Here is a 45,143-nt window from a genome sequence, read left to right on the forward strand (position 1 = left end):
CGCTATGGCTTCTCTATACTATATATACGTAAGGCTGGATGGTAGAATGTATTTAATATTGTACTATATTATATATAGGAGCATGATACTACCTACCTACTTTTGTAAAAAAGAAAAGCTCTAAGTCAGAAGACCTAGAGCTTATACTTATTATATAGCTATCTATTATAATATCAATAAAGGAGCAACAAATCCTATTGTCAATCTTCCTGTATTATAATTTTCTAATCCTAAATTATTCTTAGCATAAGAAGAATAGTTATAATATCTTCCCACATAAGAAACATAGAATCTCACATTAATATCCTTAAATGGTATATACTGTACCGTTGGTATAAAACCATAACTTGTTCTCAAACGATCTGTACCACTTGTAGCGCTCTCTATATTTTTACCATAAGCGTTACTAGTCATTAATGTTAATGATAAATTTAATTTAGGAGTAACAAGATAATCTGCCTTAATCCAGTTATCCATATAAGATACATTTTCACTTACATAGCCTTTCACTCCTTCTTCTAATTTATTATTTACCATATAACTCACCATCCCTTTACGATCTAGATCTTCCTTGCTATATTGGAAGTCATACATAATCGTTAATTTACTATCTTGATATTTATGCCCAAGAGACACATAGTTCATCGCTTTACTTTTTGCTTCTTGAAAGTAGCTATAACTATAGTTTGTTTGGAACTTCCCATCAAAGAAATTACCTCTCCAGTTTGCAACAAAAGCCAAAGGCATTTTTGCTTTCTCTAAATTAGTTATATCAAAATCATGATATTGATCTTCAAAATCTTGTGTTCTAGAATTTAGAATCTGTGCCCCAAAAGAATGCCCATTATCTAAAGTATGTGTAACACCTACTCCAGTCAAGAAATTATCTGCATGTTGTAATATATCATTATATTGTAAAATCTCAATTGGATTTAAATCAAACTCATACCCTCCCCAGTCAGCACTCATCTTACCAATGTCTAGTCTAGTTTTAGAATCTAGATAGATTCCTACAAATGCCATATCAATACCTCTTTCAATATGGTCTTTCGTACCTATTTCAGATTTCTGAGTATATCGATTTCTAAATCTAAAATACACTCTATCATGTATTTTTCCTTTTATCTCAATACGAGCCTGATTATTATCAAACTCAGAGTTGGTAAAAGTTCCGTTATCAAAGTAACTCTCAAATCCCACTCTAGTATGAAATAGAACGTCTATATTTTTTAACAATCCTACTTTCTCGACGGGGATAATAGGTTTTACAATCGTGTCTGTAGAAGACTGCGGTTCCTGAGCCATTGCTCCCGCACTCACAAACATCGTCATTAATAATAATGCCTTTTTCATTTTCATTTTTTTATTTAATACTTCATTTTTTATAATAAAACAGCTCCTAACAAAAAGCCTGCAGCTACGGCTACGCCAATCGCTACTAATCCTGGAATCATAAAACTATGATTCACAACAAACTTCCCGATCTTAGTACTTCCTGTTCTGTCAAAATTAATTGCTGCTAACAGTGTCGGATAACCTGGTAAAACAAAATCTGCATTCACGGCAGGGAATATTGCTATCAGCGCAGGGTTAGATAATCCCAAAGACAATCCTAGAGGCATCATCGTTTTTGTTGTAGCTGCCTGACTAAACATCAAGGCTCCTAAAATAAATACAGCAATAGCAAAAGTCCAAGGATATGCAGAAACCACATCTGTCATAAATGCTTTTATCACCACTTCATTATGCGCCATAAAAGTAGAACTCATCCACACTACACCAAACACAGAAACGACAGCAGTAGCCATAGAACTAAAAAGACTAACCTTTGTCACTGCTATTGCACTTGTTTTGGTTGTAATCATCATCAGAGCAGAAGCAGTCAATGTAATCATACTTATCACTGCCACCATCTGCAACTCCCCACTAGCCTTAAGCACTAAGCTTGCAGCTCCAGGTTCAAAAACAGGAAGTAACTGAGGAAAAGCACCTGCTAAAACAATTAGTAACACCGCTATAGAGAATATCACAACAGAAGTCTTCGCTCCTTTTCTTAATTCTTTTTTCTCCCCTACCACATCCGCATCAAGACTTTTAGCAAACTCCGGATCTTTCATCTTCTCAATAAATATAGGGTCGTCCTCCAACTCCTTACCTTTCTTAAGAACAGACAAACAACCTATTAAAATACCAATGAGACAGGCAGGTATACACACTTTCATAATATCTATCAAAGCCCCAGGATAAGCTAAAATACTAGCCCCTGCAAAAGCCGCTGTAGCAGCACTCATAGGACTCCCTGTTATCGCTAAGTGAGAGGCGATCACCGATATACTTAAAGGACGCTCAGGTCTAATTCTCTTTTTAGCTGCTACCTCAGAAATAATAGGTAATAAAGAATATAGTAAGTGCGCCGTCCCTGCAAAAAGACAAAAGAAATAAACCGTAAATGGTGCAATAAACACAATATTAGAAGGATTACTTCGAATTACTTTCTCAGCTAATTGCACTAAATAGTCTAGTCCACCACATGCTTGAAGAGTAGCTGCTGTAGAAACAATAGCCATAATCACAAGCATTACATCTATAGGAGGATCACCAGGACGCATACCGAATACAAATACGAATATACTTAACCCAACCATTCCCATGACTCCAAGACCAATTCCTTTCATTTGTGATCCGATAAGAATCATTCCTATCAGGATACAGAACTGTAATAGTAACATCGCCACAAATTTTTAATTATACCTTTAGTCTACATTCTATATAAGAGGAGCGCAACACTGTATATAGATTCAGTAAGCGCTCCTCCTATATTAATGGTTATAATTTACTTCTCTTAATATTTGAAGAACATATCTTGAATCGCAGCTCTATCCTTAGTCTCAGTAAGTGCTAACATCAATAAGATTCTAGCTTTCTGAGGACTTAAATCATCTGCTACAACAAAACCAAGTGCATTATCATCCACCTCATTGAATAAAGTCACTCTACCTGCACCCGCTCTTGCCGAACGACAAACTATAATACCTGATTTTGCAGCTGATATTAAAGCTTCTCCTACAGGAGCATTAAAGTTACCATTCCCCATACCAGCGTATACTATACCTGCTACACCTTCTTCTTTTGCAGCAGTTACAGCTCTAGGGCTAGCATCAGCATAACCGTACACGATTTCTACTTGAGGAAGTTTAGTTAATCCTTTTACATTAAATTTCTTTTCTGGAGATCTTAATGTTTTATAATAGTAACTCACTTTTCCATCAAAGATTAATCCTATTGGTCCGAAATTTCTAGACTGAAAAGTAGCCATGTTAGTTGTCACTGTTTTCGTAACATCTCTAGCTGCAAATACTGCTTCATTCATAGCGATTACCACTCCAGCTTCTTTGCTTTCTGGAGATGCAGCTACCATCACAGCATCTAGCAAGTTTCTATTACCATCTTGGCTCATCGCAGTTGCAGGTCTCATCGCTCCCACTAATACCACAGGTTTATTAGAATTAATAGTCAATTCTAAGAAATAAGCCGTTTCTTCTTGTGTATCCGTTCCATGTGTAATCACTACCCCATCAGCCTCATCTTTTTCGAATATCTCATTAATACGATTACTTAATTTTAACCATGTTTCGATATTCATATCTTGACTACCAATCTGAGCGATTTGCTCACCCTTGATCTTTCCAAACTTATGCATCTCTGGTACAGCATTCAGAAGATTCTCAATCGGAATTTTACCAGCAGTATAAGCTGCTTTGGTTGCTGATTCTCCAGATCCTGCAATTGTTCCTCCTGTTGCAAGAATGATTACTCTTGGCTCATCCTTAGATGTATTTGTAGCTCCTTTAGTTTGAGCTTGCATCTGAAATGCTAATAATACACCGAACATTAAACTAAATACCTTTTTCATGGTTACTATAATTATAATTAATCAACTTCTACTTTTTTTAAACCAATCTTTTATATCAGAGATAGGTTACTCATATCATTCTATACTACACACTACAACTTTCATTCCCTTTTTTAATTTTCTTAAAAAAAGAATAAAAAAACTAAATACTTAAATCTTAGAACTTCTACGAATACTTTCTCTTAAAAAATTATAAATGTACTGTATCATTATATTTTTCAAGCTTGTAACTAGAAGCACAAACCTTCCTTATCCTTTAATTTCCAACTATTTTAAAACAAAAAAATATAATCAGAAAAATGACAAATAAAGTCACTTTAACACAATACACATCTAAATAATATATAAAACTACAACAATAATTAACAATATCAAATAAGTAAAAGTAAAAAAGAATAAATAAATATTCAGCAATAATATCTCAAAATACTCTTTATTTTTAGAAATATCTCAATATAAGCAAAAATAAAGTCATCTTAACATCTTTATTTTTTGTTGCATTTATTTGATAAATATTAAAAAATTAAACAAAAAATATTACAATCATTTTTTTAGCTTATTTTTGTTAAAAAAAATATAATGAAAAAGTTTTTAATCAGTGTACTTTTAATAGCCACATCTATTAATTACGCACAACGACAAGCTGATGTTGTTACTAAATTTGACAACAATATCGAATCTATTAGTTTAGTTCCTGCTACGGGAGATATAATTGTTAAGGATAAAGATATCATCTCTAGTTATAATCCTACTACTAATCAAACTACATGGAAGATTGTAAAAAAAGATTATCAAAGTGATTTTAAATCTACTGCTTTAGGAAGTGTCTTGATGTACTTCGAAGAAGTAGCTACAGAAATAGAAGTACTTCCAAAATCTCCTTATGCAAAAATCAAACTAGATGACAATGATTTGATAATTAATATCTTCAATGGAGATGTTATATTCAACACAAAAGAAAGTAAATCAAGAATAATCAAAACAAACTATATAATAGAAGATAATGCTATTCTATTATTAACAGCTAACGAAAGTGCATTCAACTTTGAGTACCTATCGCCAACAGACAAAAAAACATTATGGAGTACTCAAGTAGGTACTCAAGAGAAAATGTCTGTTTTTAAAACAATCACTTCTTCTTTAAACGTTAAAGAACAACTTTCTAAACTCAAACAGGCAGAAGATATTATTCTAAAAGTAGATAACAAACTCTATATCACAGTCAAAGGCTATCTATTTAATCTAGACTTGAACTCTGGAGAAATTAAATGGAAAACAGATTATCAAATCAATGACTTTTATTTATCTCAAAACTTAGAAAACATCATCATTATCAATAGTGAAAAATCTTTATTAAGTACAAAAAGTTATCTAAATATCTTAAATGCTAATACAGGAGATAAGCTATGGAAGAATGATATTACTACTAAGTTTTTATCTTATATAGAAGATTGGAATGACAGAATATTAATTGCACACAATACTGGATTTAACTTTTACTCTTATAGCGATGGAAAAAAGATATGGAAAAAAGATGCCAAAGGTAAATCTATTAAACGAGTGATCCCTATTGAAAATAACTACCTGTATATAGCAGATACAGAAATGAATTTAATCAACCAAGAAGGACAACCAAAATGGAAGAAATTTATTGAAATAGCTGATAAATCAGATGATGAAATCTACTTCTTAGATAAAGTAGACAACAACAGAGTACTATACCTTACAGATACTTATGGTAATATGGTAGACTATACTAGTGGTAAAAAAATCTGGAAACGAAATGTAAAATTTAATAAAAACAGACCATTAGCCGTAGGACAAGATGAGAACACAAAAGCATTCTTAGCTTATAACAATAAGAAAATATACAAGTTTGACCCTAACTCTGCAGATGCACCAGAGCCTATCGGAGACAAAATAGATGTACAAAATGACAAGCTAATTACTAGCTTAGAGGTAATCGATGGTGTAATCTGTATCATTGGACAAAACGATGTTATCGGTGTTGGTCAAGATGGAAATGTTATATACCACAACACCTATAAAGAACCAGGAGAAGTAGGAAGACGCTTGCTAAAATCAGCATCTATAGCTGGTAATGCTTATATGGGGGCTATGAATGCTAAAAACCAAGCCATAACAAGTGCAACCTATTCTGTATCTTATCGCAATGCTAATGGTCAAGTAGTAGAAAGCAAAGACTATGTATTCAGTGAGAAAGATCGTGCTAAAGCACAAAAAACACTAAATACTCAACAGTCCCTTATGAATGACCTGAATAGTACTATCACCCCATTGGTACAAAGCAGATTTAATGCGCTTAAACAAACTGCTGAATACGCTTATGTATTCGCTAAAGGTACTGAAGGAGAAACTACACAATTAGTGAAAGTGAGAAAGAAAGACGGTAAAGAAGTAGATAAAATAGCTATCGACAACAATAGACCTCTATACGAGATAGACCCTATCACTAATAGTATATATTATGTCTATAAAAATGAACTACGCACTTTTAAAGAAAAATAAGAATCTAATCTTCTTATAAATATAAAAGCCCCTTAGTTAAACTAAGGGGCTTTCTATTTTACCATATATTTCTGACTATAAAGAATACAATAATAAGCGCTAGAAAAGAATAGGCAAACCAATTCGGAATAGCATATTTCTGCAAAAACTTATCATTCTTTACAATATACACTTCCACTAATGCTATATATAAAAAAGCAAGTAAAGGAAAGTATACTAATATCATTATATTATACTCTAGAGCCTCTCTAAAATGTCCATGTAGTAATGCATGCAAGGCACGCTGTCCTCCGCATCCAGGGCATAGCCACCCTGTCTCACGATAGAACATACACGATAGACCACCATTATCATCACTCCCAAAAAACTGATAGTAATAATATAATCCAAAAAGAGGAATTATTAGAAATATGATTCTAAGTATCCAATTCTTCATTATAACCTATTACATATTTTGAGCTGCTCTCACTTGCTCCATAATTGTTTCGAAGTATGCATTTATACCTCCTGCACTCACAATATCAAAAACAGCTTTACCAATAGCGATTACAAATAATAAAATAGCTACTAAAGCTAATTTCTTCGCTGTACTAGCTGCTTTAACAGAAGCCTCATACTCACCGTTTTTATACTTACTAGTAGACTGACTAGACATTACGATAGCAATAATACCTAATATTAACCCAATACACCAGAAAGAACACATACCTAATACTGTAGAAGTAATAGACAGCCCCATATAGTTATTAGGCTTCTCACGTTGTTCCGTAACTTGATTTTCAAACTGATTAAATTCCATATTTTTTTTATTTTGTTGAGCAAGATAGTTATTTTTATTAACATATATATAACAAAAAAGAGAGGAATTTCCTCTCTTCATTATATCTTATTTGATTGCCACAATATTTATGCAAACTTAGCTATAAACTGCTCTAAGTCATCAGCAAATTGATCTTGCGCATTAGCAATAACTTCATCAATAGCTTCTATTGTAAGTATTGGTTTTAATTTCGCATCAGTACGAACCCAATCCAAGAATTCTTTATTAAACTCTGTAGCATCGAATTCTCCCTCTTCTATCAACTCCTCTTTATCAGGGAAATAGAATTCTTCCATAAACACAACTGCCTCCACATCATAAGCTGATATCTGTAGTAGCTCTTTGATATTTTTAGCAACGATAAACACTCCTCCTTCATCACCAAAAACAACGATAGGACAGTTATCCAAACTTTTTACCGCTTTATCCTGTACCCAAAAAGCATAAATACTACCAGTACTATTAGCTTCTGCAAAAGGAACAAACGAATTTACAAATTCTTCTTCTTCTGAAATAGACTCTATGATTCCTGGATCTTCGTCTATTAAATAGATAGCGTTAGAATAATAAGATGGAATATTCTCAGAGGTCTGAAATTCCAATAAACTTTTAATTTCATTAGGTACTTTATACCCTTTAAATAATGCAGTAAATTCTTCTTTTACCATTGTGATGTTCATTTTCGCCTCTTATCAGGCTTACGGATTTTAAAAATTAAAACTAATGTAATACACTAAATCTTACTCTATACAAGGTATCACTTTAATAGAATAAAGATAAAATATTTTTTAATTGAAAAACATATTTTCACAATAAACTTATATTTTTTTTATCATTCAAGTCAATTGATGTATGTAATTCTTTTATTTGGGTGGTAAAAGTACTAAACTTTACTAAATACAACGCTAATTATTTAAATATTAACCAACTAATTTTTGCACCCACCTATTTAAACTGATTTATAAAAACATTCCTTGTTCTAAAAAACTCAAAAACACCTATTGGCTAAACAGTTATTTTTAATAATGCTATCTTTGTCACTTAAAATTGTCCAATATGACAACTCCTACTATTCTATATTTAGCATCAGCATTAATAACAGATCAAGATAACCGATTACTGACAGTTCGCAAAAAAACATCTACCTATTATATGATGGCAGGTGGTAAAATCGAAAAAGGAGAAACTCCTGAACAAGCATTAGTAAGAGAGTTAAAAGAAGAGCTACACTTAACAATAAACACAAATGAACTAACTCTGTTAGGTACACATAGTACAGAAGCTGTAAATGAAAAAAACACTATAGTCAAAGCTCATATCTATCATATTACAATCAATCATCAAACGCTAGAAGTAGCTTCAGAAATAGCGGAAGCAAAGTGGCTCACAAGAGAAACTTATAAAGAAACTAAACTTGCACATCTATTAGAAGAATTTAGTATTCCTATTTGGTTAAGTTTATTCTAGCTCTCTGATACTACTAAAACACACTCACAGCATAATTACAAAGACCTCCTCAGGCTTCTAGCTTCATCCAGTACTGTACCTGTTTTGTTTGTAATATCAACATTATCTTAATATAGCACCTAAGTAGTGATTCCGTTATTTATCAAGGATTATCGGAGTCATTACAGACTCATAACGGACACAATACGGACTCAACGCTACCAAAAGTCAATAAAAAAGCCTCTAAGTCTAGAACAAAGAGGCTGTTATATCTGTATAAGCTAATTATGCTTGTTTCTTTACGAATTTGGTTAAGATAACGATTTGTTGACCGTCTATCTTTCCTTCGATTTGCTCTGTATTATCGTGTACTAAACGGATATTTCGAACAGCAGTACCGATCTTAGCATTAATCGTAGATCCTTTTACATCAAGGTCTTTAATTAATGTCACAGTATCTCCACCTACCAAGACATTACCATTACAGTCTTTATGCAGGTCTACACTACCATCTCCTGTATGATCTCCAGTAAGTTTAGCAAACTCTAAAAGTTCATCATCTAAATACATCATCTCTAAACTATCTGCTGCCCAACTTTCGTTACGGAAACGGTTCAGCATACGCCAAGCTACTACTTGTACAGCTGGAAATTCACTCCACATCGACGTAGTCAGACATTGCCAGTGATTAGCATCTAACTCAGCTTTCTTCTCTACTTGTTCTAAACAAGTATCACAAATATAGATTTCTCTATCTGCTTCATTTGCTGCTGCAGGTGGTACTTCATATACATTTAAATGTCCAGTTGCCTCACATAGTTCGCATTTATTACCACTTCTTTCTATTAATTGTGCTTCAGTCTTCATTTATAAAACAATATATTATTAAAGTTGTAAAGATATATGTTATTATTTAGATATAAAAAATAATAAAACACTTCAGTAATTAAACCATTTACACTACACAGATATGAATTTAACAAAATACTTAATTTTTTAGAAGCATTCTAAAAATTGATTCCTAGAATTATGGTTTCGACTTATATGTCATGGTTTTCATTACACAATTCGCCATAATATCTATCCCTTATTTAATTAAGCACAATAGCGATAATTGCCCTTACAAAAAACCTTATCTTTACTCTTCAATAACACAAACTATCATTATAAATGAAAACAGATATCGAAATTGCTCGCGAATGCGAATTAAAGAGAATACAAGATGTAGCGCACGCTATCGGTGTAAATGAAGAAGAGCTTATCCCTTATGGAAAGTATATGGCTAAGGTTCCTTTAGACGCTATGAATACAGAGAACATCAACAAATCAAATTTAATATTAGTTACTTCAATCACTCCTACTAAAGCAGGTATCGGTAAAACGACTGTATCTATAGGCCTAGCATTGGGGTTAAATAAAATAGGTAAGAAAGCTGTAGTAGCCCTACGCGAGCCTTCATTAGGTCCATGTTTTGGGATGAAAGGTGGAGCTGCAGGAGGTGGATATGCTCAGGTATTGCCTATGGAGAATATCAACCTACATTTCACAGGAGATTTTCACGCTATCACATCAGCTCATAATACGATAAGTGCTTTATTTGATAATTATATTTATCAGAATAGAGCTAACGAAAACGGAATTAAAGAAATATTGTGGAAAAGAGTATTAGATGTGAATGACCGTAGCTTGCGCTATATCAACACTGGGCTAAGAGGTAGCGCTAATGGAGTGCCACAAGAATCAGGATTTGACATTACTCCTGCCTCTGAGATTATGGCTATTATGTGTCTGGCGACAGATATAGAAGACCTTAGACGCAGAATAGAAAATATCTTATTAGGATATCGATATGACGGAAGTATGTTTACCGTAAAAGATCTAGGTGTAGCTGGAGCTATTACGGTACTATTAAAAGATGCACTTAATCCTAACTTAGTACAAACTACCGAAAACACTGCTGCCTTTATTCACGGTGGACCATTCGCTAATATTGCACATGGTTGTAACTCTGTTATCGCTACTAAAATGGCTATGAGCTATGGAGACTATGTCATCACTGAAGCAGGGTTTGGTGCAGACTTAGGTGCCGAAAAATTCTTTGATATCAAGTGTCGAAAATCTGGTTTACAACCCAAACTGACAGTGGTAGTCGCTACTGCACAAGGATTAAAGATGCACGGTGGTATAGCTATCGAAGATATTAAAGCTAAAAATACAGATGGTATCCGCAAGGGGTTAGAGAACTTAGCTAAGCATGTAGAGAATATTAAATCTTACGGACAAAGCATTGTAGTAGCTTTCAATAAGTATGCAACTGATGATGCAGAGGAATTACAAATCGTGGAGCAATACTGTAAGGATAACCACATTGGATTTGCGATTAACAATGCATTCGTAGAAGGTGGTGAAGGCGCTAAAGCACTAGCTGAAGTAGTTGTAAACACAATAGCACACAATCCAAGTAAACCTCTTCAGTTCCCTTATCAAGACAGTGAAACAATAGCTGTAAAAATAGAGAATATCGCTAAGAAGATATATGGAGCTAATAAGGTAGAGTTCTCCTCTGCTGCTAAAAAGAAGTTAGCCCAACTAAAAAATACAGATATGGATCAATACCCTGTATGTATTGCCAAAACACAATATTCATTCTCTGCAGATGCAACAGCATACGGTGTAGCTAAAGATTTTGACATTGTAATCAATGACTTAGTGATCAATAGAGGTTCTGAGTTTATCGTGGCTATAGCAGGAGATATTATGCGTATGCCTGGACTGCCTAAATCACCTCAAGCACTAAGAATTGACTTAGTAGATGGATTAATAGAAGGATTGAGCTAATTGCTAATATCATATACTATAATGGTAGGGTCACCTTTATAAGGTGACCCTATTCATTTTATAATAACTGTGAAATAATCAAAATTAAACATCTACTATTCAAAACTTTAACTACATATTCCTCTTAATTTACGATCTGTTTTTTTAAATAAAGTGATGCTTTTGTATAAATTTGTTTAGAACAATTCTAAATAAATAGACTATGAAATTACTATCCTCCCGAAAAGAGAAACTGTACATCACACTATTCTCTTCATTATCAATGTTCTCACAGGCACAGCATTTAAATCTTCAAGTAAAAAATCCTTCTGGTCATGCCGTTCCTAATGTAGTCGTAGAGATAAATAATCAAAATGTAGGTATCACCGATGATACAGGCATATTCTCTCTAGTAGATACTCATTCTTCTACTCTTGACTTAAGGTTAAAAGCCTTTGATTATGCTGATTATCATACGATTCTAGAGTTACAAAAAGATACGATTAATAACTTTACAATTACACTTACTACTAATCCTGAGACTATAAATGAAATTATCATTACTGCTGGCCGAAAACCAGAACATACTTCTACAGTCCCCTCTTCTATCACAATACTTACCAAACAAGAAATAGAAACACAAAGTGATATTAATAGTAATATTGGCTATATCTTAGGAAATACAGTACCTGGACTCGCTACAGCCACTAATAAAGTAGCCAATACAGGACAGACACTGAGAGGAAGACCTTTATTAGTCTTAATAGATGGTATTCCTCAATCTCTCCCTTTAATGAATGGAGCCCGGAGTATACGCTCTCTAGATCCTTATGTAATCGAAAGGATAGAAGTAATAAAAGGAGCAACATCTATCTATGGCAATGGGTCTGCAGGTGGTATTATTAATTATATTACTAGAAAAGACGTCGGGAACAAACCATTAAGTGGACAGACTAAAATAGGTACTACTTTTAACCCTTATAACAGTAGCGGAACTATAGGTTATCAAATAGGACAATACTTCTCAGGTAGAATAAATAACATCAGCTATGCTATAGGTGGTCATCTTAAATACAATGGCTTACAAAGAGATGGTGAAGGCTTGCCATTAGGGCAACTAGGTGGACTATCGAATTCTTATGAACGAAACATCTTCACAAAACTATCTTATCAGCTCAATGATTCCTCATCACTACAACTACTCTACAATTATTACACTACCGTACAAGATGAGAAATATAAAACTAAACCAGGACGTTATGGACAGGAGCCTGCTATCGGAATAAGAGGTAGCGAAGGTGGAAAGCCTGTAGGCACACCATACAATCATAATGCTATGCTGACCTATAGTAATAATGCTCTTTATGCTAATACCCGATTAGACATTAGTGCTTACATCACCTCCTTTCAATCTATGAATCGCTATGTACCAAAAGGAACAGTCTGGTATGGACCAGGTCAGACTAGGATAATCTCAAAAAAGAAAGGGTTGAGAACCAACTTTAATACCCCTTTCACCCTTTATAATACTCCTATTGAAATTACTTACGGTTTTGATCTACTCAGTGATATGACTATGCAAGACCTCACAGATGGTAGGATATTAACCCCTCAAATGAAAATGCTAAGCGTAGCTCCTTATGCACAGTTAAAGATACATTTGTTAGATGACTTTATCTTTAAAGGAGGGATTCGATATGAAAATTCGAATGTAAAAATCAATGATTATACCACTATAGCAACAGGCCCTAACAACGAAGGCTCCATAGCTGTCAATGGAGGCAAACTAACTTATAGAGCAACAGTATTTAACGCAGGTATTCGATACGCTAAATATGATTACTTCAATCCATTTATCAGTTACTCACAAGGTTTTTCTCTCAATGAAGTAGGTAAAATATTGAGAAGAGCAGATGCTAATACACTGAATAATTTAGAAACTTCTCCTGTCATTACTAATAATTATGAAATAGGTTTCTCTAGTAAATACAGCATCTTCTCACTACAAACTTCATATTATATAAGCACTTCTAAATACGGTATTAATTTAGTAGATGTAGGAGGATATCTGATGCCTAGTAGAGAACCCGAAAAGATTAAAGGTTTTGAAATAGCTTTAGAGGTGAGAATAATAGAGAACTTAAAAATGGGCGGTACCTTCACCTCTATAGAAGGAAAAACAGAGAATAAAAAAGGTGTCTTAGAATACCTGGGAGGTGATAGAATACCTCCAAATAAAGCGACTGCATTTATTACATACAATCCAATCAATAAAGCGACTCTATCCTTATTTTGGATAAATACAGGAAGCAGAAAACACTTCAGCCCAAATAACAATGGAAAATATAAAAACGGACAAGGCCCGATAAGTGAAATCAATCTATTTAATCTTAGTGCAAATTATACACCTAACAATCATTGGTCACTCTCACTAGGTATTGACAATTTATTCAATAAAACATATTATCCTCCAGTAAGTCAATACAGAGGTATTCACGCAGATTACACAAGAGGAGTTGGAACTACAATGTCAATCCATGCAACTTATTCCTTTTAATAAACCAAATAAACAACCTTTTTTAAGCTATGACTTTTTATATTCAATAATCTATAATTTATGCTATCTAAACCTCATTTCCTAAAAGAGGTATCCTAAAAGGATAAATTATTTACTCATGTTATAATATTGACAAAACATAACAGAATACTTTCTTAAAATTAAGTTATATTTGGTAAATTTTAAACACATATTAATATAATACGCTATTTATAAATGACAGAAATAATTCATCATTTATTCAATCCTCTTCCTAACGCTATTATGAGCGTATTAATGGGAATAACCTTTATCTATTGGATATTTTCTGCTGTATTAGGAGGGTTTGATGGTTTTGATATTGATATGGATGTCAATCCTGAAATAGATGTTGATATAGACATAGATGCAGATGTAGATACAGATTTTGATTTACAACAGAGTCATCTAGACATTGCTCATGACAAAGAAGTGGATGTAGCAGATCATGTAGATGTACGTCAGCCAAGTATCTTTATGCAGATACTTGAGTTTATGAATGTAGGAAAGATTCCTTTCATGATTGTATTGACGATCTTTAAGTTCTTTACTTGGGCCGGTACGTTATTAACTACCACTATTCCTAAGGTAGTGAATCTAGGCTTTTGGTCTGTTGTGATATTAATTCCACTTTCTTTTATAGCGATTATCTTAACGCATTACGCTACACTTCCGTTAGTTAAGTTTTTAAAGAATACTGGTTATCACGGCGAGAAGGCTATAGATTTTATCGGAAAAGAAGGTGTTATGCTATCAAGTATTATAGCAGATAAACAAGGAAATATGGAGGTAATCATCGATCAAGATCCAATCAAGATATTGGTACAGAGTACAGATGGTAACCAAATAAAATATGGAGAGAAAGTCATTATCACTAAAAAATGTGATAAAGAAAATATATTCCAAGTAAGAAGAATACATTAATTATTAACTATAAACACTAAAATCTATGGGTGAGTTTGGCTTAGGGACATTAATAGCTATTATTATAGGCGCACTTTTTCTATTAGTATTATTATTTTTTGCAATACTTGCATCCTTCTATAAAAAAATACCACAAGGTAAATCTATAGTAAGAACAGGGGTTGGAGGAACTAAAGTAGCTTTTAACAAAGGTATTTATGTAATCCCAGTATTCCATAAGATGGAGATAATGGATATCTCTGTAAAAAAACTACAAATCGATAGGATGCAAAACGAAGGTCTTATCTGTAAAGACAATATTCGTGCAGATATTAAAGTAGCTTTCTTTATCAGAGTTAACAAGTCTATAGAAGACGTAATTAATGTGGCACAAACATTAGGTTGTGAGCGAGCAAGTGATGTAGAAACGCTAAGAAACATATTCGAAGCGAAGTTTTCTGAAGCTTTAAAAACAGTAGGTAAGAAATTTGAGTTCATCGAATTATACGAAGCTCGTAGAGAGTTTAGAGAAGAGATTATTAATATCATAGGTAGAGACTTAAACGGGTATATCTTAGATGACTGTGCTATTGACTACTTAGAACAGACTAATATCTCTTACTTAGATCCTCAGAACATCCTTGACTCTGAAGGGATTAAAAAGATTACTGAACTTACTGCATTACAAAACATCAATGCTAACCTTATCCGTAGAGATGAGCAAAAGGTAATCAAGAAGCAAGACGTTGAAGCTCGTGAAGCTATCTTAGAACTTGAAAGACAATTGTCAGAAAAAGAAGAGAAACAACGCAGAGAAGTGGATAATATCCGCGCTCGTGAAGAAGCTGAGATTCAAAAGGTACGTGAAGAAGAACGTCTTAAGTCTGAGAGTGTACGCATCTCTACAGAAGAAAGTTTGGCTGTATTAGAAGAGAATAAACTACGTCAAGTAATCATCGCTGCTAAAAATAAAGAGCGCACTGATGCTGTAGAAACAGAAAGAGTAGAAAAAGACAGAGCGTTAGAACAAACAGAAAGAGAGCGTATCGTAACATTGGCTCAAATCAATAAAGAGCGTGCTGTAGAAGAAGAGAAAAAGACGATACAAGATGTTATTCGCGAAAGAGTACAGCTTGAAAAAGGAGTTGTGGAAGAACAACAAAATATTAAAGACGTAGAAGCACTTCGCGCTGTAGAAAGAGAGAAACAAGTAGGTATCACTCAAGCAAGCAGACAAGCAGAAGAGAACTTAATCAGAACAGTAAAAGAAGCAGAAGCTAAAAAGTCTGCTCAAGAGCAAATCTCTCAACAAATGCTAATCGAAGCAGAAGCAGAGAAAGAAGCTTCTATTAAACAAGCTGAGGCACGTAAGATACTTGCAGATGCAAAAGCTCGTGAAGATGCTACTATCGGATTAGCAGAGGCAGAAGTAATCAAAGCAAAAGCAGAGGCTGTAGAACAACAAAGTATCGTAGATGCTGCAAAAATACAACGTATAGCAACTGCTGAAGCTGCTGGTATCGAAGCGAAAGCAGAAGCGAAGAGAAAAGAAGGATTAGCTGAAGCGGAAGTGATGAAAGAAAAAGCAATAGCTGATGCTGAAGGATTAAAAGAGAAAGCAAATGCTATGAAGCAAATGGATGGTGTAGGAAAAGAACACGAAGAGTTCAAACTACAACTTCAGAAAGAAAAAGAAGTGGAATTGGCTGCTATCACAATCCAAAAAGACATTGCTCAATCACAAGCTAACGTATTATCTTCTGCACTTCAGACTGCTAAGATTGATATCGTAGGTGGAGAAACAATGTTCTTCGAAAACATTATCAATCAAGTAAGTCGTGCAAAAGGATTTGACCAATTAATCGACAAGAGTCAGAATGCTCAAGATATTAAACTTGCTCTATTAGGTGATGGTTCTACTATCAGTCAAGGTGAGTTATTTAACAATATTAAGCACTATGCAAGTCAGTTTAATATCACAACTGAAGATTTAAAGAATCTTAGTATAGCATCATTAGTACTTAAGATGCAACAAAACGCAACTGAGGACAATATGGGCCTATTAAGTAATATAGCTGATGCTGTTCAGAGTTTCGGTATAGGGAATAAGAAGTTATCTTAATATATACTAATCACTCTTCTCTATAGAGAAGAGTGATTTTCTACTATTACCCCTACTCTATTTTTAATTTACCTACGTATTAGTCTTATCGTTCTAATACAAAGTATCCTTTATATATGGCTGAATTAGAAAACCAAAATATAGAATCATTAGATTCTAACACTTATGAGATTATACAGAAGAGACTGCAAAGTCAAAAAGGAGATTTAATCCAACGATTAAATGCACTGAATGACGATCGTAAAGAAGTCTTTACCTCTGTTGATCTAAAACTTATCGCCAATCAACGTATTACGACAGAGAACAACTGTACTGCCAGAGGTATTATTGCCTTTGACACGACTTGTATTTTTGCCTATAACGTACACTTTGGACTTAAGACTGATATTCAGTTAAGCGATGTATTTAGTATATACCGCTTTGAGAACAATCAGTTCTTACCTCAACCATTAGACTTTATCTATGATGAGAACTTCATCAGCGATTATAAAAACTTATACAAATACTATAGAGACTCTATCTTCAGCAGATTTAAGAAGACTGAGAATTACCTCTATATGGTATTCCAAACAAGTAAGAATGCAGATAACTTAAAAGCTTTTAAGTGGTTAATCAAAGATAATCAATTGATTTATCAAGATGATCGTAGCATTCACGAAGTAGTAAAGAGCCCTCAGTTTGAGTTCAACTGGGTTAAAACTAACCTTGAGAACAGACGCTTAGGGGTACACCCTCATATCTCTATACAAGACAAAGTGTTTATAGAAGCTGTAGGTGGAGATATTACTTTTAAAATAGAAGACAACACAGATAATGGACAAGGGATATACTCTGAGCCTGTAAAGAATATAGATCAACAATTAGATGATGCCGACTATTTCTACGCTGACTTAGGTAACTTTATCGCTATACGCATTAAACCTTACCAAGAGGATTTCCGTGCTTTTATCTTTAACAATAGAACAAAACAAGTTATCAATGTACCTGCTTTAAATGAGACAGGTATTCTACTTCCTGATGGACAGGGTATCTTATTCTCTAATGGGTATTACCTACAGAATGGGGACTATAAGATATTTGATAACAGTGTTCAAAACTTAGAGTTTGTAAGAACTATTCCTTCTCATAATGGAGAGGACTACTTATACCTATTCTATCAAGCAGAGAATAATATCTATACCCTGATGTCTTATAACATCATCAAACAGCAAGTAGAGACTCCTATCGTATGTAGTGGTTTCACTTTGTTTAACGATGGTAAGTTAATCTATTTCCGTTCAGAGAATGAAGCAGTAAGACATCACGTAGTACAAATATGGGAAACTCCTTATGCTGCTACATTAATAGAGAATAAGGAACAAAAAGAAAATCACTTATACAAAATAGGGAATAAAGACATCGTAAAAGCGATGGCTGAATGTCAAGAGATCATCCACCTCATCGATAAAGAAGATTCGTATGAAGGGCTGTATGGTGATATAGCTAAGAAAGCAAATGACATTATAGATGCTTATTTCTGGATAAGAACCAAAGAGACTAAAAGCTTAGACGAGCCATTAGAGCAGATAAAAAGCATTGCTAATACAGCAATAGATGAGTTCGAGAAAGTACAAGAACAACGCAAAAGAGCAGCTGGTCTATTAACTGACCTAAAAGCGAAAGTAGATAAACAACTCTTTAATGTTAAGAATGCTAAAGGAGATACTTTAGAAGGATTAGTACATCTATTGGCTGAAAACAGAAAGCTATTAGGTGAAGTCATCAGTGCTCGTCAAACGAAGTATGTTGACTTATCTATCTTAGAGAATTATCAAGAGCAATTGGGTAAAACTAATGAATCGCTATCTGATAAAACAATTGCTTTCTTACTACAAGAGCAAGCTCTAGTTCCTTATGAACAAAAAGTAATTGATCAAAAGACTAAAGTAAATGAGGTAGTCAAAGTAATCGATGCTAATGCTATAGATGAAAATTGTAAAGCGATATCAGCTGAATTAGAACTGCTGATCGATATTCTAAACAGTTTAAAAATAGAAGACACTACTCAAGCAACAAAGATTATAGAGAAAATATCTGTAATATTTGCTTCGCTTAATGAGGTGCGTTCTCAACTGAAGAGAAAGATAGACTCTCTTCGTACAAATGAATCTATTGCTGAGTTTCATGCCCAATTAACCTTACTTGATCAAAGTATCATCAACTTCTTAGAGTTATCTAATTCACCTGAGAAGTGTGACGAATACCATTCTAAAGTAAGTGTACAGGTAGAAGAGCTGGAGAGTAAGTTTGCTGACTTCGATGATTTTATCTTAAAGATAGCCGATAAGCGAGAAGAAGTATCTAAAGCTTTCGATACTCGTAAAACACAGTTAGTAGAACAAATCAATAGACGTACAAGTTCGTTAGAACAAATAGGTCTACGTATATTAAAAAATATAGAGAACAAGTCTTCTTCTTTCAAAACGAAAGAGGAAATACTTGCATTCTTCTCTACAGACCTTATGGTCGATAAGGTACGTCAATTAGTTATTGAATTAAATGACTTAGGGGATGTATCTAAAGCTGAAAATTTAGAGAACAGCGTTAAGACGAGTCAAGAAGATGCACTGCGTACACTAAGAGATAAACAAGACCTATTCGCTGATGGAGAAAATGTAATTAGCTTAGGTACTCATAAATTCTTAGTCAACAAACAGCCATTAGACCTTACTATCGTTAGACGTAACGATATTTTGTATTATCACTTAACAGGAACAAGTTTTACTTATCCTATTAACAATGATAAGATATATGCCTATAAGGAGATATGGAATCAAGATCTTATCTCTGAAAATAACGAGGTATATAGAGCTGAGTATTTAGCTTACCAAATCATAAAAGAGTTGCAGACTAATCCTTCATTAGATATTAATGAAGCAATTAAGTTTAGAACAGAACAGAATTACTCTGAAGGATATTTAAAAGGAGTACACGACTTTGACGGATTAGAGATTACTCAAGCTCTGCTTAAACTAAAAGCAGAATTGGGAATACTAACTTATGCTCCTGCTACACGTGTTTCGGCGCAAGTATTTTGGTATAAATTAGAAGCAGAAGTAAGAGACACTTTGCTTAAGAGTATTAATAGTGCAGCTGCTGTACAAAAGGTCTTCCCTAACAGTGCTAACTATCAGTATATCTTATCACAATTAGAAGAACTATACACTCAATGGGAATCGCCATTGCGTACTCTTTCATTAAAAACAGAGATTGCTAAGTATTTATACAGTGAGTTTTCTACAGGAGTGTTCTTTACAAAAGCAGAACAAGCTTCTCTATTAAAGAAACAGTTTGTTACTTTCTTACAACAAAAGAATACAAGTGTGACCTTTGAGAATGATATTAACGATACTACCTTATCTACATTAGATGCTTTTTATTTAATACAGAACTGGTTGTATTCTTATATAGATCATGAACCTAAAGCTGCTATATATAAAAAGTATATTGATGAAGCATGTTGTTTATTGTTATTTGAAAAGCAATATAACTATACATTAAAAGAGAGTACTGATACTGTGGTCTTAAACAACCTAAAAGGGAATCACACTTTAATAGTACAAGATACTTATACATTAGACTATCACGAATATATGCGTAAACTTCAAGTATTCGAGACTGAAAGTGTTCCAATGTTTACAGACTTTATTGCTACTAAAGATATGTTGTTAAGCGAATACAAGAAATCATTAAAAGTAAATGAATTAAAACCGCGTGTACTGACTTCTTTTGTTCGTAATAAACTGATTAATGAAGTTTACTTTCCTTTAATTGGAAATAACCTAGCTAAACAGATTGGAGTTTATGGTGATAACAAACGTACAGCACGTATGGGAATGTTATTATTAGTATCTCCTCCTGGGTATGGTAAGACTACCCTAATGGAATACTTAGCCAATGCTTTAGGTCTTCACTTTGTTAAGATTAACGGACCAACTATTGGACACTCTATTACTTCTATTGATCCAACTGAAGCGAAGACTTCTGGTGCTCGTGAAGAACTAAAGAAGATCAACTTATCGTTCGAAATGGCGGACAACGTAATGCTATACTTAGACGACATACAACACTGTAGTTCTGAGTTCTTACAGAAGTTTATATCTCTTGCTGATGGACAGCGTAAGATGGATGGTATTTTCGAAGGAGAGAGTAAAACGTATGACTTAAGAGGTAAGCGGTTTTGTATCATTATGGCTGGTAACCCATATACAGAATCAGGAGAGAAGTTTCAGATACCTGATATGTTAGCTAACCGTGCTGATACGTATAACTTAGGAGATGTGATTGGTAGTACAGAGCATTTGTTCAAACTAAGTTTATTAGAAAACGCGATTGCTGAGAACACCTATTTACAGAAGTTGAGTAGTAACTCTTTAGACGACTTCTATAAACTGATTAACCATATCGAAACGAAGTCAGAAGAATCTTTATCCTTAGAAGGAAACTTTAGTGGACAAGAGATAGAAGAGTTTACTGCTGTATTAAAGAAATCAATAACAGTAAGAGATATTGTACTAAAAGTAAACCAACAGTATATCTTAAGTGCAAGTATGGACAATGCTTATAGAACAGAACCTGCCTTTAAGCTACAAGGTTCTTACCGTGATATGAATAAGATGATGAGTAGGATAGTTCCACTGATGAACGATAGTGAAATAGATGAGTTAATCTTAACTCATTATGAGAACGAGTCACAGACCTTGACATCAGATACAGAGGCTAACTTACTTAAGCTAAAAGAGCTTGCTAATCGACTAACAGATGTAGAGCGTCAACGTTGGGAGGATATTAAAGATATCTTTGTTAAGCAAAACAAATTAGGTATGGCAGGTAAAGACAATCAAGTGGCTCAAGTATTAGGTCAACTGATGGACTTTAATCAAAACTTAGAAAGCATTGCTAAAGCAATCAAAAAATAAAATCATCTAAACGGTCTGTATAAACAACAGACCGTTTTTATTTATTCATACATTTACGGCTTTCAATCAAAAAGAATTATGTCAAAACACTTAGCACGTATAGCCGTAACTGTTTTATTCTTCATCTTTGGAGGAATATCTGCCTCATGGGCATCGCGTATTCCTACTATTAAAGAAGCTTTCGGAGTAAATGACTCTGCTTGGGGATTTGTCTTATTATACATCTCTATAGGAACCTTAATAACTCTTCCTATAGCAGGTAAAATAATAGAGAAACTCGGCAGTAAAAAAGCAACCCTATTCTTCTTATTAACCTACTTAGTACTATTAGTGGGTATTGGTTATTGGGAGGTATTATGGCAGTTAAAACTAAACTTAGTCTTATTCGGGGCAATTAGTAATATCACTAATATTTCTATCAACACACAAGCTATTAAGGTCTCTAAACTATATAAAGGGCAAATCATAGGCTCTCTACATGGTACTTGGAGTATAGGAGGCTTTGCTGCCTCATGGTTAGGCGCAGAGATGATCAGTAGCTATGTCCCTCCTTTAGAACATTTTATCTATTACTCTACCGCAGGGATTATTGTTTCTCTATTGCTTTTTAAATACCTTATTCCTGAAACAAACGACGCTACTAGTGATAATCCAATACTAACAGAAAAGAAAGGCTTTCAATTACCCGATAAGAACTTAGTCTTGTTAGGGCTATTAGCCTTCTTCGCTATGGTAGCAGAAGGGATGATGACTGATTGGTCTAGTGAATATATGAAACATGTCACCCATGCTCCTATACAGCTTATCGGATATGGACTGACAGCTTATATGTTTGCGATGGCAAGTGGCCGTTTTATATCAGACTTTACAGTTAGAAAATTTGGAGAACAGAAGACATTACTTTTCTGTGGTATATTACTTTTTTTAGGGTTAGGTGCATCGGTTATGTTTCCAAGTGTATATACAACGATTGCTTCTTTTATGATTGTAGGGCTTGGTGTATCAGCCGTAGTACCCATGTGTTATAACTTAGCAGGGCACACTAAAACAATGCCACCTCAGCAAGCCTTAACATTAATTACCAGTATCGGTTTTATCGGTTTCTTTTTAGGACCACCAGTTATAGGGTTTATTGCACAGCACTCTTCTCTTAAGACTGCCTTTGCTATAGTAGCCTTTTTTGGTTTGGCTATTTCTTTATTAAGTAGATTTATTACAGTAGAAGAGCAAACACCATAAAGTATTTTTTCAAGACTCTTGACAATATACTTAATCCTCAAAATCAACTTTGAGTACTTAAACCAATAATCAAGGGTATAAATAATCTGCTATAGCCTTAAAACATGTTATTATGTGTATAAAAATAATAATTACAGATACAATACTACATACAACAATGCTGATTAAAAGTATATTATTCCCTAGTTTAGCCTTTTTAAAAGCTGCATCATATTGTTGTTTTTGATATAATACATTAGTACTATCATAATAAGTATAACCTACAAGAGCTATAAAAAAACCTACTCCATACGTAAAAAAACCTAAAAATATTAGTGCAATAAGATATTCTAACTTTACTCTAGGTCGTAGATTAGGATTATTAATATTGTTCAACTCTTCCATATTTATTGTATTAATTATACCAATATTAAATTTAACAATAAATAAAGACATAATATATAATTTCAACACTTTTAGAATAACATAATCATAAAAAAAGCCCAATCATCACTGAATGGGCTGAGTGTTTATAGTTCAATAGATATTGTCACCTTTCCTCCTAATCCTTTTTCTACGATATCATATAACGTCTTTAATGTCATATTACTTCCATTATTTTCTACTCGAGAAATATATTCTCTCTTCTTATTCACTAAACTAGCTAGTTCTGCTTGAGTTAGCTTTTTCTCTTCTCTTGCCTTTCTAAGCAATAGTCCTACTTTAAAAGTCTCTACTTCTCTCTCTATCTCATCTCTTTTTGGTTCTCCAACTACACCAAACACCTCATCTTTTACTTGTGACCAAGTCTTCACATCTCTATTTTCTTTCATAATACTCATTCATTAACTTTATAGCCTTTTTAATCTCATTTAAGGGAGTCTTTTGAGTTTTCTTTTGGAAGCCACTCAATAAAACCACTAATTTATCTCCATCAAAAAAACAGAACACTCTCCAAATATCACTTCCTAATTGTATTCTTATTTCATACAAACCTACTGTTCCCAAAATATGCTTCATGTAATTAGAAGGTATTCTATCTAGAATTTCAACTGCTTCAATTATTTTAACTATCTTCATTTGAACCTTTAATGGTTGTTTACTTAAAAACTCATTAAAGTAATTCTTATACATCACTACTTCTCTTATCTTCATTACAAAGGTAATTTAAAAGTTACTTAAAAACAATACAAACTATAAATCAACATATTAAGCCACTAAAACCATACCATAAAAAAAGCCCAATCATCACTGAATGGGCTGTAATATATAAATGAGGTTTACTAATAATTAATCACTACTTCACTACCTCGTTCTTCATCTTTTACCACAGATAGAGACATAGGGATGCGCTCTTGTAGTTCATCTACGTGAGAGATAATACCTACTATTCTATTCTCCTTATGCAGATTACTCAAAGTCTCGAATACAATATTTACTGACTCACTATCCTGTGTACCGAACCCCTCATCTATAAAGAAGAAGTTTCTATCTGACTTAGATAAACTCTGTACGCTCTCTGCTAATGCTAACGCTAAAGATAATGACACCTGAAAACTCTGTCCTCCAGATAAGGTTTTCACACTTCTCGCTTTCCCATTGTTTAAATAATCTATAATCTCAAACTCATTTGCTTCGTTTAGCTGTAAGCTCAATTGGTTATTAGTCAATCGGTGGAAACGGGCATTCGCCATATCGCATAAGTTCTTTAAATAGATAGCTGACACATAATTTACAAAACCAGCTCCACTAAACATTGTCAATAGCGTATTCAGATTCTTCACCCGTTTTTCTATTACATCATACTGCTTCTGTAAGTTTTGCTTCTTCGCATAGTCTTTTTCTAAACGATCTATCTCTCCAGCTAATTTAGCTACAACTTCTGTAGCTTCTTTAACCTGTAGCTCTAACTTCATTATTTCTTCTTGCTGTTTAGCGAATTTCTCTTGATCAAAAGAAATACCTTCTAACTTCATTTGTAAAGTACTCACAGCATTTCGGACAACCTCTAGTTGTACTTCGAATGCTTGTATTTGTTCTCTGCGTTCTACGACATTAATCTGTTTATCTAGCACACTACGCACTTCCTCTACAGATTGTACTTGATGAGTGATTAATAAAGCCTTAATCTGCTCGTTAAACTGATCAATAGCTACTTTCAGTTCATTTAACTCTACTTGTACACTATTGCTCTCTGTCTGTAAGCTTGCCAACTTAGGAGACATCATCTGATATTGATTCGTTAGATCTTTATAGCGTTGTTCTACTAAGGTTACATTAGCTTCTCGTTGCTGTACTTGCTGTGCTAATAAAGTCTCCTCTAAACTTAAATAGGTCTCTATCTGCAACCTTATAATCTGTGTACTCTTAGATTTGATTTCACTGTCTAAACTGACACCTTCTACCTCTATCGCATTTAGTTCTTTAGTAAACTTATCTACATTACCTCTGTGCTGTTCTACCTCTTTTCCTATTGTAGTATATTGTATCTCTAGAACTTCTACTTGCTTGTTCGCTAACTCAGCTCTTTGTTTTAACTCAATAAACTGTGTTTCATTACCCTTCTCTATCACTGTCCAAACAAAGTTCTGCTGATGAGAGACTAACTCTTGTTGCAAGTGTTGTTCCCTCTGTTGGCTTTCTTGCCATTGTGTTGTTAAGAGTTTCTTTTTATCAAAAAGACTAGCTGCTTTCCTTTCGTATTTCTTTAGGCGCTCCTGTTTATCCTTTATATCACTTAGACGAAGTTCACACTGCTGTATAGCAGAAGATACATCATCTCCCTGAAGAATATGAGGGTGATGTGCAGAACCACATAAAGGACAAGGCTGCCCATCGTGAAGCTCGTTAGCATACTCTGCTAACTGTTGAGCTACACTATGATTGCGCAACTCTACTTCTATCGTATTGATCTCTTGTTCAAAGTGATTTCTATACTTCTCTATCTCTTGTTCCCAATGATTGATATCCTTTAACTTCAGACCTAAGATATCCTTTTCTACTATTTGCAACTCTGACTGCAGTGCATTCATTTGCTGTTGCACATCTTGAATTCCTTTGTGAATAAAAGATTGCTGACCGAACCACGCCTCTATAGCCATCAGCATCGTTGTATCTACTCTAGCTGTTTTGGCAGTATTTAGTTCTATCTCCTTTTGTGCTAAAGCAAGTTTGCTCCCTTCTAATGCCTTCTCAGCATCTACCACGAAAGACTTCCCTTTATGGAAACGCTCTAATAAGGCCTCCTTAGCGAGATTAGCTTTCTTGATTTCTTTGATCAAATTCAACTCATACAACTCTGCTTTTAGGTGTTCTAAACCTGCATACTGTTGTTCTGCTACTTTGAGCTCATCCACCACTTTCTTAAACTGACTTTGTAGCTCTGTGGTTTCTTTTGTCAATGTAGCTAATCGAGTCTCTCGATTCACAGTCTTATCAACTGTCTTTTGTTGTTCTAACAGTATAGCAGAAAATGCTTTATCTAATTGTTCATACTGAGACAATTCGTTCTTTTGAGCAGTTATCTCAGGTAACTTCACTTCTAATGTACCTAACTCTGCTTTCTTTACCTCCAATGCTGAGAAGTCATCCTTCACTGCTTTGACCTTTTGATAACTTTCGTTTTCTTCCTTAAAAGTCTTACTTAGCACATTAAACTTCTCTGCCTCCTGTAAGTGTAGCGCCTTCTGCTCTGCTATCTGCTCCGTTGTAACTTGGCTAAAACTTTTTAGCTCTCCTTCTACTAAATTCAGACTCTCTTTAGTCGAACTATATAATCGTTTAGTCTTATCTGCAAGGTCAAAACGGTCTAATCCAAAAATCTCTTGCATCATCTTCGTTCTATCCTTTCCTCCTAATTCTATAAATTCTCTGAATTTCCCTTGAGGAATAATGATAGTACGCTTAAAGTTCTCATAGCTCAGCCCTACTACTTCCTGTATATTCAACTCTTTCTGAGGTACCCAGATACCATCTTCATCCTTATACAATGTTGCCTCACCTCTCTTTACATCATCGAAGCGCTTAGAGTTTCTTCTAAACTCTCTATAGATGCGGTATTTCTCATCTTTAAAATTATAGAACTCAAAGTCTATTACCGAACGGTCAGACTTTAGGTTCATCATATTATACGCACGATTATCGCGAGAGTTCATACGCTCTGTCTCTCCGTAAAGCCCAAAAGAAATAGCTTCTAAAATAGAAGACTTTCCCGATCCGACCTTACCGAATATACCGAATAACCCTGCGTCTATCAGACTAGTGAAGTCAATAACTTGTTTTTCTTGATAAGAATACAGTCCTTCTATCGTTAACTTAATTGGTATCATACTGCTCTAATCTAAAATCTCGTTAAACAAATCCATCAACTCCTCATTAGGCTCTTGCCCTTTATTGCGCTGTTTAAAGTAATCTCTAAACAGTCCTTGCATATCTTGTTCTAAGTTCACCTGTTTTACATTCACTTGTTCTCCTTTATCCCCCAGTGTTACTTGTGGGATAATCGTAATAATACCATCATGCGCAGTGTATAACCTCTTGATATCATCCCCATTTAAGAACGTATCGCTTACTATAGTTAACTCTACTAGATGATACGGATTCGCTAATAACCACTCCACAGCATCATCTACACTATCAAACTTCACACGTGACAGTTGTCTCCCACTCTCTAATGCTACCTTAGTATAAGTAATAGGTTTGCTAGCCTCTGCCTCTAAGATCATCACATACTTCTGCTGACCAGCTTCACTAAAACTATAACTCAATGGGCTACCCGAATAAACCACAGGTCTATCTTCTACTCCCACCTGATGTGCTCTATGTAAGTGCCCTAGAGCGGTATACTGCACTTGCTCTGGAATAATGTCACTGTATATAATATCTGCATTACCTACCTTCAGAGGCTTCTCTCCATCAGGTTCTTCTAATAACTCTCCATTTCGGTTCATCATATACAGATGCGAGATCAATAGATTCACTCCTTTAGTCTTACAATACTTATCTGCTAAAGCTTGCCAACTCTCACCTAACACCTCATTAAGAGCTGCTCCTTTATCTTCTGTGTCTAGTGCTTTCTTTAGCCTTATCTCATTCGCATAAGGAGTGTGTAGTATACGTATCGGTTGTTTAAATCGTTCTAATCTCAATTCAAAAAAACCATTTGTTGACTTCGATATTTTAAACTGATTTTCGATCTCAAAAGGAGTAACCTCAGCATGAGGTAGTCCTACTAAGATAATCCCACACTCTCGCGCTAACGGATCTGGTGCGTCTATACGCTCAGGACTATCGTGATTACCAGCTATAGCGATGACAGGTCTCTCCCCATTCTTCGCTAAGCGTTTAAGTGTTTTGTAAAATAATTCTACAGCTTCTACTGGAGGGTTAAACGTATCAAATAAATCCCCTGCTACTAAGACTACATCCACTGCTTCTCGATCTGCTATCTCACAAATTTCGTCTAGCACTATGCGCTGTTCGTCTAGGCGGCTAAAGTTATCTAATCTCTTCCCTAAGTGCCAGTCGGCTGTATGTAGAATCTTCAATCCCATGTATCTTTCTTTGTTTTCTAGTGCCTCAAAGATACTAACTATATCAAGGTTTATAAGCCATTTTTAAGATTAGCTTACTCCTTTTTTTTAGCCAAAAGCATTATAGAGATTCTAATCAAATAGACAATAATTATCCTATATCCATTAACAATCGATAATTACTGAATCTACTAATAAAGTGTACATTCTATTCATAGGATAATTATAGGATAGTGGTCGTATAATAGTCGCATAAAAAAGGGCTAAAAGTATGCGACCACTATGCGATAACTATGCGACCATTATGCGACCATTGGCATCAAAAAAACATAACAATTACAGTAAAAAGACATTCATACTCACATACAATATTAAATTAAACAATTCGTTTTCAATGTAATATTTATTCTAATACCTATTCACTTATCTAACAACCTTACATAAACCACTATGATAAAAAGAATCTTACTATACTTCACACTCCCTATAGTTCTACTCTCTTGTCAAGAGCCTAAGAAATTTGGAGACCTTAAGATGGATATTGAGACATTTGATTATAACTTCCCAGTAGAAGACTTTTATGCTTTTAATGGCAATAACGATGGAAGTATCACAGCTGATGCAGATGCTAGTGTGATGACAGTAGTTAAAGAACTCAAACCTATAGAGATCACACACTATAGAGTAGCTCCTAAGAGATATAATGATTCTCTTAGAGACATAATCGGCAAAGAGTATAGTATGAGGATGTGGATAGAATCTGACAGTGTGGCGAAATATGGTGACTATTACTTCGATAAGGTAGATATGCTACAGAGTCTAAATAAAGACCTGATCGGGGTAGCCTGCTCTGACCTAAAAGGTGACGAAAACAAGGCTATACAACTCCGTGACTATATCATCTCTAAAGAAGGAGAACCTGTAGAGAAAATCGCTTTTATGGTGTATGACTGTATCGTCTATACTTGGCAAAAAGAGGACAGGGTATTAGCCTTAGTAGTGCGCTACCAAGAGATAACAGAACCTCCGTTTATAGCAGAACATATCTCTGCTGAAGAACAAGAAGTCTACACTCCCTCTCGTGTACAAGTAAGACTGTTCAGTATCAACAATAAGTACAAAGATCTTGTATTCAACAATCTATACCGAGGTGAATGGGCTTATATGCAATACAATGATACACCTACTAAGGATCGAAGACTTCCTCAATAGAATGTTCTTATTAGAGTAGACTAAATTCCTTACATTATTCTTCTTCAATTTAATAGAGATGGCTATTTCACTATCTTTAAAATAAAGAGATGGAGAAAAGAGTATTTCATAATGTGATATGGGACTTCTTAGATGATATGCCTATAGAACGAGACGACTTTAATAATGCAGTCATCGCTAAGCAATTCTTTAATTTTAATAATTCTGACAATTGGGATCCAAATGAGATCATTATACATAAACCTAAGGTGATTATCAGCTATCGAACTATGATGTGTTCTCAAGAAGGTATATATGATAACGAAAAGGTCATCAAACTTGAACAGTTCACTCTACCTGAAGAATTAGGAGAAGACGACGACTTACTATTTGGCACAATATACGCTACTTTAGAGGCTGATAATAAAGAAGACTTCCTTGCATTAGAGCTCTTGTACAAACTACATAAACAGTTATTAAACAAGAATTCTATGACGCACCTATACTTCGATGGGTTAGAGATAAACAAACAACCAAAGAACAAATACGATTACCTCATGCATTTTGATTTTGGTTAAGTAATACCAGAATACAAAACAGCCCATTCATACACTGTATAAATGGGCTGTTCTTATTTATAAATCAACTATAGGTACTTATATCTCACATCCTTCTGGGCCACATGCTGCCGCATCACTATCTCCTTTCATTTTGAATCTAGGTTGGCTTTCTTGGAATGCTTGTGTCAGTGCTTCTACAAAAGACTCTGTAGGTTGAGCTCCTGATACACCGTATTTTCTATCTAATACGAAGAATGGCACTCCTGATATTCCTAGAGCACGTGCTTCTGTAATATCCGCTGTCACCTCATCTAGCTGTTCGTCAGTAGCTAAGAACGCTTTTACTTCTTCTGCATTTAGTCCTATCTGCTCTGCTAATGCTACTAATACTGCTATATCACCTACATTTTTACCATCCGTAAAGTGAGCTTTAAACACTACTTCTTTAGCCTCATTTCCTTTTCCTTGTAACTGTGCGAAGTGTACAAAGCGATGAGCTCTAATCGTATTCACAGGAATAGATTGATCTTGATTAAACTCGATACCTACTGCTTTACCTGCTTGTTTTAAGTTCTCTAGCATTCCTTGTATCTGTTGCTCTGGCATACCTTTGCGCTTAGCTAGGTATTCTTTAGTAGACATATCTAACCCTTCTACTGGTAGATCTGGATCTAGCTGAAAGCTCTTCCACTCTACTTCTATCTTATCTGCGAAAGGCAACTGTACCAATGCATTCTCAAAATTCCTCTTTCCGACGTAACAAAACGGACACATAATGTCCGACCATATCTCTACTTTCATATCTTATCTTTTTAAATGAGGAGCTACCTAAATAACTCTATACTCAAAGATACTATTAAAACACCCTAATAGCTGTCTCCTTAACAATAATTAAATAGTTTCCTAAAGGGAAGTGCATGCATTTTTATACCTTTACTCTTATGGGAAAAACAGTCATCTTTATCGGTTGTATCATCGTCATCATAGGTCTATTGATACAGTTCACCTCGTTTAATCTGGATTGGTTTGGCAAATTGCCTGGTGATATCCGTATCCAGCGTCCAGGTTTTTCATTCTTTATGCCGATTACCTCTATGATTATAGTATCTGTAGTAGGCACTGGGTTACTATGGTTATACAGAAAATTCTTTAGTTGATAAAGAACTATTTCACCCAGTCGTTCTTACCTGCGATACCTCCTGATACAATCAAAGTAATAGACATCACTAATAAAAACATCAAAGACATAGACCAAGACTGTGTCACATCGAATAATGCTCCAAATACTGGTGGACCACATGCTGCGATTAGGTATCCGATAGACTGTGCCATACCTGATAATTCTGCTGCTTGGGTAGTGCTACTTGTACGCAATACGAAGAATAGCATCGATAAACTAAAGGCTAATCCACTCGCTGTTCCGATTAATACACACCATAACGCAATCATATTTACCTTAAAGATCAATAAACCTGCTATCCCAATAGCAAACAATACTCCTGTACCGATAGCTAGTAGTTTCTGATTAGATAACTTACTCGCTATGATAGCACCAATAAACGTCATAGGTAGCTGTGCGAACTGCATATAAGACAATAACCATCCTGCATCTTCTTTAGGTATACCCCATGTAATAGCTACTTTAGGTAACCATGCTGCTAAACAGTAGAACAGTAGAGACTGTACACCCATAAATACTGTAACTGCCCAAGCTAACTTAGACGAGTACATATTTACTTTTTTCTCTTCTGTGAAACCTTTATTACTTCCTTCGATTGCTTTTCTCTTTTTTACTTGAGGAAGCCAAATCAAGATAGTCGCAATACTCAATACTAACCATACTCCTATCGAACCTTTCCATCCCATCTCTGTGAATTTACCCAAGCTAATACTAAACCCTGCTGCTAATGCTGCTGTTAAGTTCATAGCTACTGAGTATATTCCCATCATGGTACCTACATTCTTCTGGTAATTATTCTTGATATAGGCTGGCATCAATACGTTACCTACTGTAATCGCTATCCCAACTAAAGCTGCCCCTAAAAACAAAGTGACCAAACTACCATAAGGTCTAATGACTAACCCTATACTCAATAGAATCAAGGATCCTAATAACACTAGCTCCATACCGTATCTACGTGAGATCTTTGGCACCATACTAGATAAAAATCCGAATGCCATTAAGGGTATCGTCGTTACTAATCCTGCTGTAGTGTTAGACAGAGCCAGTGATTTACTTATCTCTGATATCACAGGCCCTACAGATGTAAGTGGAGCTCTTAGATTAGAAGCAATAAATATGATACCTAACAACATCAGTAATTTCTTCATTTTAGATATCTCTTCTATCTTATTTTCCATTGTTATTTAATTTATTATTTACACATTGTTATTTCTAGATGCAAAATTAAATGCTAATAAATGATTATATTCGCCATAAATCATAACTAAAACGACAACAATGAGTAAGCCACAATTAGTTGATCAAGTTGGAAAGAAAGGTTTTTCTTGGCATGCTGAATATTGGAAACACAACAATGAGTTTCACCATCACAAGAAAGCCCAACTCGTTTATGTAGAATCAGGATATCAATACTTACACGTAGAATCTTGTCAATTCTTATTACCTCAAAATCACGTAGCCTATATCCCATCTAATGTCCCTCATAAAACTACGCATGCGTCTGAGCATGTCTCTCTGCGTACACTATACTTCGATGTGGATGGTTTACCTCCGTTTTATAATGAGTTATACCTGTTCTCTATCCCAAGCGTATTAAGAGAAATGATTATGTACACTGAGAAGTGGTCTATGAATATGGAGTATGAAGAGAGTGAACAGACTTTCTTAAGAGCAATCTTATTAGAACTGCCTTCTTTTGTACAGAATGCGGTACCTCTTATTACCCCTGTCCCACGTACTAAAGTATTACTTGATGCTACAGCTTATATTCACAAACATTATCCATCAACTATCACTATAGATGAGTTAGCTCAACTGTGCTTTATGAGTATTCGTACTTTAGAACGACAATTTAAAAAAGAAACAGGTATCAGTATCGCTAAATATATACAGATGGTACGTATCATCAAATCAATAGAGCTGTTGAGTGAAGGACAGTATACCATCAATGAGATAGCGTTACTCGTAGGATATAACAGTGCTCAGTCTTACAGTAATGTATTCACTAAACTGATGGGACAACGCCCAACTGAGTTTATACAACATACATTCACACTATAACCTATATCCTATCATTTATGAAAGATATTATCTCTCTACTACAAAAACGGAAACAAGATATAATCGTAGAACTAAAACAAGGTGATACTACTAATCAAAACCTAATAGCCCAATTAGACAAAGCTATCTCTTGGCTAACAACGGTAGAAGATCATCAGTTAGACACGGTTAATCACTATGATGTACACGCTCTACCTGATACTACTCATGGTATGTCTTATTATCACCTGATGATAGACTGTGAAAGTAGTGATCCTGTAGATTGGGTAGAATATACACCTCATAATCGTCCTATAGAGATGTGCATGGGAGATATTATTATCACTAGAAAATAAGACTCTTTACTTAACAATAAGTATTATCTCACTTAACACTCTACGTCTGAAGTCACTAAAACTGCGACCATAAGATTAAGAAATTGTAAAGGTTTTCTAATTATTTGATTACTATAATTAAAATAAAACTGAACATATTAATTTAGTCAAATAATACAAAATCAATCAATTATGAACACAAAATTTGAAGTAGGGAACATCGTAAATCTTAAAAGTGGTAGTATAAATATGACTATTACTCATTTATTTGACAACAAAGCAGAAGTAACTTGGTGGACAATGATCAACGGTTTTGATTCTCAAGTTTTTCCATTAGAAGCTATCGAAATATCACCTGCTGAAGACGACGAAGAGTATAGCAGCTGTATAAATACATCAGGAAGTCTTGACTTCTTACATGGCAACTAATAGAGTATGACCAAACAATGAACTTGTGGTTATTATCCATAAATCATAGCCAATACTATATCACAAAAAAAGTCGGTTTATAATAAACCGACTTTCTTGTATAATCTTCTTGTAATTAGTTTACAAGTGGTAAGAAACCATATTCTTTAGCATAACGCAACATTTGCTCTTCAAATGATTTAGGTTGCTCGATTACATAATCAGTCACCTCTCCTTTATCATTCTTTACTGGTACAATGTATGGGTTTACAAATCCTCTATATGGAGCAGAGTTAAACTTAGCATTACGCTCTAAAACTTCTTTGTGGATAGCTTGATCTACTTTCACACCATAAGTCTCTACTAACTCTTGTCCTGCTTTATAATCACCTTCAGATTTGATACGTTGAGTCTCTTTTAAAAGCTGTCCGAATAGATCGTGTAACTTATCATAATCAGTAATATTATAATATGTCTTACCATCGCGCACTACTTTCTCAATTACATTGTCTTTCTTCCCTTTTTCGAATACCCAAGCACTCACCCATTGACGGTTACGCATGTGAGCTTCTTCGATATCAGCACCTGGCTCTAAGCGTACTAACTGCGTCATTAATCCGTTACGGATATATCCATCATAAGCTGCTTTACCTACTGACTTCCAATCGTCAACTAATCCTAACTCTTGTAACTTAGGATTGTATAAATAGAATAACCCCACTAAGTCAGCACGTCCTTCTTCTAATGTAGAAGCATAACTCTTCAATGTTTCTTTTGGTTGTCCTACTCCTTTGTTGATTTGTCCAGATGCATGTCCGATTACCTCGTGAAGAGCTGTGTGTAGCTTGTCTGCTAACTCACCGTACTTCTCCTCTAATTGTAATTCTTCTTCATCGTGAACAAACTCTTTTAATTTATCTGATCCACCTGCATGATTATATGCATCGATAATATTACCTAAAGAGATAGACTTAGAACCGTGTTCTGCTCTAATCCAGTCCGCATTAGGTAAGTTCACTCCGATAGGTGTACTTGGCGATGCATCACCAGACTCAGACGCTACGATCACTGTCTTATACGATACTCCTGTTACATTTTTCTTTTTATGTTCTGCCATTAATGGAGAGTTATCCTCGAACCACTGAGCTTCTTTAGAAAGAACAGCCATCTTCTTAGACATATCAAAGTCGTTGATTTGAACAACGCTTTCGTAAGATCCTTTATGTCCTAATGGGTCTGCATATACTTCGATAAATCCATTGTTGTAATCAATATTCCCTTTAGTAGCTTTGACCCATGCAACGTTATAATCATCCCAAAGTTGAAGATCTCCTGTTTGGTAATATTTGATTAATAACTTAAGTGCATCTGCTTGCTCTTGGTTCTCAGCAACTGTAACAGCTTTTTCTAACCAAAAGATGATTTGATCAATAGCTGCTCCATACATTCCACCACTCTTCCATACTTTCTCTACTAACTTACCATTCTCTTTTACTACCTTAGAGTTTAGTCCTGTAGATAATGGACGGTGTGGGTCTGGACTCTTCATCGCATTATAGAATGCCTCCACCTCATCTTCTGTAATCCCTTCTCCATAGAAGTTAACTGCAGATCCTTTTACAAGACCTTTCGCTAAATCAAGATTTACTTTTTTACTATCTACATTATTAAACAAAATATTCGCTACGTTCTGATCTAATGTAGTATTAGTCTCTTTTAATAAAATAGAGAAGTAAGCTTGAGAGAATCCAGGTTTTATCTTTTCGTTAGAATAATGGTGGTGAATACCATTAGAGAACCATACTCTCTTTACATAAGTCACAAACTCTTTCCAATCTGCTGATTCTTTGTCTCCTTTATAGTTTTCGTAAATATTCTCTAATGCTTTACGAATAGTCAAGTTGTGTTTATAGTTCTGATCCCAGATGATATCGCGTCCAGCATACCCTGCCTGACTTAGATAATAAACTAATTCTTTTTCTTTTAATGTTAGATCGTCCCATCCAGGTACTTGATATCTCAATACTTCGATATCTCCAAACTGATCCACACTGTAATCAAACTTTTCTGTTGTAGTCACTTCGCTTGCTCCTTTTTCTGCCTCTTTCTTGTCTCCACATGATAATAACATAGCGGAAGCCAATACGATACAGGCCATTGTATTTAATTTCATATTGTAGTTTTTTACCGTCTTTTGACAAATATATAAAATATTGCACTGAACGACTCTACTAATTCTCATTCAAAATTAGGAATCTAAAAAATTATCTCTTACTTCTTTAGATAATCATCTACAAAATGAGTCTCTGAATTAGGATTATCAAATTTGTCTTGATTGTATTCTTTTGATTTATTTTTAGGAATGGTTAAAGACTTCCACTCTTCATTGCGTATCATCTTTCCGATAAATACAATTTGTCCTATGTGGTAAGGGTAGTGTGCTAACTGTCGGTATAAAGCTTCTGCAACTGTATGGTCTTGATTTCTGATCTTCACCACTGTATTAATATTCTCTTCATTAATACTATCTATGGTGCTGAAGAGAACATTCCATGCCTTGTCCCAATTCGTTATAAGTTCATGTCTGTCATAAACTCCATCTGCGAACTCATCATCTCTGTTTCTCCATGACTTCTCTCCATCTTCTGTAAAAAAGTTAGTAAAACGAGAAAGCAGATTACCTGTGATATGACGCATTAACATTGCTATAGAGTTACTCTCTTCATTTACTTTTTGATTTAATTCGTCTTGAGATAACACTAAAACTGTTTTATCTACGATCATTCTGTAGTACTCGAATTGCTTGCGAATACCTTCTAATTCTTGTATAGTCATAATATAAATTGTATTGAGTTGATATTTTTTGTTATAGTCAATTTTTGACTATCTGCAATTTAAAGTTTACAGACCATACAATTCGTTTATTAGCAAAAAAAAATAACCCGAAGGTTATTTTTTCTTTACTAAGGGATGATTTAACCCCTTAACATTATTATTAATTACGTCATAAGACTTTAAATGTTTAAAAAGCTCTGTCAAGTTTCTAAAGCCGTAATCTCTGGCGTCAAAACTAGGATTAAGTTTACGAAGGTTACCTCCTACTGTAGCGATATAAGCTTCTACCTCTTCATCTACAGACATATCGAACGCTTTATCTATCAGTCTATACTCTTTCTTAGTCAATGATTTAGTATCGTCATCATCTGTGGCTTCTATCTTTTTAGCATTGCCATTCGCTTCTTTAACTGCTGTAGTCACTTTAGGCATTAAGGTTTCACAATAAGTAAATATCTCACATGACTGAACGAAGGCATTTGGAGTTTTCTTCTCTCCTACTCCCATCACGAAGATACCTTCTTCTCTGATACGCTTAGCTAAACCGGTATAGTCACTATCACTAGATACGATACAGAATCCATCTACCATCTTAGCATGGAGAATATCCATAGCATCGATAATTAGAGAACTATCTGTAGAGTTCTTCCCACTAGTATAATTAAACTTCTGTATAGGCGAAAATGACAAGTCATTCAGTAGTTCCTTCCAGCTATTCATTTGCGGTGTTGTCCAATCTCCATAAATACGACGGACAGTCACCTTCCCATATTTAGAAACTTCTTCTAAAATCTTATCCAACAACTTAGCTTGAGCATTGTCCCCATCCACTAAGATTGCAATGTTGTTATTTTGTTTTTCCATCATATTTTCCTTTTCTAAAACTCTAAAATACGAAAATTGGCTAATGTATACATCGGTTATAACAAAATCATAACTAAAATAAGTAAATAGTAGTATTAATTTATCTTACTAGATCTTATCAATAACAAATGAAAATGAATTAAAGAAAAAATGAATGTATGAATTTATAACTATAGTAGAGTGTAAGAAAAAAGCTATAGTTATTCTATTAAAAAAAGTACTAGTGTGGCTATCACTAGTACTTTTTATTATCCGTAATGAATAAACTGTCTCATCACTGCTAAAATCAGACAATTTAAATTATCTATTTTCACAGTTTTTGTTGTTTTATTGTTCTATTTCTTGCTACAAAAATATAGCGTATAAAACTCAAAAACATTGAACTAGTTCAATAAGTTGTTATTTCTTCTTACTTTTTATTTTACTTAAGAACTCTTGTGATATACCTAGATATGATGCGATTTGTATATTAGTCAATCTGCTTAATAGAGAAGGATACCTTTTACAAAAATCGTCATATTCTGCTGTAGCATCCATCGATAATTTATTTACTATTCGTCGTTGTAATGCGACACATTCTTGTCCAAGCATTAATCTGTATATTCTTTCTAAAACAGGAATCTCTTTATACAAAGGTTCTTTTACCTCTTTTGTAATCATCAATAATTCACAATCTTCAATTGCTTGAATATAAAACTTAGAAGGAATACCCAAATGATAACTTTCTAAATCTGCCAACCACCAATCTTCTACAGCAAAATAAATAATATGTTCCTGTCCAGTACTATCTAAAAAGTAGACCTTACAACATCCTGTAACAACAAAAGCTTGAAAACTACATACTTCTCCTGCAACTAATAATTGGTCTTTCTTTTTCAAATACACTGTATTAAACGAGGCAAGTATCCGTTCTTTCTCTTGAGGAGTTAATACTACTCCTTTTCGTTCAAAATTATCTATTAGTGAGGCTCTATTCATCCTATTTATTTTTGAATCCATTTACCTTCTTTAGGTGCTTCATAAGCTTTCATCCTTTCTAAAAGTTCTTCTACCTTATCAGCTACCACAATCATCTCTCTATTGATTTCTTTTAAGAATCCCATATCCACCATAGTATCTATCATTTCTAATAGTGGATTATAAAAACCATCTATATTTAATAACGCTACAGGCTTCTTATGTAATCCTAACTGAGCCCATGTCAGCATTTCAAAGAATTCTTCTAAGGTGCCATATCCTCCAGGCATTGTGATCACACCATCAGATAATTCGTTCATTTTAGCTTTGCGTTCATGCATTGATTCGACCATAATTAATTCTGTTAATTCCTTATGGCCTAACTCTACATCTGCCAAAAAAGTAGGAAGCACTCCTATGACTTCACCACCGCCTTTAAGAACACCGTCAGCGACTGCTCCCATTAATCCTACTTTAGCACCTCCGTATACAAGCCCAATACTATACTTAGCTAATTGTTCTCCTAATGCAAAAGCTTGTTTATAATAAATATCCTTAGTACCTGAACTAGAACCACAAAACACTGTATATCTCATTTATATCAATTTTAAATAGTAAAACAAAACACTACATATCAATAAGTTACATATATAAATAAACATTTTATAAAAAAACAAATATTTTTTGTTGTAACATTTTACTCAAAAGTATGACTATTATATAAACCTTAATCAATTATTAAAAATAAACTTAACGAAAGAACTATTATGAAATTCAAATTAAGTGTTATTCTTTTCCTTACTATGGTTTGCTCTATTTATGCACAACAGAAAGGAAAAATTATAGGAGCGATTTTTGACAAATCGATCAATCAATCCGTTCCTTATGCAACTGTCTCTATTAAAGATGGAGAGACTATTGTAACAGGTGCTATGTCTGATGACAATGGAAAATTCGAATTAACTGTTCCTCAAAAAAAATATACTTTAGAAGTACAGTTTATCGGTTACCAAACATATACTAAAGAATTTGAATTAACTGAGGCTACTTATAACTTCGGTACAATTAACTTAACTCCTGAAGCGACAACTTTAGAAGGAGTTAATATTATTGCTGAATCTTCTACAATAGAACAAAAGATAGATAGAAAGGTAATCAATGTAGGTAAAGACTTAACTACTGCTGGTGCTACTGCTGGTGAGATTATGAATAATATCCCTTCTGTAAATGTGGATAAAGATGGTAAAATATCTTTAAGAGGAAATGAGAATGTACGTATCCTTATCGATGGACGTCCTACTAATATGTCTTCTGAACAGGTACTAAAACAAATCCCTTCTACTTCTATTAAGAGCATTGAGTTAATCACTAACCCAAGTGCTAAGTATAATCCAGAGGGAATGTCAGGTATTATTAATATCGTATTACATAAAAATACGATGGATGGTTTCAATGGTTCTGTAGACACAGGGGTTACATTTGCTCACACTGTTAAAAATACTAACTCTATCAATGCTAACTATAGACAAGGGAAGTTAAACTTCTTCGCTAATGGTAGTTACTCGTATGGAAAATATAAAAATGATGGTGATATGCTACGTACAGATATTATGTCTCCAACAGAGATTCGTATGAATAATAAGAACAAGAACTACTTTTATAAAGTAGGTATGGATTATTATATCAACGATAACAATACACTGTCATTCTATACAAATCAAAGTACAAATGATAGAACAACAGATATGGATAATGCTACTACATATCCTAAAAACTTATTTGAAGATATCTTCCAAAAAACTGTTTATGATGGAGATAATAGATATAGTGCGTATAACTTAGCTTATAAACATTTATTTGAGAAAAAAGGTCACACTTTAGATATAGAAGGAAACTTTAGTCGTAACAAATCTACAAATGACGGTGATTACAATACAATTATAGGTAAAAACCCTAACCAATTTTATCAAGATAGAAACAATGATAAAAGTGATTTAACAACAATCAACATTGATTATGTAAATCCTTTAAACGATCATACAAAACTAGAAGTAGGTGCAGAAGCTAGAATATCTAGAGCTGATAACAACTTTGAGTCTAACAATCCTTTGATACCTGAGAAGAATAAGACTATCAATAATAAATACAATCAAGATATCTTCTCTGCTTATGTAACTTTTGGTCAAACTTATGGTAAGTTTAACTACCAAGTAGGAACAAGATTAGAAAGCTATAAAGTAGAATCTAAATTAGGAGGAACGACTACTTTTAAAGATGATTACGTTACCTTATATCCATCTGTATATTTAGGGTATTCTATGACAGATAATGATATGTTTAATTTAAGTTATAGTAGACGTGTAGACAGACCTAGTATTTCTCAGACTAACCCTGTTAGACAATTCTCTACACCGTTAATGACAATGGTAGGTAACCCTGAATTAAAACCTCAGTTTACTAACTCTGTAGAGTTAAATTATACTAGAATGTTTAACAACAAAAGTAGTGTGACTGCTGGTGTGTACTATAGAAAAATCAATAAAGAAATCAACCACGTTATCTATGATGACCCAGATAATGATAACCCAAATGCTTTATTAATGACTTTTGATAACTATAAGTCTAATGATGCTTATGGATTCGAACTTTCTGCTAATATCAAATTAACTCCATGGTGGGATATGCAACCTGGTATTGATTTCTCAAGTATTAAACAAACTGGTTTTGTATCTCAGTTAAACAGTACTACGAATCAAATGGATTTTATCGAACGCGACATTACTGCTAGTGCATTCAATGCTCGTTTAAACAGTAACTTCAAAGCGACTAAAAACTTAAGATTTAACTTATTCGGATTCTATAGAGGTCCAGTAGATGGTATCACTATGGACTCTAAAGAGATGTATAAAATAGACGCTGGAGCTAGATATTCTTTACTTGAAAACAAGTTAAGCATCAGTGCTAGATTCAATGATATCTTCAATACCATGAAGTTTAAATATAATTCTCAGTACCCTTATGCTTCTAATGGACAGTTTACATGGGAAAGTAGATCTGTTTACATCGGAGTAAACTATATGTTCGGAGGAGGAAAAGGACGTGCATTACAAAGAAAACACAGAGATTCGAATACAAAAGAAAGTGGAGGAGCTGGAGGATTATTCTAAAAAGTTTCCCTACCAACCAATCAACAACAACTTTTTTCAATTATTGCTAAAAAAGCTGTTACCTTAAATGGTAACAGCTTTTTACTTTTTATATCTATTGATACCTCTTTAAGAACTGTACTACACTAGACAAAGCTTTGCTCCTAACTTCTTTCTTAGACAGAAATAAATCATGCATTCCATCTTCTATTACAACTTTCTCTACGTTATGACCTATCTTACTTCCTATTTTCTCAATATCTTTTACATTTAGAACAATATCTGATGTCATAGAATTAGCAGTCCATTTAGAAGTATTTCCTGATTTATCACTATACATCAATAGAATAGGAAAGTTTTCATGTAAGACAACCTCTTGAATTAGTTCTTGTGTATGCTGTACAGCTAATACCCAATTATAATATACAGCAAAAGGATTTATCGGTTTCCATTCTTTCTTATACTCCCATTCCCCTTCGTAATCTTTATGTAATGTTTTACCATATAGCTCAGGCATCTGCTCAGCATTAGCAAAAATATCCTTACTTACTTTACTCCTTGCTACGCTCCCCATAAAAGGCTTTACATAGAAAGGCACATTAAAATCAAAGAAAGGAGAATTTAATATTAATCCTGACAACCTTTCTTTTAACAACCCAAACATAGCATAATACGTTGCTAATAACCCTCCAGTACTATGTCCTAATAGGAATAGTTGAGTATCGCTATTTTCTTTTAGAATATACTCTATTCCATAATCAATATCAGGAAAGTACTCTCGCATAGATTTACAATAATTCGGATGCTGATGAGGCAATAACGAACGACCATATTTACGCAAGTCTATCGCATAGAAGTTTACTCCATGCTCATTAAAATAATCCATCAAATGTATCTGAAAGAAGTAATCACAAAATCCATGTATATACAGAATAGTCTGCTTATACTCTTTCTTATTCCCTCTTGACTCTATTAATGTAGTGATTACCTTCCCTTCATAATCATTCTCAAAGGGATGTTGATGTGTTATATATTTATCAAATGTCAAATGCAAATTCATCGTATCCTTATTTAAAGTTTACTTAATCCTTCATTCCTCCTTTATTTGATGTCTACACATACTATAATAAGGGAGAGAACAAACGAATAAAACTGTTTTTAAGACGTTGTTTCCAAGATCTCTTATTCCACCTGTGCAATTCTAATTTAATAGAATCTCTACAATCTCTATCAAACATTGTTTTCATTTTACGAGCAAAAGCCTCGTCATAAACTACGACATTCACCTCGAAGTTTAAGTCAAAGCTACGATGATCTAAATTACACGTCCCTATAGAACTCACTCCTGAGTCAGTCACAAAAGTTTTCGCATGGATAAATCCTTTCTTATATAGATAGATCTCTACGCCGAACTCTAATAACTCTTGAAAATAGGACTCTGATGCCCACTTCACAATATTTGAATCTGTTATCCCAGGCAGTATCATTCTAACGCGCTTACCACTTAATGCTGCCATTTTAATAGCTAGTTGTAATGATTCGTCAGGTATGTAATACGGCGTAGTGATGCAGATCTCTCTTTCTGCTGTTTGTATAGCTTTTAAGACACTATATAAGATAGAAGGCACATCGGAGTCAGGACCAGATGAGATCACTTGTAATGGCACTCCTGTATCATTGCTATCTTGAATAGGAAAATACTTTTCATCAAAGGCTAAATCTTGCTTACTACAGAAATTCCAATCTGCCAAGAAGATATATTGTAATCCATAAGCTCCCGATCCTTTTATTCTAATATGCGTATCCCTCCAAAAATATTGATTAGAATCTTTCTTGCGGTTATCATAGCGATCAGATATATTTATCCCCCCTGTATAAGCAATAGTTCCATCTATCACGACTATTTTGCGGTGATTTCGATAATTCATACGGTTAGCAAAAGCTAATAGAATAATCTTATTAAATGGATAGGCTTCCACCCCATTCGCACGAAGATTGCGCACAATGTTCTTTCGGATGCTCTTACACCCAAAGTCATCGTAGATAAAACGTACCTTAACCCCCTCCTTCACTTTATTGATTAAGATGCTTTCTATCTCTCTTCCAATATCATTATTCTCATAAATATAATACTCGATATGAATGGTACTCTTAGCTGCTTTTAAATCTTCAATTAGTCTCGGAAAGAATTCTTCTCCGTTTTCTAATATTTCAGTTTCATTATCTACTAATAGTGGACCTTCTCCCATCGTTGCACTAGAAAGCATTTTAATAAAAGAGCGATTCCTTTGTACAATAGGGTTTCCTTGTTCCCTGCGATCTAAGTGAATATCATTTAGACGTTCCGTTAATTTAGCACTATACTCATCATTTACCTTAAGCTTCTTAGAATACATCTTTCTTCTTCGATAATTAATTCCAAACGAAAAATAAAATAAAATACCAAAGATAGGCACAAAGAAAACTAACAATAGGTATGCTAATGTTTTCGAGATAGAATCTGTATCATAAATAATGCGTACAGCCACAGCAATAGCTATAATAAAATAAACTATCTCTAAATAGATAAACCAATCTGCTTGAACTCTCAAAAACATATCTCTATTTATTATTAACAATAATCGACCTATATAAGGTAATTTTAGGTTATCTAAAAGTAAAAAATAAAAAGCAGTTAGAAGAGCATTTAATACACAAAGTAATTAAAAACAAAAAAGTCTCCCTTTAAGGGGAGACTTTTGAGCCGATGGAGGGACTCGAACCCACGACCTGCTGATTACAAATCAGCTGCT

The 45,143-nt window shown here is 34.2% G+C and carries 36 protein-coding genes; 15 read left to right on the forward strand and 21 right to left on the reverse strand.

What is annotated here, in order from left to right; genetic code table 11:
- Positions 1–165: 165 nt before the first annotated feature.
- From AABL85_RS15110 to AABL85_RS15120, 3 genes are all read right to left on the reverse strand, one after another.
- Positions 166–1,353: a porin gene (locus tag AABL85_RS15110; protein WP_341310695.1), complete on the reverse strand. Its 1,188-nt coding sequence runs from the start codon at positions 1,351–1,353 to the stop codon at positions 166–168.
- A gap of 29 nt (positions 1,354–1,382) precedes the next feature.
- Positions 1,383–2,729 (reverse strand): anaerobic C4-dicarboxylate transporter, encoded by a 1,347-nt coding sequence (locus tag AABL85_RS15115; protein WP_341310696.1) that lies wholly within the window; start codon positions 2,727–2,729, stop codon positions 1,383–1,385.
- Between the two features lie 113 nt (positions 2,730–2,842).
- Positions 2,843–3,913, reverse strand: a complete 1,071-nt coding sequence (locus AABL85_RS15120; protein WP_286416821.1) for a type II asparaginase — start codon at positions 3,911–3,913, stop codon at positions 2,843–2,845.
- A gap of 579 nt (positions 3,914–4,492) precedes the next feature.
- On the opposite strand from AABL85_RS15120, the gene AABL85_RS15125 reads away from it, so the two are divergent.
- Positions 4,493–6,442, forward strand: a complete 1,950-nt coding sequence (locus AABL85_RS15125) for a PQQ-binding-like beta-propeller repeat protein (protein ID WP_341310697.1) — start codon at positions 4,493–4,495, stop codon at positions 6,440–6,442.
- A 58-nt stretch (positions 6,443–6,500) separates the two neighbouring features.
- Here AABL85_RS15125 and AABL85_RS15130 read toward each other — a convergent pair whose 3' ends face one another.
- From AABL85_RS15130 to AABL85_RS15140, 3 genes are all read right to left on the reverse strand, one after another.
- The gene (locus tag AABL85_RS15130; RefSeq protein WP_286437400.1) at positions 6,501–6,878 is read right to left on the reverse strand and encodes a DUF2752 domain-containing protein; all 378 of its coding nucleotides are present in this window, start codon (positions 6,876–6,878) and stop codon (positions 6,501–6,503) included.
- A 9-nt stretch (positions 6,879–6,887) separates the two neighbouring features.
- The gene (locus tag AABL85_RS15135; RefSeq protein ID WP_286416817.1) at positions 6,888–7,241 is read right to left on the reverse strand and encodes a CD225/dispanin family protein; all 354 of its coding nucleotides are present in this window, start codon (positions 7,239–7,241) and stop codon (positions 6,888–6,890) included.
- Positions 7,242–7,348: 107 nt separating this feature from the next.
- The gene (locus AABL85_RS15140; RefSeq protein ID WP_341310698.1) at positions 7,349–7,942 is read right to left on the reverse strand and encodes a cell wall assembly protein; all 594 of its coding nucleotides are present in this window, start codon (positions 7,940–7,942) and stop codon (positions 7,349–7,351) included.
- A gap of 376 nt (positions 7,943–8,318) precedes the next feature.
- On the opposite strand from AABL85_RS15140, the gene AABL85_RS15145 reads away from it, so the two are divergent.
- Positions 8,319–8,729 carry an NUDIX domain-containing protein gene (locus AABL85_RS15145; RefSeq protein ID WP_341310699.1) on the forward strand — a complete coding sequence of 137 codons (411 nt, stop codon included), beginning with the start codon at positions 8,319–8,321 and terminating at the stop codon, positions 8,727–8,729.
- Positions 8,730–8,993: 264 nt separating this feature from the next.
- Here AABL85_RS15145 and AABL85_RS15150 read toward each other — a convergent pair whose 3' ends face one another.
- Positions 8,994–9,575: a PhnA domain-containing protein gene (locus tag AABL85_RS15150; protein ID WP_006260179.1), complete on the reverse strand. Its 582-nt coding sequence runs from the start codon at positions 9,573–9,575 to the stop codon at positions 8,994–8,996.
- A 303-nt stretch (positions 9,576–9,878) separates the two neighbouring features.
- Here AABL85_RS15150 and AABL85_RS15155 point away from each other — a divergent pair, with 303 nt between their 5' ends.
- The 6 genes from AABL85_RS15155 (at position 9,879) to AABL85_RS15180 (ending at position 23,322) form a co-directional block, all read left to right on the forward strand.
- Positions 9,879–11,546: a formate--tetrahydrofolate ligase gene (locus tag AABL85_RS15155; protein WP_341310700.1), complete on the forward strand. Its 1,668-nt coding sequence runs from the start codon at positions 9,879–9,881 to the stop codon at positions 11,544–11,546.
- Positions 11,547–11,748: 202 nt separating this feature from the next.
- Positions 11,749–14,082: a TonB-dependent receptor gene (locus AABL85_RS15160; RefSeq protein WP_286416810.1), complete on the forward strand. Its 2,334-nt coding sequence runs from the start codon at positions 11,749–11,751 to the stop codon at positions 14,080–14,082.
- Positions 14,083–14,298: 216 nt separating this feature from the next.
- The gene (locus tag AABL85_RS15165) at positions 14,299–15,024 is read left to right on the forward strand and encodes an OB-fold-containig protein (RefSeq protein ID WP_286395996.1); all 726 of its coding nucleotides are present in this window, start codon (positions 14,299–14,301) and stop codon (positions 15,022–15,024) included.
- A 25-nt stretch (positions 15,025–15,049) separates the two neighbouring features.
- Positions 15,050–17,125 carry a hypothetical protein gene (locus AABL85_RS15170; RefSeq protein ID WP_006267068.1) on the forward strand — a complete coding sequence of 692 codons (2,076 nt, stop codon included), beginning with the start codon at positions 15,050–15,052 and terminating at the stop codon, positions 17,123–17,125.
- 116 nt (positions 17,126–17,241) lie between these two features.
- Positions 17,242–22,083 carry a DNA repair ATPase gene (locus AABL85_RS15175; RefSeq protein ID WP_341310701.1) on the forward strand — a complete coding sequence of 1,614 codons (4,842 nt, stop codon included), beginning with the start codon at positions 17,242–17,244 and terminating at the stop codon, positions 22,081–22,083.
- Positions 22,084–22,161: 78 nt separating this feature from the next.
- Entirely contained in the window at positions 22,162–23,322 is a 1,161-nt protein-coding gene (locus tag AABL85_RS15180; protein ID WP_341310702.1) for an MFS transporter, read from the forward strand.
- A gap of 69 nt (positions 23,323–23,391) precedes the next feature.
- Here the strand turns inward: AABL85_RS15180 and AABL85_RS15185 are convergent, their stop codons facing one another.
- From AABL85_RS15185 to AABL85_RS15205, 5 genes are all read right to left on the reverse strand, one after another.
- Positions 23,392–23,706 carry a hypothetical protein gene (locus tag AABL85_RS15185; protein WP_286395986.1) on the reverse strand — a complete coding sequence of 105 codons (315 nt, stop codon included), beginning with the start codon at positions 23,704–23,706 and terminating at the stop codon, positions 23,392–23,394.
- A 125-nt stretch (positions 23,707–23,831) separates the two neighbouring features.
- The gene (locus AABL85_RS15190; protein WP_006260186.1) at positions 23,832–24,134 is read right to left on the reverse strand and encodes a helix-turn-helix transcriptional regulator; all 303 of its coding nucleotides are present in this window, start codon (positions 24,132–24,134) and stop codon (positions 23,832–23,834) included.
- Positions 24,121–24,456, reverse strand: coding sequence for a type II toxin-antitoxin system RelE/ParE family toxin (locus AABL85_RS15195; RefSeq protein WP_341310703.1), 336 nt, complete (start codon positions 24,454–24,456; stop codon positions 24,121–24,123). The genes AABL85_RS15190 and AABL85_RS15195 overlap by 14 nt, the downstream gene beginning before the upstream one ends.
- Before the next feature lie 128 nt (positions 24,457–24,584).
- Positions 24,585–27,629: an SMC family ATPase gene (locus tag AABL85_RS15200; protein ID WP_341310704.1), complete on the reverse strand. Its 3,045-nt coding sequence runs from the start codon at positions 27,627–27,629 to the stop codon at positions 24,585–24,587.
- Positions 27,630–27,635: 6 nt separating this feature from the next.
- Positions 27,636–28,853 carry an exonuclease subunit SbcD gene (locus AABL85_RS15205; protein WP_341310705.1) on the reverse strand — a complete coding sequence of 406 codons (1,218 nt, stop codon included), beginning with the start codon at positions 28,851–28,853 and terminating at the stop codon, positions 27,636–27,638.
- Positions 28,854–29,282: 429 nt separating this feature from the next.
- On the opposite strand from AABL85_RS15205, the gene AABL85_RS15210 reads away from it, so the two are divergent.
- Both AABL85_RS15210 and AABL85_RS15215 read left to right on the forward strand, forming a co-directional pair.
- Entirely contained in the window at positions 29,283–30,044 is a 762-nt protein-coding gene (locus AABL85_RS15210; protein WP_341310706.1) for a hypothetical protein, read from the forward strand.
- An 89-nt stretch (positions 30,045–30,133) separates the two neighbouring features.
- Positions 30,134–30,601: a hypothetical protein gene (locus AABL85_RS15215; RefSeq protein ID WP_341310707.1), complete on the forward strand. Its 468-nt coding sequence runs from the start codon at positions 30,134–30,136 to the stop codon at positions 30,599–30,601.
- Positions 30,602–30,679: 78 nt separating this feature from the next.
- Here the strand turns inward: AABL85_RS15215 and AABL85_RS15220 are convergent, their stop codons facing one another.
- A complete protein-coding gene (locus AABL85_RS15220) occupies positions 30,680–31,384 on the reverse strand; it encodes a DsbA family oxidoreductase (RefSeq protein ID WP_341310708.1) in 705 nt (234 codons plus the stop codon).
- Positions 31,385–31,524: 140 nt separating this feature from the next.
- Here AABL85_RS15220 and AABL85_RS15225 point away from each other — a divergent pair, with 140 nt between their 5' ends.
- Entirely contained in the window at positions 31,525–31,740 is a 216-nt protein-coding gene (locus AABL85_RS15225; protein WP_230493145.1) for a DUF2905 domain-containing protein, read from the forward strand.
- Between the two features lie 7 nt (positions 31,741–31,747).
- Here AABL85_RS15225 and AABL85_RS15230 read toward each other — a convergent pair whose 3' ends face one another.
- The gene (locus AABL85_RS15230) at positions 31,748–32,944 is read right to left on the reverse strand and encodes a CynX/NimT family MFS transporter (RefSeq protein ID WP_286416794.1); all 1,197 of its coding nucleotides are present in this window, start codon (positions 32,942–32,944) and stop codon (positions 31,748–31,750) included.
- A gap of 100 nt (positions 32,945–33,044) precedes the next feature.
- Here AABL85_RS15230 and AABL85_RS15235 point away from each other — a divergent pair, with 100 nt between their 5' ends.
- The 3 genes from AABL85_RS15235 to AABL85_RS15245 all read left to right on the forward strand — a co-directional run bounded on the left by AABL85_RS15235 (position 33,045) and on the right by AABL85_RS15245 (position 34,570).
- Positions 33,045–33,827 carry an AraC family transcriptional regulator gene (locus AABL85_RS15235; RefSeq protein WP_341310709.1) on the forward strand — a complete coding sequence of 261 codons (783 nt, stop codon included), beginning with the start codon at positions 33,045–33,047 and terminating at the stop codon, positions 33,825–33,827.
- Positions 33,828–33,844: 17 nt separating this feature from the next.
- Positions 33,845–34,162 carry a hypothetical protein gene (locus AABL85_RS15240; protein ID WP_341310710.1) on the forward strand — a complete coding sequence of 106 codons (318 nt, stop codon included), beginning with the start codon at positions 33,845–33,847 and terminating at the stop codon, positions 34,160–34,162.
- A 171-nt stretch (positions 34,163–34,333) separates the two neighbouring features.
- The gene (locus AABL85_RS15245) at positions 34,334–34,570 is read left to right on the forward strand and encodes a DUF2158 domain-containing protein (protein ID WP_286416792.1); all 237 of its coding nucleotides are present in this window, start codon (positions 34,334–34,336) and stop codon (positions 34,568–34,570) included.
- A 115-nt stretch (positions 34,571–34,685) separates the two neighbouring features.
- Here AABL85_RS15245 and AABL85_RS15250 read toward each other — a convergent pair whose 3' ends face one another.
- The 5 genes from AABL85_RS15250 to AABL85_RS15270 form a co-directional block, all read right to left on the reverse strand.
- Positions 34,686–36,722 carry a dipeptidyl-peptidase 3 family protein gene (locus AABL85_RS15250; RefSeq protein ID WP_286416790.1) on the reverse strand — a complete coding sequence of 679 codons (2,037 nt, stop codon included), beginning with the start codon at positions 36,720–36,722 and terminating at the stop codon, positions 34,686–34,688.
- Positions 36,723–36,820: 98 nt separating this feature from the next.
- Positions 36,821–37,384 carry a DUF1572 family protein gene (locus tag AABL85_RS15255; RefSeq protein ID WP_341310711.1) on the reverse strand — a complete coding sequence of 188 codons (564 nt, stop codon included), beginning with the start codon at positions 37,382–37,384 and terminating at the stop codon, positions 36,821–36,823.
- A 114-nt stretch (positions 37,385–37,498) separates the two neighbouring features.
- Positions 37,499–38,251 carry an NYN domain-containing protein gene (locus AABL85_RS15260; RefSeq protein ID WP_341310712.1) on the reverse strand — a complete coding sequence of 251 codons (753 nt, stop codon included), beginning with the start codon at positions 38,249–38,251 and terminating at the stop codon, positions 37,499–37,501.
- A gap of 396 nt (positions 38,252–38,647) precedes the next feature.
- Positions 38,648–39,226: a Crp/Fnr family transcriptional regulator gene (locus tag AABL85_RS15265; protein WP_341310713.1), complete on the reverse strand. Its 579-nt coding sequence runs from the start codon at positions 39,224–39,226 to the stop codon at positions 38,648–38,650.
- 5 nt (positions 39,227–39,231) lie between these two features.
- Positions 39,232–39,801 (reverse strand): TIGR00730 family Rossman fold protein, encoded by a 570-nt coding sequence (locus tag AABL85_RS15270; RefSeq protein ID WP_286437375.1) that lies wholly within the window; start codon positions 39,799–39,801, stop codon positions 39,232–39,234.
- Positions 39,802–39,972: 171 nt separating this feature from the next.
- Here AABL85_RS15270 and AABL85_RS15275 point away from each other — a divergent pair, with 171 nt between their 5' ends.
- Positions 39,973–42,372, forward strand: coding sequence for an outer membrane beta-barrel family protein (locus AABL85_RS15275; protein ID WP_341310714.1), 2,400 nt, complete (start codon positions 39,973–39,975; stop codon positions 42,370–42,372).
- A gap of 94 nt (positions 42,373–42,466) precedes the next feature.
- Here AABL85_RS15275 and AABL85_RS15280 read toward each other — a convergent pair whose 3' ends face one another.
- Together AABL85_RS15280 and cls are read right to left on the reverse strand one after the other, a co-directional pair.
- The gene (locus AABL85_RS15280; protein WP_341310715.1) at positions 42,467–43,411 is read right to left on the reverse strand and encodes an alpha/beta hydrolase; all 945 of its coding nucleotides are present in this window, start codon (positions 43,409–43,411) and stop codon (positions 42,467–42,469) included.
- A gap of 61 nt (positions 43,412–43,472) precedes the next feature.
- Positions 43,473–44,948 carry a cardiolipin synthase gene (cls, locus tag AABL85_RS15285; protein WP_286416779.1) on the reverse strand — a complete coding sequence of 492 codons (1,476 nt, stop codon included), beginning with the start codon at positions 44,946–44,948 and terminating at the stop codon, positions 43,473–43,475.
- Between the last annotated feature and the right edge of the window lie 195 nt (positions 44,949–45,143).

This window comes from Myroides odoratimimus (genome assembly GCF_038039805.1).
GTDB lineage: Bacteria > Bacteroidota > Bacteroidia > Flavobacteriales > Flavobacteriaceae > Flavobacterium > Flavobacterium odoratimimum_B.

Excerpts from the sequence above, each read along its gene's own strand:
- AABL85_RS15110 (WP_341310695.1), bottom strand. The coding sequence starts at position 1,353 with ATGAAAAAGGCATTATTATTAATGACGATGTTTGTGAGTGCGGGAGCA.
- AABL85_RS15115 (WP_341310696.1), bottom strand. The coding sequence starts at position 2,729 with ATGTTACTATTACAGTTCTGTATCCTGATAGGAATGATTCTTATCGGA.
- AABL85_RS15120 (WP_286416821.1), bottom strand. The coding sequence starts at position 3,913 with ATGAAAAAGGTATTTAGTTTAATGTTCGGTGTATTATTAGCATTTCAG.
- AABL85_RS15125 (WP_341310697.1), top strand. The coding sequence starts at position 4,493 with ATGAAAAAGTTTTTAATCAGTGTACTTTTAATAGCCACATCTATTAAT.
- AABL85_RS15130 (WP_286437400.1), bottom strand. The coding sequence starts at position 6,878 with ATGAAGAATTGGATACTTAGAATCATATTTCTAATAATTCCTCTTTTT.
- AABL85_RS15135 (WP_286416817.1), bottom strand. The coding sequence starts at position 7,241 with ATGGAATTTAATCAGTTTGAAAATCAAGTTACGGAACAACGTGAGAAG.
- AABL85_RS15140 (WP_341310698.1), bottom strand. The coding sequence starts at position 7,942 with ATGAACATCACAATGGTAAAAGAAGAATTTACTGCATTATTTAAAGGG.
- AABL85_RS15145 (WP_341310699.1), top strand. The coding sequence starts at position 8,319 with ATGACAACTCCTACTATTCTATATTTAGCATCAGCATTAATAACAGAT.
- AABL85_RS15150 (WP_006260179.1), bottom strand. The coding sequence starts at position 9,575 with ATGAAGACTGAAGCACAATTAATAGAAAGAAGTGGTAATAAATGCGAA.
- AABL85_RS15155 (WP_341310700.1), top strand. The coding sequence starts at position 9,879 with ATGAAAACAGATATCGAAATTGCTCGCGAATGCGAATTAAAGAGAATA.
- AABL85_RS15160 (WP_286416810.1), top strand. The coding sequence starts at position 11,749 with ATGAAATTACTATCCTCCCGAAAAGAGAAACTGTACATCACACTATTC.
- AABL85_RS15165 (WP_286395996.1), top strand. The coding sequence starts at position 14,299 with ATGACAGAAATAATTCATCATTTATTCAATCCTCTTCCTAACGCTATT.
- AABL85_RS15170 (WP_006267068.1), top strand. The coding sequence starts at position 15,050 with ATGGGTGAGTTTGGCTTAGGGACATTAATAGCTATTATTATAGGCGCA.
- AABL85_RS15175 (WP_341310701.1), top strand. The coding sequence starts at position 17,242 with ATGGCTGAATTAGAAAACCAAAATATAGAATCATTAGATTCTAACACT.
- AABL85_RS15180 (WP_341310702.1), top strand. The coding sequence starts at position 22,162 with ATGTCAAAACACTTAGCACGTATAGCCGTAACTGTTTTATTCTTCATC.
- AABL85_RS15185 (WP_286395986.1), bottom strand. The coding sequence starts at position 23,706 with ATGGAAGAGTTGAACAATATTAATAATCCTAATCTACGACCTAGAGTA.
- AABL85_RS15190 (WP_006260186.1), bottom strand. The coding sequence starts at position 24,134 with ATGAAAGAAAATAGAGATGTGAAGACTTGGTCACAAGTAAAAGATGAG.
- AABL85_RS15195 (WP_341310703.1), bottom strand. The coding sequence starts at position 24,456 with ATGAAGATAAGAGAAGTAGTGATGTATAAGAATTACTTTAATGAGTTT.
- AABL85_RS15200 (WP_341310704.1), bottom strand. The coding sequence starts at position 27,629 with ATGATACCAATTAAGTTAACGATAGAAGGACTGTATTCTTATCAAGAA.
- AABL85_RS15205 (WP_341310705.1), bottom strand. The coding sequence starts at position 28,853 with ATGGGATTGAAGATTCTACATACAGCCGACTGGCACTTAGGGAAGAGA.
- AABL85_RS15210 (WP_341310706.1), top strand. The coding sequence starts at position 29,283 with ATGATAAAAAGAATCTTACTATACTTCACACTCCCTATAGTTCTACTC.
- AABL85_RS15215 (WP_341310707.1), top strand. The coding sequence starts at position 30,134 with ATGGAGAAAAGAGTATTTCATAATGTGATATGGGACTTCTTAGATGAT.
- AABL85_RS15220 (WP_341310708.1), bottom strand. The coding sequence starts at position 31,384 with ATGAAAGTAGAGATATGGTCGGACATTATGTGTCCGTTTTGTTACGTC.
- AABL85_RS15225 (WP_230493145.1), top strand. The coding sequence starts at position 31,525 with ATGGGAAAAACAGTCATCTTTATCGGTTGTATCATCGTCATCATAGGT.
- AABL85_RS15230 (WP_286416794.1), bottom strand. The coding sequence starts at position 32,944 with ATGGAAAATAAGATAGAAGAGATATCTAAAATGAAGAAATTACTGATG.
- AABL85_RS15235 (WP_341310709.1), top strand. The coding sequence starts at position 33,045 with ATGAGTAAGCCACAATTAGTTGATCAAGTTGGAAAGAAAGGTTTTTCT.
- AABL85_RS15240 (WP_341310710.1), top strand. The coding sequence starts at position 33,845 with ATGAAAGATATTATCTCTCTACTACAAAAACGGAAACAAGATATAATC.
- AABL85_RS15245 (WP_286416792.1), top strand. The coding sequence starts at position 34,334 with ATGAACACAAAATTTGAAGTAGGGAACATCGTAAATCTTAAAAGTGGT.
- AABL85_RS15250 (WP_286416790.1), bottom strand. The coding sequence starts at position 36,722 with ATGAAATTAAATACAATGGCCTGTATCGTATTGGCTTCCGCTATGTTA.
- AABL85_RS15255 (WP_341310711.1), bottom strand. The coding sequence starts at position 37,384 with ATGACTATACAAGAATTAGAAGGTATTCGCAAGCAATTCGAGTACTAC.
- AABL85_RS15260 (WP_341310712.1), bottom strand. The coding sequence starts at position 38,251 with ATGATGGAAAAACAAAATAACAACATTGCAATCTTAGTGGATGGGGAC.
- AABL85_RS15265 (WP_341310713.1), bottom strand. The coding sequence starts at position 39,226 with ATGAATAGAGCCTCACTAATAGATAATTTTGAACGAAAAGGAGTAGTA.
- AABL85_RS15270 (WP_286437375.1), bottom strand. The coding sequence starts at position 39,801 with ATGAGATATACAGTGTTTTGTGGTTCTAGTTCAGGTACTAAGGATATT.
- AABL85_RS15275 (WP_341310714.1), top strand. The coding sequence starts at position 39,973 with ATGAAATTCAAATTAAGTGTTATTCTTTTCCTTACTATGGTTTGCTCT.
- AABL85_RS15280 (WP_341310715.1), bottom strand. The coding sequence starts at position 43,411 with ATGAATTTGCATTTGACATTTGATAAATATATAACACATCAACATCCC.
- cls (WP_286416779.1), bottom strand. The coding sequence starts at position 44,948 with ATGTTTTTGAGAGTTCAAGCAGATTGGTTTATCTATTTAGAGATAGTT.